The 55,468-nt window shown below is 72.6% G+C and carries 53 protein-coding genes, 1 tRNA gene and 1 pseudogene (2 of these 55 only partly in view); 27 read left to right on the top strand and 28 right to left on the bottom strand.

Annotated elements, in window-relative coordinates:
- The 3 genes from AMK31_RS35440 to AMK31_RS35450 form a co-directional block, all read left to right on the top strand.
- A protein-coding gene (locus AMK31_RS35440) for a M18 family aminopeptidase (RefSeq protein ID WP_073944862.1) crosses the window boundary here: on the top strand, positions 1-64 show its 3' portion. Its footprint begins 1,241 nt before the window's first position; only the last 64 of its 1,305 coding nucleotides appear in the window; its start codon lies beyond the left edge, outside the window; it ends in the stop codon at positions 62-64.
- Positions 65-153: 89 nt separating this feature from the next.
- Complete coding sequence (locus tag AMK31_RS35445) at positions 154-411, top strand: DUF6458 family protein (protein ID WP_073944863.1); 258 nt, start codon at positions 154-156, stop codon at positions 409-411.
- 38 nt (positions 412-449) lie between these two features.
- Positions 450-1,148, top strand: a complete 699-nt coding sequence (locus AMK31_RS35450) for a hypothetical protein (protein WP_241842831.1) — start codon at positions 450-452, stop codon at positions 1,146-1,148.
- A gap of 13 nt (positions 1,149-1,161) precedes the next feature.
- Here the strand turns inward: AMK31_RS35450 and AMK31_RS35455 are convergent, their stop codons facing one another.
- Positions 1,162-1,551: a cupin domain-containing protein gene (locus tag AMK31_RS35455; RefSeq protein WP_073944864.1), complete on the bottom strand. Its 390-nt coding sequence runs from the start codon at positions 1,549-1,551 to the stop codon at positions 1,162-1,164.
- A 52-nt stretch (positions 1,552-1,603) separates the two neighbouring features.
- Between AMK31_RS35455 and AMK31_RS35460 the strand changes: the two genes are divergently transcribed.
- Positions 1,604-2,599, top strand: a complete 996-nt coding sequence (locus AMK31_RS35460; RefSeq protein ID WP_073944865.1) for a helix-turn-helix domain-containing protein — start codon at positions 1,604-1,606, stop codon at positions 2,597-2,599.
- Positions 2,596-3,099, top strand: coding sequence for an LURP-one-related/scramblase family protein (locus AMK31_RS35465; protein ID WP_073944866.1), 504 nt, complete (start codon positions 2,596-2,598; stop codon positions 3,097-3,099). Before AMK31_RS35460 ends, AMK31_RS35465 begins: the two co-directional genes overlap by 4 nt.
- A gap of 25 nt (positions 3,100-3,124) precedes the next feature.
- Here AMK31_RS35465 and AMK31_RS35470 read toward each other — a convergent pair whose 3' ends face one another.
- Entirely contained in the window at positions 3,125-3,919 is a 795-nt protein-coding gene (locus AMK31_RS35470; RefSeq protein ID WP_073944867.1) for a carbon-nitrogen family hydrolase, read from the bottom strand.
- A gap of 210 nt (positions 3,920-4,129) precedes the next feature.
- On the opposite strand from AMK31_RS35470, the gene AMK31_RS35475 reads away from it, so the two are divergent.
- Positions 4,130-4,954, top strand: coding sequence for a maleylpyruvate isomerase family mycothiol-dependent enzyme (locus AMK31_RS35475; protein ID WP_073944868.1), 825 nt, complete (start codon positions 4,130-4,132; stop codon positions 4,952-4,954).
- Positions 4,951-5,721: an SAM-dependent methyltransferase gene (locus tag AMK31_RS35480; protein ID WP_073944869.1), complete on the top strand. Its 771-nt coding sequence runs from the start codon at positions 4,951-4,953 to the stop codon at positions 5,719-5,721. The genes AMK31_RS35475 and AMK31_RS35480 overlap by 4 nt, the downstream gene beginning before the upstream one ends.
- Positions 5,722-5,740: 19 nt before the next feature.
- Here AMK31_RS35480 and AMK31_RS35485 read toward each other — a convergent pair whose 3' ends face one another.
- On the bottom strand, positions 5,741-7,042 hold the full coding sequence (locus AMK31_RS35485) for an MFS transporter (protein WP_073944870.1): 1,302 nt from the start codon (positions 7,040-7,042) through the stop codon (positions 5,741-5,743).
- On the bottom strand, positions 7,039-7,689 hold the full coding sequence (locus AMK31_RS35490) for a GntR family transcriptional regulator (RefSeq protein ID WP_073944871.1): 651 nt from the start codon (positions 7,687-7,689) through the stop codon (positions 7,039-7,041). Before AMK31_RS35490 ends, AMK31_RS35485 begins: the two co-directional genes overlap by 4 nt.
- 294 nt (positions 7,690-7,983) lie before the next feature.
- Here AMK31_RS35490 and AMK31_RS35495 point away from each other — a divergent pair, with 294 nt between their 5' ends.
- Positions 7,984-8,838 carry a D-alanyl-D-alanine carboxypeptidase family protein gene (locus AMK31_RS35495; protein WP_073944934.1) on the top strand — a complete coding sequence of 285 codons (855 nt, stop codon included), beginning with the start codon at positions 7,984-7,986 and terminating at the stop codon, positions 8,836-8,838.
- A 200-nt stretch (positions 8,839-9,038) separates the two neighbouring features.
- Here the strand turns inward: AMK31_RS35495 and AMK31_RS35500 are convergent, their stop codons facing one another.
- From AMK31_RS35500 to pdhA (AMK31_RS35510), 3 genes are read right to left on the bottom strand one after another with little or no spacing between them, the layout of a single operon-like run.
- Positions 9,039-10,505, bottom strand: a complete 1,467-nt coding sequence (locus tag AMK31_RS35500) for a dihydrolipoamide acetyltransferase family protein (RefSeq protein WP_073944872.1) — start codon at positions 10,503-10,505, stop codon at positions 9,039-9,041.
- A 10-nt stretch (positions 10,506-10,515) separates the two neighbouring features.
- Positions 10,516-11,496, bottom strand: a complete 981-nt coding sequence (locus AMK31_RS35505; protein WP_073944873.1) for an alpha-ketoacid dehydrogenase subunit beta — start codon at positions 11,494-11,496, stop codon at positions 10,516-10,518.
- A gap of 1 nt (position 11,497) precedes the next feature.
- A complete protein-coding gene (gene pdhA / locus AMK31_RS35510; RefSeq protein ID WP_073944874.1) occupies positions 11,498-12,712 on the bottom strand; it encodes a pyruvate dehydrogenase (acetyl-transferring) E1 component subunit alpha in 1,215 nt (404 codons plus the stop codon).
- A gap of 576 nt (positions 12,713-13,288) precedes the next feature.
- Here pdhA (AMK31_RS35510) and AMK31_RS35515 point away from each other — a divergent pair.
- Positions 13,289-14,332, top strand: coding sequence for a phosphotransferase (locus AMK31_RS35515; protein WP_198948644.1), 1,044 nt, complete (start codon positions 13,289-13,291; stop codon positions 14,330-14,332).
- A 123-nt stretch (positions 14,333-14,455) separates the two neighbouring features.
- Here AMK31_RS35515 and AMK31_RS35520 read toward each other — a convergent pair whose 3' ends face one another.
- Positions 14,456-16,114: a protein kinase domain-containing protein gene (locus AMK31_RS35520; RefSeq protein WP_079187071.1), complete on the bottom strand. Its 1,659-nt coding sequence runs from the start codon at positions 16,112-16,114 to the stop codon at positions 14,456-14,458.
- A gap of 324 nt (positions 16,115-16,438) precedes the next feature.
- Here AMK31_RS35520 and AMK31_RS35525 point away from each other — a divergent pair, with 324 nt between their 5' ends.
- Positions 16,439-18,079, top strand: coding sequence for a protein kinase domain-containing protein (locus AMK31_RS35525; protein WP_073944875.1), 1,641 nt, complete (start codon positions 16,439-16,441; stop codon positions 18,077-18,079).
- Between the two features lie 78 nt (positions 18,080-18,157).
- Here AMK31_RS35525 and AMK31_RS35530 read toward each other — a convergent pair whose 3' ends face one another.
- On the bottom strand, positions 18,158-18,706 hold the full coding sequence (locus AMK31_RS35530) for a bacterial proteasome activator family protein (RefSeq protein WP_073944876.1): 549 nt from the start codon (positions 18,704-18,706) through the stop codon (positions 18,158-18,160).
- A 352-nt stretch (positions 18,707-19,058) separates the two neighbouring features.
- Here AMK31_RS35530 and AMK31_RS40560 point away from each other — a divergent pair, with 352 nt between their 5' ends.
- Positions 19,059-19,430: a hypothetical protein gene (locus AMK31_RS40560; protein WP_143204291.1), complete on the top strand. Its 372-nt coding sequence runs from the start codon at positions 19,059-19,061 to the stop codon at positions 19,428-19,430.
- Between the two features lie 28 nt (positions 19,431-19,458).
- Here AMK31_RS40560 and AMK31_RS35540 read toward each other — a convergent pair whose 3' ends face one another.
- Positions 19,459-20,439, bottom strand: coding sequence for an NAD(P)H-quinone oxidoreductase (locus AMK31_RS35540; protein ID WP_073944878.1), 981 nt, complete (start codon positions 20,437-20,439; stop codon positions 19,459-19,461).
- Positions 20,440-20,586: 147 nt separating this feature from the next.
- On the opposite strand from AMK31_RS35540, the gene AMK31_RS35545 reads away from it, so the two are divergent.
- Entirely contained in the window at positions 20,587-21,585 is a 999-nt protein-coding gene (locus AMK31_RS35545) for an ATP-binding cassette domain-containing protein (protein WP_073944879.1), read from the top strand.
- Positions 21,582-22,430 carry an ABC transporter permease gene (locus tag AMK31_RS35550; protein ID WP_073944880.1) on the top strand — a complete coding sequence of 283 codons (849 nt, stop codon included), beginning with the start codon at positions 21,582-21,584 and terminating at the stop codon, positions 22,428-22,430. The genes AMK31_RS35545 and AMK31_RS35550 overlap by 4 nt, the downstream gene beginning before the upstream one ends.
- A 117-nt stretch (positions 22,431-22,547) precedes the next feature.
- Here the strand turns inward: AMK31_RS35550 and AMK31_RS35555 are convergent.
- Positions 22,548-23,258 (bottom strand): annotated as a pseudogene (locus AMK31_RS35555) (potassium channel family protein); the annotation flags it as partial.
- Positions 23,259-23,334: 76 nt separating this feature from the next.
- Between AMK31_RS35555 and AMK31_RS35560 the strand changes: the two are divergent.
- A complete protein-coding gene (locus AMK31_RS35560) occupies positions 23,335-24,450 on the top strand; it encodes a potassium channel family protein (RefSeq protein WP_073944937.1) in 1,116 nt (371 codons plus the stop codon).
- Between the two features lie 37 nt (positions 24,451-24,487).
- Here AMK31_RS35560 and AMK31_RS35565 read toward each other — a convergent pair whose 3' ends face one another.
- The 5 genes from AMK31_RS35565 to pdhA (AMK31_RS35585) all read right to left on the bottom strand — a co-directional run bounded on the left by AMK31_RS35565 (position 24,488) and on the right by pdhA (AMK31_RS35585) (position 30,527).
- On the bottom strand, positions 24,488-25,942 hold the full coding sequence (locus AMK31_RS35565; protein WP_073944881.1) for a molybdopterin molybdotransferase MoeA: 1,455 nt from the start codon (positions 25,940-25,942) through the stop codon (positions 24,488-24,490).
- Positions 25,939-26,850: an NTP transferase domain-containing protein gene (locus AMK31_RS35570; protein ID WP_073944882.1), complete on the bottom strand. Its 912-nt coding sequence runs from the start codon at positions 26,848-26,850 to the stop codon at positions 25,939-25,941. Before AMK31_RS35570 ends, AMK31_RS35565 begins: the two co-directional genes overlap by 4 nt.
- A gap of 97 nt (positions 26,851-26,947) precedes the next feature.
- The gene (locus AMK31_RS35575) at positions 26,948-28,390 is read right to left on the bottom strand and encodes a dihydrolipoamide acetyltransferase family protein (protein ID WP_073944883.1); all 1,443 of its coding nucleotides are present in this window, start codon (positions 28,388-28,390) and stop codon (positions 26,948-26,950) included.
- Positions 28,390-29,394 carry an alpha-ketoacid dehydrogenase subunit beta gene (locus AMK31_RS35580; RefSeq protein WP_073944884.1) on the bottom strand — a complete coding sequence of 335 codons (1,005 nt, stop codon included), beginning with the start codon at positions 29,392-29,394 and terminating at the stop codon, positions 28,390-28,392. The genes AMK31_RS35575 and AMK31_RS35580 overlap by 1 nt, the downstream gene beginning before the upstream one ends.
- Positions 29,391-30,527, bottom strand: a complete 1,137-nt coding sequence (pdhA, locus tag AMK31_RS35585) for a pyruvate dehydrogenase (acetyl-transferring) E1 component subunit alpha (protein WP_073944885.1) — start codon at positions 30,525-30,527, stop codon at positions 29,391-29,393. Before pdhA (AMK31_RS35585) ends, AMK31_RS35580 begins: the two co-directional genes overlap by 4 nt.
- Before the next feature lie 190 nt (positions 30,528-30,717).
- Here pdhA (AMK31_RS35585) and AMK31_RS35590 point away from each other — a divergent pair, with 190 nt between their 5' ends.
- On the top strand, positions 30,718-31,203 hold the full coding sequence (locus tag AMK31_RS35590) for an Lrp/AsnC family transcriptional regulator (protein ID WP_073944886.1): 486 nt from the start codon (positions 30,718-30,720) through the stop codon (positions 31,201-31,203).
- Between the two features lie 19 nt (positions 31,204-31,222).
- Here AMK31_RS35590 and AMK31_RS35595 read toward each other — a convergent pair whose 3' ends face one another.
- The 3 genes from AMK31_RS35595 to AMK31_RS35605 form a co-directional block, all read right to left on the bottom strand.
- On the bottom strand, positions 31,223-31,540 hold the full coding sequence (locus AMK31_RS35595; RefSeq protein ID WP_073944887.1) for a hypothetical protein: 318 nt from the start codon (positions 31,538-31,540) through the stop codon (positions 31,223-31,225).
- A 90-nt stretch (positions 31,541-31,630) separates the two neighbouring features.
- Positions 31,631-32,221, bottom strand: a complete 591-nt coding sequence (locus tag AMK31_RS35600) for a TetR/AcrR family transcriptional regulator (protein ID WP_073944888.1) — start codon at positions 32,219-32,221, stop codon at positions 31,631-31,633.
- Positions 32,218-33,735 (bottom strand): 3-hydroxyacyl-CoA dehydrogenase, encoded by a 1,518-nt coding sequence (locus AMK31_RS35605; RefSeq protein WP_073944889.1) that lies wholly within the window; start codon positions 33,733-33,735, stop codon positions 32,218-32,220. The genes AMK31_RS35600 and AMK31_RS35605 overlap by 4 nt, the downstream gene beginning before the upstream one ends.
- A 160-nt stretch (positions 33,736-33,895) precedes the next feature.
- Here AMK31_RS35605 and paaN point away from each other — a divergent pair, with 160 nt between their 5' ends.
- Positions 33,896-35,587: a phenylacetic acid degradation protein PaaN gene (gene paaN, locus AMK31_RS35610; RefSeq protein WP_073944890.1), complete on the top strand. Its 1,692-nt coding sequence runs from the start codon at positions 33,896-33,898 to the stop codon at positions 35,585-35,587.
- A gap of 54 nt (positions 35,588-35,641) precedes the next feature.
- Here the strand turns inward: paaN and AMK31_RS35615 are convergent, their stop codons facing one another.
- The 3 genes from AMK31_RS35615 to AMK31_RS35625 are packed head-to-tail and all read right to left on the bottom strand — an operon-like array spanning position 35,642 to position 38,468.
- The gene (locus AMK31_RS35615; protein WP_073944891.1) at positions 35,642-36,400 is read right to left on the bottom strand and encodes a TrmH family RNA methyltransferase; all 759 of its coding nucleotides are present in this window, start codon (positions 36,398-36,400) and stop codon (positions 35,642-35,644) included.
- Positions 36,397-37,635, bottom strand: coding sequence for an HTTM domain-containing protein (locus AMK31_RS35620; RefSeq protein ID WP_073944892.1), 1,239 nt, complete (start codon positions 37,633-37,635; stop codon positions 36,397-36,399). The genes AMK31_RS35615 and AMK31_RS35620 overlap by 4 nt, the downstream gene beginning before the upstream one ends.
- Complete coding sequence (locus AMK31_RS35625) at positions 37,632-38,468, bottom strand: DUF5819 family protein (protein ID WP_073944893.1); 837 nt, start codon at positions 38,466-38,468, stop codon at positions 37,632-37,634. The genes AMK31_RS35620 and AMK31_RS35625 overlap by 4 nt, the downstream gene beginning before the upstream one ends.
- Before the next feature lie 335 nt (positions 38,469-38,803).
- On the opposite strand from AMK31_RS35625, the gene paaA reads away from it, so the two are divergent.
- The 5 genes from paaA to AMK31_RS35650 are packed head-to-tail and all read left to right on the top strand — an operon-like array spanning position 38,804 to position 42,408.
- Positions 38,804-39,820 (top strand): 1,2-phenylacetyl-CoA epoxidase subunit PaaA, encoded by a 1,017-nt coding sequence (gene paaA, locus AMK31_RS35630; protein ID WP_073944894.1) that lies wholly within the window; start codon positions 38,804-38,806, stop codon positions 39,818-39,820.
- The gene (paaB, locus tag AMK31_RS35635; protein WP_073944895.1) at positions 39,817-40,104 is read left to right on the top strand and encodes a 1,2-phenylacetyl-CoA epoxidase subunit PaaB; all 288 of its coding nucleotides are present in this window, start codon (positions 39,817-39,819) and stop codon (positions 40,102-40,104) included. The genes paaA and paaB overlap by 4 nt, the downstream gene beginning before the upstream one ends.
- A complete protein-coding gene (gene paaC, locus AMK31_RS35640) occupies positions 40,101-40,820 on the top strand; it encodes a 1,2-phenylacetyl-CoA epoxidase subunit PaaC (RefSeq protein WP_073944896.1) in 720 nt (239 codons plus the stop codon). The genes paaB and paaC overlap by 4 nt, the downstream gene beginning before the upstream one ends.
- A complete protein-coding gene (gene paaD, locus AMK31_RS35645) occupies positions 40,814-41,344 on the top strand; it encodes a 1,2-phenylacetyl-CoA epoxidase subunit PaaD (protein ID WP_073944897.1) in 531 nt (176 codons plus the stop codon). The genes paaC and paaD overlap by 7 nt, the downstream gene beginning before the upstream one ends.
- A complete protein-coding gene (locus tag AMK31_RS35650) occupies positions 41,344-42,408 on the top strand; it encodes a 2Fe-2S iron-sulfur cluster-binding protein (protein WP_073944898.1) in 1,065 nt (354 codons plus the stop codon). The genes paaD and AMK31_RS35650 overlap by 1 nt, the downstream gene beginning before the upstream one ends.
- A 273-nt stretch (positions 42,409-42,681) precedes the next feature.
- Here AMK31_RS35650 and AMK31_RS35655 read toward each other — a convergent pair whose 3' ends face one another.
- The 5 genes from AMK31_RS35655 to AMK31_RS35675 form a co-directional block, all read right to left on the bottom strand.
- Entirely contained in the window at positions 42,682-43,011 is a 330-nt protein-coding gene (locus AMK31_RS35655) for a rhodanese-like domain-containing protein (protein ID WP_073944899.1), read from the bottom strand.
- Positions 43,012-43,074: 63 nt separating this feature from the next.
- Entirely contained in the window at positions 43,075-43,908 is an 834-nt protein-coding gene (locus tag AMK31_RS35660) for a hypothetical protein (protein ID WP_073944900.1), read from the bottom strand.
- Positions 43,909-44,073: 165 nt separating this feature from the next.
- Positions 44,074-45,555 (bottom strand): DUF2252 domain-containing protein, encoded by a 1,482-nt coding sequence (locus AMK31_RS35665; RefSeq protein WP_073944901.1) that lies wholly within the window; start codon positions 45,553-45,555, stop codon positions 44,074-44,076.
- 222 nt (positions 45,556-45,777) lie between these two features.
- Positions 45,778-46,410: a response regulator transcription factor gene (locus tag AMK31_RS35670; protein WP_073944902.1), complete on the bottom strand. Its 633-nt coding sequence runs from the start codon at positions 46,408-46,410 to the stop codon at positions 45,778-45,780.
- Positions 46,410-47,711 (bottom strand): sensor histidine kinase, encoded by a 1,302-nt coding sequence (locus AMK31_RS35675; protein WP_073944903.1) that lies wholly within the window; start codon positions 47,709-47,711, stop codon positions 46,410-46,412. Before AMK31_RS35675 ends, AMK31_RS35670 begins: the two co-directional genes overlap by 1 nt.
- 229 nt (positions 47,712-47,940) lie before the next feature.
- Here AMK31_RS35675 and AMK31_RS35680 point away from each other — a divergent pair, with 229 nt between their 5' ends.
- Positions 47,941-48,813, top strand: a complete 873-nt coding sequence (locus tag AMK31_RS35680) for an ABC transporter ATP-binding protein (RefSeq protein WP_079187072.1) — start codon at positions 47,941-47,943, stop codon at positions 48,811-48,813.
- Positions 48,807-51,269 (top strand): FtsX-like permease family protein, encoded by a 2,463-nt coding sequence (locus tag AMK31_RS35690; RefSeq protein WP_073944904.1) that lies wholly within the window; start codon positions 48,807-48,809, stop codon positions 51,267-51,269. Before AMK31_RS35680 ends, AMK31_RS35690 begins: the two co-directional genes overlap by 7 nt.
- 142 nt (positions 51,270-51,411) lie before the next feature.
- Here the strand turns inward: AMK31_RS35690 and AMK31_RS35695 are convergent.
- A tRNA-Leu gene (locus tag AMK31_RS35695) sits at positions 51,412-51,498 on the bottom strand.
- A 480-nt stretch (positions 51,499-51,978) separates the two neighbouring features.
- On the opposite strand from AMK31_RS35695, the gene AMK31_RS35700 reads away from it, so the two are divergent.
- The 4 genes from AMK31_RS35700 to AMK31_RS35715 form a co-directional block, all read left to right on the top strand.
- Positions 51,979-52,827 carry an FhaA domain-containing protein gene (locus AMK31_RS35700; protein ID WP_073944905.1) on the top strand — a complete coding sequence of 283 codons (849 nt, stop codon included), beginning with the start codon at positions 51,979-51,981 and terminating at the stop codon, positions 52,825-52,827.
- A 10-nt stretch (positions 52,828-52,837) separates the two neighbouring features.
- Complete coding sequence (locus AMK31_RS35705) at positions 52,838-53,347, top strand: FHA domain-containing protein FhaB/FipA (RefSeq protein WP_073944906.1); 510 nt, start codon at positions 52,838-52,840, stop codon at positions 53,345-53,347.
- 140 nt (positions 53,348-53,487) lie between these two features.
- Positions 53,488-55,020, top strand: coding sequence for a Stp1/IreP family PP2C-type Ser/Thr phosphatase (locus AMK31_RS35710; protein WP_073944907.1), 1,533 nt, complete (start codon positions 53,488-53,490; stop codon positions 55,018-55,020).
- 27 nt (positions 55,021-55,047) lie between these two features.
- A protein-coding gene (locus tag AMK31_RS35715) for an FtsW/RodA/SpoVE family cell cycle protein (protein WP_073944908.1) crosses the window boundary here: on the top strand, positions 55,048-55,468 show its 5' end (the start). Its footprint extends 1,016 nt past the window's final position; 421 of the gene's 1,437 nt are visible here — the first part of the coding sequence; it begins with the start codon at positions 55,048-55,050; its stop codon lies beyond the right edge, outside the window.

The following is a 55,468-nucleotide window of genomic DNA, read 5'->3' on the forward strand; positions in this document are numbered from 1 at the left end:
GCTGTGCGGGGCGAAGGACCCGTATCTGCTGGCGAACGCGCTGGTGGCGTTCCTGGAGGGATAGCCCGGCGTGGACGCCGCGCACCGGGGTACCCGACGCGGACGGGAGATCCGGAAACCACCGGACCCCCGGACGACAGGAGGGGACAACTCATGGGCCTCGGCGGATGCATCATCCTCATCGCCGTGGGAGCCATCCTCACGTTCGCGACCGACTGGGACATGGAGGGCGTCAACCTCGACCTGGTCGGGATCATCCTGATGATCGTGGGGCTGATCGGTGTGACGACGTTCAGCAGCATCGCGCGACGCCGGCGGGTGGTGGTGCCACCGACGACACCCGTCGTCGACGAGGAACCCCACCACCACCATCACCGGCGGGACGGCTACAGCGACGGGTACGGCGTGTAACGGAGCACGACGACCGACACTAACGGGGGGAGCGGCGGTTGGCCGGGGACGCGAACGAAAGCGGGCGGCCCGCCCGGGAGTTCATGGCCCTGCCGGGGCGTACGGAGGACCGGCGGGAGCTGTTCTCCCGGTGCCTGGCCGACGTCGTCCGGGTCCTCGGGCTCGGCGTCGCTCCCGGCCCCGGACCCGATGACCGGCGGGTCTGGGAGCGCCGCGTCCGGACGGCACTGCGTGAGGCCTGCCGGAGAGGCATGACCCTCTCCGACGAGGCCTTCGACGTGCTGCTCCGGGCGGCGGTCCACGACCCCGACCCCAGCTTCAACCGGCACTTCCTGGAGCCGGCGCTGAACGCGTTCGGCCGGGTGCGCGTCCAGCGCGCGCTGCTGGCCGGCCTGCGGACGGGCACGCATCCCGAACGGGCGGGAGCCGCGCGGGCCTGGTACTGGTCGGCGCTGCCGCCGAGAATGCCCGGCGTACGGGCGGAGAACCCGGCCGCCGGACCGGCCCCGCCCGACGCCGACCCGGCCGTGGTGGCCGAGTGGAACGAGGCGGCTCTGCGCGAGTTCGTACGCAACGAGGACCTGGACGTCCGGCGCTGCGTCCTTCCCGGCCTGCCACTGCGCAAGTCGGCCTACCCACCGGAGCTGCACGACCTCGTGGACACGGCGGTGGCGACGGCCCGGTCCCACCCGGACGACTACATCCGCCACCGCGTGGAGCACCAGGTGGGCGACTGACGCCCCTGGCCCGCTATTCGGCCAGCGAGTGTCCCGTCGTCGCGTCGACGTGTTCCGGGACCGGGTCGTGGCGGTCGCCGACCGTCAGGGTGCCGGTGGGTTCGAAGAGCAGGATCTCCGTGGGGACGGGCGCGTACGGCTTGTGCTCGGTGCCTCGGGGGACGGTGAAGACGGAGCCCTTGGGCAGGACGACCGTGCGTTCGCCCGCCGGTTCGCGCAGGCCGATGTGGAGTTCGCCGGTCAGGACGAGGAAGAACTCGTCGGTGTGGTCGTGCGTGTGCCACAGGTGCTCGCCCTCGACCTTCGCGACGCGGACGTCGTAGTCGTTGACGGAGGTGACGATGCGGGGGCTCCACTGATCCGTGAAGGACGCGAGGGCCGTGGTCAGCGAGATCGGTTCCATGCGTTCATCGTGCGGGGCTGCGGGCCCCGGGCACGAGTGATAGGAATCGCATGTGCCGCAAGGATCCTCTCAACCACACCGGGTCGCCGTGATCGTCGACGAGGGCACGAACCCCTTCGAGGTGGGCGTCGCGACCGAGCTGTTCGGCCTGCCGCGGCCCGAACTGGGGCTTCCGCGGCCGCTGTACGAGGTGACGCTGTGCGCGCCCGCACCCGAGGTGCGGATGAACCACGGCTTCTTCCGTATGACCGGCGTGCCCGGACTCGACGCGGTGGACGGCGCCGACACCCTCGTCGTCCCCGGCCGGCCGGACAACGTCGTCCCCCGCGCGGAGCCCGTCCTGGACGCCATCCGCCGCGCGCACGCGCGTGGCACCCGCGTCGTCAGCTTCTGCACCGGCAGCTTCGCGCTCGCCGAGGCCGGTCTGCTGGACGGGCGGCGGGCCACCACCCACTGGATGTGGGCGGACGCCTTCCGCGACCTGCACCCCGAGGTACTGCTGGAGCCCGACGTGCTGTTCGTCGACGAGGGCGACGTCCTGACCGCCGCCGGCAGCGCGGCCGCGCTCGACCTGGGACTGCATCTCGTACGACGGGACCATGGCGCCGAGATCGCCAACGCCGTGTCCCGGCGCCTGGTCTTCGCCGCCCACCGCGACGGCGGGCAGCGGCAGTTCGTGGAGCGTCCGGTCCCGGACGTGCCCGACGAGTCGCTGGGACCGCTGCTGGCGTGGGCCCAGGAGCGGCTGGCGGAGCCGCTGACGGTGGCCGGTCTCGCCGCCCGCGCGGCCGTGTCCCCGGCCACCCTGCACCGGCGCTTCCGCGCGCAGCTCGGCACGACGCCGCTCGCCTGGCTGACGGGGGAGCGGGTGGCGCTGGCGTGCCGGCTGATCGAGCGCGGGGAGGAGCGGCTGGACGTCGTGGCCGCGCGGAGCGGCCTCGGGACCGCCGCCAACCTGCGCGTCCGGCTGCGCCGGGAGACCGGGCTCAGCCCCTCGGCCTATCGACGGCGTTTCGGGACGGCCGCCGGGGAAGCGCTGGTGACATGAGATACCTCGTACGCGACCGGCTCCTGGGCTTCGGTGACGACTACTGGATCGAGGACGAGCACGGCGCCAAGCAGTTCCTCGTCGACGGCAAGGCCCTGCGGCTGCGGGACACCTTCGAGCTGAAGGACCCCGACGGACGGGTCCTGATCGACATCCGCGAGAAGATGCTCGCGCTGCGCGACACCATGCTGATCGAGCGGGACGGCGAAGCCCTGGCGACGATCCGCCGCAAGCGGCTGTCCCTGCTGCGCAACCACTATCGGGTGACGCTGGTCGACGGCACGGAACTCGACGTCAGCGGGAAGATCCTCGACCGGGAGTTCGCCGTCGAGTACGACGGTGAGCTGCTCGCCGTGATCTCGCGCCGCGTGCTGCACCTCCGCGACACGTACTGCGTGGACGTGGTCCGCGAGGACGCGGACCCGGCGCTGCTGATCGCGGTGGCGGTGTGCGTGATCGAGCTGGCGGAGAAGCAGGGGGACGACGACCGGGGAGACTGACCTCCACCGTGCCGGCCGGCCGGGCTCAGCGGCGGGGTGTCCCCAGCCCCAGCACCCGGTCCTTGAGCGCCGGGAACTGATCCCGTGTCACCGCGACCTTGGCGGGGTCGAACTCCACCGTGAGGACCTGCTCGCCGGGGCCCGCCTCCGCCAGGACCTCGCCCCAGGGGTCGACCACGATCGAGTGACCGGCCTGGGGAACTCCCGCGTGCGTCCCGGCCGTTCCGCAGGCGAGGACGTACGCCTGGTTCTCCACCGCCCGGGCCCGGGCGAGGAGGGTCCAGTGGGAGCGGCGGCGTTCCGGCCAGCCCGCCGGGATCACCAGCGTCTCCGCCCCGGCGTCCACCAGCCCGCGGAACAGCTCGGGGAAACGGAGGTCGTAGCAGGTGGCGACGCCCAGTGTCGTCCCGGGAAGACGGACCGTCACCAGCTCGCCGCCCGCACCCATCAGCACGGCCTCGCCCTTGTCGAAGCCGAAGCGGTGGATCTTGCGGTAGGCGGCGGCCAGCTCGCCGGAGGGGGAAATGACGAGAGACGTGTTGTAGAGGGTGCCCTCGGGGTCGCGCTCGGGGACGGAGCCGGCGTGCAGCCAGACACCCGCGTCGCTCGCCGCCTCGGCCATCGCCTCGAAGGTCGGTCCGTGCAGGGTCTCCGCCTCGCGGTCGAAGTCCTCGTAGGCGAACGCGCCGGTGGTCCACAGCTCGGGCAGGACGACGAGGTCCGCGCCCGCCTGTTCACGCACCAGGGAGGCCGCTCTGCACCGACGGGCGTCGACCGATTCGCCCTCATCTACGGCGATCTGGATCAGAGAGGCGCGCACACTACCACCGTCCTGGCATTCGAGCCGTCCACTAGGGCGTCCCCACCGGCGTCCACTCAGGCCTACGATCGTCACACGAAAGGCCTGCCGGGGTGCCTGGGAGCAGCGTAACTTAGCGGTTCAAGACACCCGTCGACCGCAGCCGCCACCTCCCACTGGCAACGCCGCCACCACCTGCCCGTGTACCGACCGCCGAGGGGTCCTGTTCCCGTGAGTCTGCATCCCACCCTCCAGCCCTACGCCGACGCCTGGACCCACTCCATCGAAGCGATATCCGAGCTGGTGCAGCCGCTTGTGGAGGCCGACTGGAACCGTCGTACGCCCTGCCCGGGCTGGTCGGTGCGCGACATCGTGTCCCACGTCATCGGCCTGGACTGCGAGATGCTGGGCGATCCGCGGCCCATCCACACCCTGCCCCGCGACCTGTTCCACGTCACCAACGAACACCAGCGGTACATGGAGATGCAGGTCGACGTGCGCCGTCACCACACGGCGCCGGAGATGACCTCGGAGCTGGAGTACACGGTCATCCGCCGCAACCGGCAGCTGCGCAACGAGTCCCGCGACCCGTCGGCGAAGGTGCGCGGCCCGCTCGGCGCGGAGCTGACGCTGGAGCAGTCGATGCGCCGGCACGCGTTCGACGTGTGGGTGCACGAGCAGGACCTGCGCACCGCCCTCGGCCGCCCCGGCAACCTGGACTCGCCGGGTGCGCACGTCGCCCGTGACGTGCTGCTGGCGGCGCTGCCCGACGTGGTCGCGGTCAAGGCGGAGGCGCCGCGCAGCTCCGCGATCGTCTTCGACGTGCACGGGCCCGTGGAGTTCCTGCGCACCATCCGCGTCGACATCCAGGGCCGCGGCACCCTCGAGACCGCGCCCGCGCTCGGCCCCGCCGCCACCCTCACCCTCGACTGGGAGACGTACGTCCGGCTCGCCTGCGGCAGGGTCAGCCCGGAGGCCGCCGCGGACCGGGTGAAGCTGGAGGGCGATCCCGATCTGACCGCGGCGATCCTGCGCCACTTCGCGGTGACGCCGTGACCGTACCCGAGGCGGGCGGCCCGCCCCGGCTGAGCCGGCTGACCTTCCACAACCCGCTCTCCGAGGCCCGCGCGGCCACGCTCGTGGGGCGGTTGTCCGCGCTCTCCCCCGCCACCGTGCTGGACCTGGGCTGCGGCTGGGCCGAGCTGATGCTGCGGGTCCTCGCCGCCGTCCCCGGCGCCACCGGCACCGGTGTCGACATCGACCGCGACGACCTCGACCGGGCCCGCCGCGCGGCACAGAGCCGGAACCTCGCCGATCGGGCGGTGTTCGTCGAGGAGTCCGCCGTGGGCACCCGGCGCGGGCCCGCCGACCTGGTGCTGTGCGTCGGGTCCAGTCAGGCGCTGACCGACGTCCGGCCGCCCGAGCATCTGCCGACGGCGCTGCGCGCCCTGCGCGAACTGGTCGCCGACGACGGGCGGGTGCTGCTCGGCGAGGGCTTCTGGCAGCGGACGCCGACCGCCGCCGAGCTGTCCGGGATGTGGCCGGGCGCCTCGGCCGACGACCACCCCGACCTGGGCACACTGGTCGACCTCGCGATCGAGGCGGGCTTCCGCCCGGAGTACGTGGAGACGGCGACCCAGGAGGAGTGGGAGGAGTTCGAGTCGGCGTACCAGGCGGACGTGGAGGTGTGGCTGGCCCGGCACCCCGGGCATCCGCTGGCGGACGCGACCCGCGAGCGGGTCGACCGGCACCGGTCCCAGTGGCTGCACTACCGGGGTGTGCTGGGCCTGGCCTACCTCACCCTCGTGCCGGTGGCCCGCTGACGGCGCGCGAGGGCCCGGCTCACGCCGGTACGTGCACCGTCTCCACCCGGCTCGCCACCAGCCGCTCCCGTTCCCGGCGGGCCGCCCGGCCGCGCAGCCGCAGGATCTGGCTGACGCCGAGCACCTGGAGCACGAAGACGGCGGAGAAGGCGACGGTGTAGTCGTCGCCGGTGGCGTCCAGCAGCACCCCGATCGCGAACAGGGTCGTCATCGAGGCGATGAAACCACCCATGTTGGTGATTCCGGAGGCGGTGCCCTGACGCTCCGGCGGGTTCGCCGGCCGGGCGAAGTCGAAGCCGATCATGGAGGCGGGCCCACAGGCCCCGAGCACCGCGCACAGCACCACCAGCAGCCACATCGGCGCCCGCTCGCCCGGCCAGGCGAGGGTCACCGCCCACAGCAGCGCCGTCGCACCGACCGTGCCCAGCGCGAGGGGCAGCCGCGCCCCGTGGTGCCGGGCGACGATCTGGCCGTAGACCAGTCCGATCGCCATGTTCGACAGCACCACCAGCGTCAGCAGCTCACCGGCCGCCGCGCGGGACAGGCCCTGCGCCTCGACCAGGAACGGCAGGCCCCACAGCAGCAGGAACACCATCGCCGGGAACTGGGTGGTGAAGTGCACCCACAGGCCGAGCCGGGTGCCGGGCTCCCGCCAGGACGTGACGATCTGCCGGCGCACGTAGGCCGCCCCCTGGTGCGGGACGGGTTCCGGTTCGTGGCCCTCCGGGTGGTCCTTCAGGAAGAGCAGCAGCAGGACGAGGACGACGACTCCGGCGAGCGCGCTGCCCGCGAACGCCTGCGTCCAGCCGATGCCGTGCAGCAGCCGGGCGAGGACGAGCGTGGAGACCAGGTTGCCCGCCATGCCGACGAGCCCCGCGAGCTGCGCGATCAGCGGACCGCGCCGGGCCGGGAACCAGCGGGTGCCGAGCCGCAGCACGCTGATGAACGTCATCGCGTCACCGCAGCCCAGCAGCGCCCGCGAGGCGAGCGCCATGCCGTACGACTGGGAGAAAGCGAAGCCCAGTTGTCCGGCCGTGAACAGCACGACCCCGATGGTCAGCACCTTCTTGGTGCCGAGCCGGTCGACCAGCAGGCCGACGGGGATCTGCATCCCGGCGTAGACCAGCAGCTGGAGGATGGAGAAGGTCGACAGGGCGGAGGCGCCCACGTCGAAGCGGTCGGCGGCGTCGAGGCCGGCCACCCCCAGCGACGTGCGGAAGATGACGGCGACGAAGTAGACGGCGACGCCGATCGACCAGACGGCGACCGCGCGGCGGCCGCCGGGCGGATCGCCCGGCAGTGCTGTGGCAGGCGCGCTCATCGGACCTCACCCCGCGCCAGGTGCGAGAACCAGCCGACGTGCCGGTGGACGACCGCGACGGCCGCCTCGGCGTCACCGGAGCGCAGCGCGTCCAGGATCTCCTCGTGCTCGTCGAGGTTCTTGGCGATGCGGTCGGGGTGGGAGTGCATCACGGCGACGCCCATCCGCAGCTGGCGGTCGCGGAGCTGGTCGTAGAGGCGGGAGAGGATGTCGTTGCCGCCGCTGCGGACGATCTCGGCGTGGAAGCAGCGGTCGGTGACCGCGACGGCGGCCAGGTCCCCGGCGGCGGCCTGTTCCTTCTGCTGGGCGAGCAGTCGCTCCAGGCGGGCGACGAGTCCGGGCGGCGCGGGCACGGCCTTGCGCGCGGCGTGCTCCTCCACCAGCAGGCGCGTCTCGACGACATCGGCGATCTCCTGTGCGGAGACCGGCAGCACCAGGGCGCCCTTCTTCGGGTAGAGCTTGATCAGCCCCTCGGCCTCCAGCCGCAGCAGCGCCTCACGCACCGGCGTGCGCGAAACCCCGACCGCCTCGGCCAGCTCGCCCTCGGTGAGCAGCGTCCCGCCCTCGTAGCGGCGGTCCAGGACACCATTCTTGACGTGGGCGTACACGCGGTCGGCGGCGGGCGGTTGCTTCACGGCCATGGTCATGCCGACAGGATAGATACAACACGTACGCATGAGCGGGAGCGTCCAACATCCGGACGTGCGGCCCGCCGTCCTCCCCAACTCACAGGTTTTTCCGGGGTCGCGTACAACCCTTCGCGGTAGTCACGAGTCACACAGGTGCGGCCCCGCTCTCTGCGCCAGCTCTGCACCAGGCAGATCTGTCGACCCGGCCGCACCACAGGCGCATCCGACGTAATCGGGGTATCTCACTTGATCACCGCCAACAAGGGCCTCAGCACCAAGGGCTTCCGTGTCCGCAGAGCAGCCGCCGTCACCATGACCACCGGCGCCCTGCTCGCCGCCGGCGCGTTCGGCGCGGCCCCCGCGCAGGCCGTCGCCACGCCCACCATCGCCGCCAAGGGCGGCTTCGTCATGAACGCCGCGAACGGCAAGACGCTTTACACCAAGGCCGCGGACACCAAGCGCTCCACCGGCTCCACGACCAAAATCATGACCGCGAAGGTGGTGCTGTCCCAGCCGAACCTCGACCTCAACGCCGAGGTCAAGATCGAGAAGGCGTACAGCGACTACATCGTCGACAACAACTGGGCCTCCAACGCCAGGCTCATCGTCGGCGACAAGGTGACCGTCCGCCAGCTGCTGTACGGCCTGATGCTGCCCTCCGGCTGCGACGCGGCCTACGCGCTGGCCGACAAGTTCGGCACGGGCTCGACGCGCGCGGCGCGCGTGAAGTCGTTCATCGGCAAGATGAACGCGCAGGCCAAGAGCCTGGGCCTGACCAACACGCACTTCGACTCGTTCGACGGCATCGGCCACGGCGCCAACTACTCGACGCCGCGCGACCTGACGAAACTGGCCGCCAACGCGATGAAGAACTCCACGTTCCGCACGATCGTGAAGACGAAGTCGTACACGGCGAAGACCATCACCACGAACAACACGGTCCGCACGATGGACCCGTGGAAGAACACCAACCCGCTGCTCGGCTCCTACACCGGCGCGACCGGTGTGAAGACCGGCTCGGGCACCGAGGCCAAGTACTGCCTGGTCTTCGCCGCCACCCGCAACGGCAAGACGGTCTACGGCACGATCCTCGCCTCCACCGACGCGACGACCCGCAAGTCGGACGCGACGAAGCTGCTGAACTACGGCTTCGCGAAGCTCGGCTGAGCCTGGTCCGTGCTCGACGCAGGCATATGGAAGGCCGCCGTCCTGGACCTCCTGGGCGGCGGCTGGACCTTCGCGCGGGTCGGTCCTGTCCCGCTCCGGCCCGCGGGCCCGGTACTTCCGGCCCGCCTCCCTCGAGGCCGGCCGGCCTCCCGGAAAGCGGGAGCCGCGCGCCCCCGTGGGGACACGCGGCTCCAGGGGTCCTACGCCCAGGTGATCAGCCGCTTGGGCTGCTCCAGGATCGCCGCCACGTCGGCCAGCACCTTGGAGCCCAGTTCGCCGTCGACCAGGCGGTGGTCGAAGGACAGCGCCAGGGTGGTGACCTGACGCGGCTTCACCTTGCCCTTGTGCACCCACGGCTGGAGCTTGATCGCGCCGACCGCGAGGATCGCGGACTCGCCGGGGTTGAGGATCGGCGTACCGGTGTCGACGCCGAAGACGCCGACGTTGGTGATGGTGATCGTGCCGCCCTGCATGGCCGCAGGGGACGTCCGGCCCTCGCGTGCCGTGCCCACCAGCTCGCCCAGGGACTCGGCCAGCTGCGGCAGCGTCTTGTCGTGGGCGTCCTTGATGTTCGGGACGATCAGACCGCGCGGGGTGGCCGCGGCGATGCCCAGGTTCACGTAGTGCTTGACCACGATCTCCTGCGCCGCCTCGTCCCAGGACGCGTTGATGTCCGGGTTGCGCTTGACGGCCACCAGCAGGGCCTTGGCGATCAGCAGCAGCGGGTTCACCCGCAGCCCGCTGAACTCCTTGTCCTGCTTCAGCTCCTCGACCAGCCGCATGGTGCGCGTGACGTCGACCGTCACGAACTCCGTGACATGCGGCGCGGTGAACGCCGAGCCGACCATCGCCGCGGCCGTCGCCTTGCGGACGCCCTTGACCGGGATACGGGTCTCGCGCGCCGCGTCGTACGCGGCGACCGGCGCCGGTGCCTGGGCGGCTGCCGGAGCCTGGGCGGGGGCCGGGGCCGCGGGTGCGGCGGCCGGGGCCTGGGCGGGGGCCTGCGGCGGGGCCACCGCCGCGTGCACGTCCTCGCGCGTGATGATGCCGTCGGGGCCGGTCGGGACGACCGTGGCGAGGTCGACGCCGAGGTCCTTGGCCAGCTTCCGCACCGGGGGCTTGGCCAGGGGGCGCTGCTGGGCCACCGCGGCGGCCTGAGCGGGAGCGGGCGGCTGGGCGGGCGGGGCCGGGGTGGCGCCACCGTGGCCGTTCAGCTCCGTCTGGATCGCCGTCGAGACCTGCCGGGCCGGGACCTCGGCGCCCTTGCGCGGGCGGCGCTTGGTCGACGAGGCGGCCACGCCGTAGCCGACCAGCACCGGCTGGCGGCCCTCGGGCTGCGGCTCCTTTGCCGCGGGCGCCTCCGCCACGGCCGGCGCGGGCTGGGGTGCCTCGCCGGCCGGGGCACCGCCCGCCACCTCGACCGCGATGATCGACGTGCCCACGTCGACCGTGGTGCCCTCGGGGAAGTGCAGCGCGCGGACCACGCCGTCGTAGGGGATGGGCAGCTCGACGGCGGCCTTGGCCGTCTCCACCTCGCAGACGATCTGCCCGTCGGTGACCGTGTCACCGGGCTGGACGTACCACTTGAGGATCTCGGCCTCGGTGAGGCCCTCGCCCACGTCCGGCATCTTGAACTCGCGTACGGACGCTTCCGTCATCGTCGTCACGACCCTCTCCTCAGTACGCCAGGGCACGGTCGACGGCGTCGAGCACCCGGTCCAGGCCCGGCAGGTACTCCTCCTCCAGACGCGCCGGCGGGTACGGGGCGTGGTAGCCGCCGACCCGGAGCACCGGGGCCTCCAGGTGGTAGAAGCAGCGCTCCGTGATCCGGGCGGCGATCTCCGCGCCGGAGCCGAAGAACACCGGCGCCTCGTGGACGACGACCAGTCGGCGGGTCTTCTCCACGGAGGCCTGGATGGCGTCGAAGTCGAGCGGCGAGACCGAGCGCAGGTCCAGGACCTCGAGGGACTTGCCCTCCTCGGCGGCCGCGGCGGCGGCCTCCAGGCAGGTCTTCACCATCGGGCCGTAGGCGGCCAGGGTGAGGTCGGTGCCCTCGCGGACCACGCGCGCGCCGTGCAGCGGGCCGGGGATGGCCTCGGTGTTGACCTCGCCCTTGTCCCAGTAGCGCCGCTTGGGCTCGAAGAAGATCACCGGGTCGTCGCTCTGGATGGCCTGCTGCATCATCCAGTACGCGTCGGAGGCGTTGGACGGGCTGACGATCTTCAGACCCGCCACATGCGCGAAGAGCGCCTCCGGGGACTCCGAGTGGTGCTCGACCGCGCCGATGCCGCCGCCGTAGGGGATGCGGACGACGACGGGCATCTTGACCTTGCCCAGCGAGCGGGCGTGCATCTTCGCGAGCTGCGTGACGATCTGGTCGTACGCCGGGAAGACGAAGCCGTCGAACTGGATCTCGACCACGGGGCGGTAGCCGCGCAGCGCGAGGCCGATCGCCGTGCCGACGATGCCGGACTCGGCGAGGGGGGTGTCGATGACGCGGCTCTCGCCGAAGTCCTTCTGGAGGCCGTCGGTCACCCGGAAGACGCCGCCGAGCTTGCCGACGTCCTCGCCCATGATGAGGACCTTCGGGTCGGCCTCCAGGGCGTGGCGCAGCGACTCGTTGATCGCCTTGGCCAGAGCCATCTTCTCCGCTGCCATGTCAGACCCCCTCACCCGCGGCGAAGCCGCTTTCGGACTCCGTCGAGAACGACGCCTGGTAGGCGGCGAACTGGGCGCGCTCCTCGTCGACGAGCGCGTGTCCGTCCGCGTACACGTTCTCGAAGATGGCGAAGTGGTCCGGGTCCGGCATGGCGCGGACCGCCTCGCGTACTCGCTTGCCCAACGTCTCGCTCTCCGCGTCGAGTTCCGCGAAGAATCCCTCGTCCGCGTGGTTCGATGCCTCCAGGTACCGGCGAAGGCGCAGGATCGGGTCCTTGGCCTCCCAGGCCAGGCGCTCCTCGTCGCCCCGGTACCGGGTGGGGTCGTCGGAGGTGGTGTGCGCGCCCATGCGGTACGTGTACGCCTCGACCAGGGTGGGGCCCTCACCGAGGCGGGCCCGCTCCAGGGCCCACTTGGTGACCGCGAGGCAGGCGAGGACGTCGTTGCCGTCGACGCGGACGCCGGGGAAGCCGAAGCCCTGCGCGCGCTGGTAGAGCGGGACGCGGGTCTGCTTCTCGGTCGGCTCGGAGATCGCCCACTGGTTGTTCTGGCAGAAGAACACCACGGGCGCGTTGTAGACCGCGGAGAAGGTGAAGGACTCGGCCACGTCGCCCTGGCTGGAGGCGCCGTCGCCGAAGTACGCGATGACCGCGCTGTCGGCGCCGTCCTTGGCGATGCCCATGGCGTAGCCGGTGGCGTGCAGGGTCTGGGAACCGATGACGATCGTGTACAGGTGGAAGTTGTTGCCGTTCGGGTCCCAGCCGCCGTTGTTCACCCCGCGGAACATGCCGAGCAGGTTGGCCGGGTCGACCCCGCGGCACCAGGCGACGCCGTGCTCGCGGTAGGTGGGGAAGACGTAGTCGTCGTCCCGCAGCGCCCGGCCGGAGCCGATCTGGGCGGCCTCCTGGCCGAGCAGCGAGGCCCACAGGCCCAGCTCGCCCTGACGCTGGAGCGAGGTCGCCTCGGCGTCGAAGCGGCGGGTGAGCACCATGTCGCGGTACAGACCGCGCAGCTCTTCGGGGGTGATGCCGGCGACGTACTTGTCGTACTCGGCGTTCTTGACGCGCTTGCCTTCGGGCGTCAGCAACTGCACGAGCTCGGGTTCGGTGCCCTTGGTGGCGCCGGTCCCCTTCTTCGCCGTCGTGCGCTTGCCGGCCGTGCTCTTCGTACTGGCGCTGCGTCGCGGTGTGCGCGCGGCAGTGCTCTCCACGGTCACGTGTGCTCCTCCGTCGGTCCGGCCCCCGGGTTCGCCGGTAAGGCCAGTGCGGCTCACCTTTTCTCGGCCTCCGGGCACGGGGTGGGTGCCACTCGGCCGGGAACAGGCGTGACAGGTGCCCCGGCGAGCGCCCTGCAACAATCACGTTACCCAGTGCTCCACATTTCTGTGAAACCCCTCCTGACCTGCGTTTTTGCTTGGAAATCCAAGTAAATCGAAAAGCCGGGAAGGAACCCTGGTCACAGCCTTGCAGGGGGCCGGAACACGGGCACGTTATCCCGGCCACCCAGGTCACGGGAAGAGCTGGTCTGTGACACTGACCTCGTGCGCGAAGACTGACAAATCAGGATATTCCTACGCGACGATCACGAGACGCCGGCCGGGAAACGCCGAGGATCATGGTGGGATTCGCGGCCTGACTCGGGGTCCGACTTAAGCCCGGACCCGCGGTCGGACTTTATGAAAAAGGCGCCTCGAAAGGCACACCGTGACGCCCTGTGACCGAATGCGATCGTCGGCGACTTCCTGTGACAACGCCCAGCTCACGGGCTCATTCGGTGCCCTAGCATCTGGCGCGTGCCGCGCCCCTGTGTACCACCCCCCGCCCCCCACGCGCCCCCGCTGCGCGCTCTGCTCCGTCAGTACGCCGCAGGTTCCGCCCTCGCCTGCGACCCCGTCGACCAAGGGCTGCTGAACCGCGGCTACCGGCTGTGCACCACCCGCGGCCGCTACTTCCTCAAGCACCACTTCGACCCCGACACCGCCGACCCCGCCGCGATCGAGCGCCGCCACCGCGCCACCCAGCGCCTGGCCGCCCTCGGCGTCCCCGTCGCGCCGCCGCTGGCCGGACGCGACGGCCGCACGGTCGCCGTCGTCGGCGGCCACGCCTACGCCCTGCACCCGTGGATCGACGGCCGGCACCGCCACGGCGGCCAGCTCACCCCCGGCCAGTGCGCCCGGCTCGGGGCGCTCCTGGGCGCCGTGCACGCGAGCCTGGAGCGCGTGATGCCGCCCAAGGGACGCACGCCCCCGGCCACCAGCCCGCACCCGGTGGAGAGCGCCGACCCCGCCGACACGTTCGACCTCATCGACGACCTCCTCGCGCGCGTGCGCAGGCACCGGCCCGCCGACTCCTTCGACGAACTCGCCCGGCACCGCCTCCTGGAGCGGCGCGCCCTGCTGGAGCGGCACGCGGACCGACGGCCACCGCGCGGCGGCTCGGTGGGCTGGGTGCACGGCGACTTCCACCCGTTCAACGTGCTCTATCAGGGCGACGCCCCGGCCGCGATCGTCGACTGGGACCGGCTCGGCGTACAGCCCCGCGCGGAGGAGGCCGTACGCGCCGCCGCGATCTTCTTCGTCCAGCCCGCGGGCACCCTGGACCTGCCCAAGGCGCGGGCGTACGCGCGCGCGTACCGGCGTTCGGCGCAGGCCACGCCCTCGGAACTCGCGGCGGCCGTGCACCGCGTGTGGTGGGAACGCCTCAACGACTTCTGGATGCTGCGCTGGCACTACGAGCGCGGCGACACCCGCGCGGACCCCCAGTTCCCCGCCGCCTCGGCGCTGGCGGTGTGGTGGACCCGGGAGTACGACGAGGTGTGCGGGGCGTTCGTGGAGTGACGCCCGCGCAAGCGTTGTTCGTCGATGTAAGGACGTCCGCGCGGGGGCGGATGTCGGTGTGAAGGGCGTCCGCGCGGGGGCCGATGTCGGTGTGGAGGACGTCCGCGCGGGGGCGCGAGCAACTCAGACGCCGCCGCCCCCGTCGGCGCCGCCGATGACGCCCGCGTCCGTGCCGGCGGTGTCGGTGCCACCGTTCTCGGTGCCGCCGTTCTCCGTACCGCCGTTCTCGGTGCCGCCGTTCTCGGTGCCACCGTTCTCCGTACCGCCGTTCTCGGTGCCGCCGTTCTCCGTGCCACCGGTGTCCGTGCCGCCGGTGTCGGTCGGCGCGGTGTTCGTCGGCTGGTCCGACGGGCCGTCGGTGAAGGACGGCTGCGGGGAGTACGAGGGGGCCGGCGTCGGGTCGTAGTTGCCCCAGCCGTCGCCGGTGCCCGTGTCCTGGCCCGTGGAGGTGTCCGGGGACTCCTCGGGCGTGTCGTCGCTCGGCGACTCCTCGGGCGTCTCCTTGTCGGTGCTCTGCGAGACCGTCGGGGAGGGCGAGTTGTCCGTGCTCGGCTTCTTGCCGTTGTCGCCGTTGAGGGCGAGCGCGACGCCCGCCGCGATGGCGATCACCGCGAGGACGGCGAGGATCCACAGCTTGCCGCGGCCGCTGCCCCTGTTGCCGTGCCCCTCGAAGCCGCCGTCGTCCCGGCCGCCGCCGTAGTTCGGCAGGATCTGCTGCGGGATCTGCGTGGTGCCGGAGGCGTCCACCGGGTGCGGCAGCACCGTCGTGCCCGCGAGACCGCCGGCCGGGGTGTGCCGGCCTTCGTGCGCCTCGACCGGGCCGGTGTTCCAGGTGCCGGTGTGGCCGCCCTGCTCGTACAGCATCTGCAGGCCGTACTGGACCAGCCCGCGCATCTCCTCGGCGGTCTGGAAACGGTCGTCGGGCTCCTTGGCGAGCGAGCGCATGACGAGGCCGTCCAGCTCCGGCGGGGCGGTGCCCTCGGAGACCTCGGACGGCGGCGTCGGGATGTCCTGGACGTGCTGGTAGACCACCGACAGCGGGGTCTCGCCGACGAACGGCGGGCGCAGCGCGAGGAGTTCGTAGAGCAGGCAGCCGGTGGCGTACAGGTCGGAGCGGTGGTCGACGGCCTTGCCGAGCGCCTGTTCCGGGGACAGGTACTGCGGGGTGCCCATCACCATGCCGGTCTGCGTCATCGTCGTGGACGCGCCGTGCAGGGCGCGGGCGATGCCGAAGTCCATCACCTTCACGGCGCCGTTGTCGGTGATGATGACGTTGGCGGGCTTGATGTCGCGGTGCACGATGCCGTGCTGGTGCGAGTAGGCCAGCGCCTCCAGGACGCCGGAGACGATGATCAGCGCCTGCTCGGGGCCGGGCGCCTCGGCGTTGTGCAGCAGATCGCGGATGGTGCGGCCCTCGACCAGCTCCATCACGATGTACGGCACCGACTGGCCGCCGACGAAGTCCTCGCCGGAGTCGTACACGGCGACGATCGCGTGGTGGTTGAGGCCGGCGACGGACTGCGCCTCGCGCGTGAAGCGGGCCTTGGAGACCGGGTCCTCGGCGAGGTCGGCGCGCAGCAGCTTGACCGCCACGGTACGGCCGAGACGTACGTCCTCGGCCGCGAACACCTCGGCCATGCCGCCCCGGCCGAGCCGGTGCGTCAGCCGGTACCGGCCGTCCCCGACCAGTCCGCCATTACCCCACAGCTCCGGCGCATCCGACATCCCGCCGCCACTCGCCTCGGGGTCGGACGGGCCCTGAGCGCGCTGCTGCTGTGCCATCAGTCCTCGCCGTCGTTTCTGCCCGCGGTGCGCGCGGTGTTGTTACGGTCTCCGTCGGCCACGCTACAGCCTCCGCGCAAGCCACCGGTCCGGGACGGGCGCCGTGACCGGCACGAGACGGACCGGCCATGAAACCGTGCGCCCGCGCGGTCGTGCAAATCCTGTGTACCGGGCGTACGGCCGCTGTAACGCTTCCGCGACGCTTCTTTCGCGTACGGTCACGGAACGGGCACCGAGCTTGACGTGTCAGTGGCCTGGGGCAGACTTGGCCGGGAATAGCACTTTCGATCAACGGCGCCTGCAGGCCGACGGGGGATACGGATCATGAGCCAGGACGGCGCACAGGACCGGTACGCGGGGCGTTCGCTCGCCGGCGGCCGCTATCAGCTGCGTGATCTGCTCGGCCAGGGCGGCATGGCCTCCGTCCACCTCGCGTACGACGCGGTGCTCGACCGTCAGGTCGCGATCAAGACCCTGCACACCGAACTGGGCCGCGAACAGGCGTTCCGCGAGCGGTTCCGCCGCGAGGCCCAGGCGGTGGCGAAGCTCACGCACACCAACATCGTCTCGGTCTTCGACACCGGCGAGGACGACGTCGACGGCATGACGACGCCTTACATCGTCATGGAGTACGTCGAGGGCCGTCCGCTGGGCTCCGTGCTGGAGGAGGACATCCGGCAGTTCGGCGCGATGCCCGCCGACAAGGCCCTCAAGGTCACCGCGGACGTGCTGGCGGCTCTGGAGATCAGCCACGAGATGGGGCTGGTCCACCGGGACATCAAGCCCGGCAACGTGATGGTGACGAAGCGGAACGTCATCAAGGTGATGGACTTCGGCATCGCGCGGGCCATGCAGTCCGGTGTCACCTCGATGACGCAGACCGGCATGGTCGTCGGCACCCCGCAGTACCTCTCCCCCGAGCAGGCGCTCGGCCGCGGCGTGGACGCCCGCTCCGACCTGTACTCGGTCGGCATCATGCTGTTCCAACTGGTCACCGGGCGGCTGCCGTTCGACGCGGACTCGCCGCTGGCGATCGCCTACGCGCACGTCCAGGAGGAGCCAGCCGCGGCCTCCTCGATCAACCGCTCCCTGCCGCCGGCCGTGGACGCGCTGATCGCCCGCGCGCTGAAGAAGAACCCCAACGAGCGTTTCCCCACGGCCGAGTCGATGCGCGACGAGTGCCTGCGGGTCGCGGCCTCCGTCCAGGCGGCCCCGCCGAGCATCGTGCCGGGCGCCCCCACGCAGAGCGGCGCGGGCGTCGGCTCCGCCGTCTTCCCGCCGGTCGACCAGGGCACCCCGGCGCCCGTGAGCGGCGTCCAGACGCCGTACCAGCCGACGCCGGTCCCCAACCCGTACGGCACTCCGCCGCCGGCGCCCCAGCCGTCGTACGGCTACCCGCAGCAGGGCGGCTACCAGACGCCGGCGCCGACGCCGTCCCCGTACGCCGCGCAGCCGACGCCGGCGTACAACCTCACCCCGCAGCCGCCGGCCCCCTCGGCCTCCGGTGGGCGCAAGAGCAACAAGCCGGTGATCCTCGGCTCCGCCATCGTGGCCGTGCTCGCGGTCGGCGGTCTGATCGCGGCGCTGTCGCTGAGCGGCGGCGGCGGTGAGGAGGAGCGGGGCAAGGGCGGCGACGCCAGCCCTTCGGCCACGGTGACGCAGAAGCCGGGGTACCGCGGGCCGGACACCTCTCGGACGATCGAGACGACCGAGTGCACCGAGCCCCAGGAGTCGTACAACGACCCCGACAAGATCAAGATCCCGGACTTCCAGTTCAAGAACATCACGTCGGTCAAGGCGTGCCTGCGGGCCGCGGGCTGGCAGGTGGAGGTCAAGGACCAGGACGAGAACACCTACGGCGACGGCACGGTCATGAGCCAGTTCCCGGCCGCGGGCACGGACGTCGATCCCGAGGAGACCGTCCAGATCCAGCTCTACGTCTCGACCGGCAACCCGGCGTCCTGACGGACCCGGGGATGAGAAAGGGCCCGGCGTGATGCCGGGCCTTTCTCGGTCGTACGGCTGGTGAGTGCGGCGGACGGTTTACAGGTACGGGCCGCCCTGGCGGCCGCCCCCGCGCGGATCGTCGTGGCCGTCGTGGCCGCCGACGCCGGGCGGGAGCGCGCGGCGCATCTGCTCCAGCTGGGCCCGCGCGGCCATCTGCTGGGCGAACAGCGTCGTCTGGATCCCGTGGAAGAGGCCTTCCAGCCAGCCCACCAACTGAGCCTGCGCGATGCGCAGTTCCGCGTCGGACGGGGTCGCGTCGTCAGTGAACGGCAGGGAGAGCCGCTCCAGCTCCTCCACCAGCTCCGGCGCCAGACCGTCCTCCAGCTCCTTCACCGAGCTGGCGTGGATCTCCTTGAGCCGGACCCGGCTGGCCTCGTCGAGAGGCGCCACCCGCACTTCCTCCAGCAGCTGCTTGATCATGCTGCCGATCCGCATGACCTTCGCCGGCTGCTCGACCTGGTCCGTCACCGGGGTCTCGTGGGAGTCCTCGTCTCCACCGCCGCCACCGAGTGCCATGCCGTCCTGGCCCACGACCAGGATGCGCTGGGGGTTCTCCGGCGACCTTTCGTTCCTCGGCATCTCCATACGGTCATTCTCTCCCACGCGCGCACCGCACTGAATGACCCGGTACGGCCAGCCACCTGGCGGCATCCGGAATGCCGGGGTCTGCCCGGGATGTGAGGCTGACTCCGTGAGCCGATGGCCGCGAGCACTGGGCGCGGCGGGACTGGGAGCGGTACTGGTCCTGCCGGGGGGTGGTGCGGGGTCGTACGGCGGGGTTCCGGCGTACGGGGCTCCTGATTCGACGTACGTGTCTGTTTCGACGTACGGGCCTGTTTCGACGTACGGGCCTGTTTCGTCATACGCGGCCGTTTCGACGTACGGCGGCGTCTCGTCGTACGAGGGCGTTTCGACGTACGGCCGCGTTTCGTCGTACGTGGGCGTTTCGTCGTACGCCACCGTCTCGTCGTACGGGACCGTATCGACCTTCCGGACGCCGCCGCCCACCCCGTCCGCGGAGTCCCCCTCGCCCAGCCGGGCCGGGAACCCCGCCGGTGAGGGGCGGAACCGGCCCGGGCGGATGGAGGAACCCCTGCGGGAGCCCCCGAGGGACCGGCCCCCCGAAGACGCGGCGGACGAAGCAGACACTCCGTCGGCGGAACCCGCCACCGGCGCGCCCGAGGCCGCCGTGGAACGGACCGGCGAGCCCGTGCTGCGGATCCTGCCGCTCGGCTCCGGGATGGTGCTCATCGGGCTCGGCCTCGGGCTCGCCTTCGTCGGGCTGCGGGTGCGGCGCGGACGGGGCTGACCGCCGCGCCGCCGTCAGCGCGGCACCGTCACTCCGTGACCAGCAGCACCTTGCCGACGTGGCCGCTCTCCTCCAGCAGCCGGTGCCCGGCGGCGGCCTCCCTCATCGGCAGTTCGCGGTCGACGACCGGCCGTACGTGACCGGCGTCCAGCAGCGGCCACACATGCTCTCGTACGGCCGCCACGATGGCCGCCTTCTCGGAGAGCGGGCGGGCCCGCAGCGAGGTCGCGCTGATCGCGGCGCGCTTGGCGAGCAGGGCGCCGATGTTCAGCTCGCCCTTGACGCCGCCCTGCATCCCGATGATCGCGAGCCGGCCGTTGACGGCGAGCGCCTGGACGTTGCGGTCGAGGTACTTGGCGCCCATGTTGTCGAGGATGACGTCGGCGCCCGCGCCGCCGGTGGCCTCCTTGATCTCGGCGACGAAGTCCTGCTCCCGGTAGTTGATCAGAATGTCGGCGCCCAGCTCGGCGCAGCGGTCCAGCTTCTCCCGGGTGCCGGCGGTGACGGCGACGTCGGCGCCGACGGCCTTGGCGAGCTGGATCGCCATCGTGCCGATGCCGCTGGAGCCGCCGTGCACGAGCAGCGTCTCGCCGGGCCGCAGATGGGCGACCATGAAGACGTTCGACCAGACCGTGCAGACCACCTCGGGCAGCGCCGCGGCCTGGGTGACGGTCAGTCCCTTGGGCACCGGCAGCAGCTGCCCGGCGGGGACGACGACCTTCTCGGCGTAACCGCCGCCCGAGAGCAGCGCGCACACCTCGTCGCCGACGGTCCAGCCGCCGACGCCGGAGCCGAGGGCGGCGATCCGCCCGGAGCACTCCAGGCCGGGATAGGGGGAGGCGCCGGGCGGCGGCGCGTAGAAGCCCTGCCGCTGAAGGATGTCGGCCCGGTTCACGGCGCTCGCCGTCACCTCGACCAGGACCTCGCCCTCGCCGGGCTCAGGATCCGGTACCTCCGCCCAGGTCAGCGCCTCGGGACCGCCGGGTTTGGGAATCGTGATCGCATGCATGGAAGCGACGCTACTCCTCGGTCGGAAGGCGGAGGCGCCTGGGACATCGGGCGGAATCGCGGCGAAAAGCGTATGCGGGAGCGATGAGTTTGCGCGACGGTGGAGGTCTTCCCTTGCGTAATCCGAGTACGCGGAAGGACACCCACCATGAGCCAGCAGACCTCCGGCCTGGCCATCGAGACCGCGGGACTGGTGAAGACGTTCGGTGACACCAGGGCCGTGGACGGCGTCGACCTCGCCGTGCCGACCGGCACGGTCTACGGAGTCCTCGGTCCGAACGGCGCCGGGAAGACGACCACCGTCAAGATGCTCGCCACCCTGCTGCGGCCCGACGCCGGCCAGGCCCATGTCTTCGGCCACGACGTGGTCCGCGAGGCCGACGAGGTGCGCGGCCGGGTCAGCCTGACCGGGCAGTACGCGTCGGTGGACGAGGACCTGACCGGCACGGAGAACCTGGTCCTGCTGGCCCGCCTGCTCGGGCACGGCAAGAAGAACGCGCGGGAGCGCGCCGCCCAGCTGCTGGAGGCCTTCGGGCTGACCGAGGCGGCCGGCAAGCAGGTCAAGAACTACTCCGGCGGCATGCGGCGCCGTATCGACATCGCCGCGTCCATCCTGAACACACCCGATCTGCTCTTCCTCGACGAGCCGACGACCGGGCTGGACCCGCGCAGCCGCAACCAGGTCTGGGAGATCGTCCGCGCGGTGGTCGCCCAGGGCACGACCGTGCTGCTGACCACGCAGTACCTGGACGAGGCGGACCAGCTGGCGTCCCGGATCGCGGTCATCGACCGCGGCCGGGTGATCGCCGAGGGGACGAAGGGCGAGCTGAAGGCGTCCGTCGGCGCGGGCTCCGTCCATCTGCGGCTGCGGGACGCCGAGCAGCGGACCGAGGCGGCGGACGTGCTGCGCCGGACCCTGGACGCCCATGTGCAGCCGGAACCCGACCCGGTGGCGCTGACCGCCCGGCTCGGTACGGCGGCGAGCGACGACACCGCAGCCGAGCAGGCCGCGCGGGCGCTCGGCGAGCTGGCCCGCGCCGGGATCACCGTGGACAACTTCTCGCTGGGCCAGCCCAGCCTGGACGAGGTGTTCCTCGCCCTGACCGGACACGACACACAGGCCCCGAAGGACGAGGTGGCGGCATGAGCACCGCGGCGACCACGGAGACCAAGGAACTCGCCCCCGTCAGCGCCGAGTCACTGGCCGCGCTGCTGGTGGCGAAGGACCGGCCGCCGCGGCCGAGCGCCTGGTCGGCCTCGCTGACCTTCGGCTGGCGGGCGATCCTGAAGATCAAGCATGTGCCCGAGCAGCTGTTCGACGTCACCGCGTTCCCGATCATGATGGTGCTGATGTACACGTACCTGTTCGGCGGCGCGCTGGCCGGGTCGCCGAAGGAGTACATCCAGTTCCTGCTGCCGGGCATCCTGGTGATGTCGGTCGTGATGATCACGATGTACACCGGCGTCTCGGTCAACACGGACATCGAGAAGGGCGTCTTCGACCGGTTCCGGTCACTTCCCATCTGGCGCCCGTCGACGATGGTGGGCTACCTCCTCGGCGACGCCCTGCGCTACACCATCGCGTCCGTGGTGATGCTCACCGTCGGCATCGTCCTCGGCTACCGCCCGGACGGCGGGATCGGCGGGGTGATCGCCGGCATCGCGCTGCTGATCGTCTTCTCCTTCGCGTTCTCCTGGATCTGGACGATGTTCGGGCTGATGCTGCGCACCGAGAAGTCGGTGATGGGCGTCAGCATGATGGTGATCTTCCCGCTGACCTTCCTGTCCAACGTCTTCGTCGATCCGAGCACCATGCCCGGCTGGCTCCAGGCGTTCGTCAACAACAGCCCGGTCACCCATCTGGCCTCGGCGGTGCGCGAACTAATGGCGGGCAGCTGGCCGGCCGACGAGATCGCCTGGACGCTGGGATGGGCGGCGCTGTTCGTGCTGGTCTTCGGGCCGATCACGATGCGGCTCTACAACCGCAAGTAGCGGGTGCCGTCGCCGGCTTGGGCCCGCGCGCGGTCGCAGGCGCGGGTGGCGCGGGCCCGCCTCGGTGACAGAGGCACGGGCCCGCCCCGGTGACAGAGGCACGGGCCCGCCTCGGTGTCAGAGCTGCGGGCCGCCCTCGGAGATCTCCCGCCAGTGGTGCAGGCCGTGCCGGTCCTCCGGTGCGACCGCCGGCACGATGGTGATCACCCGGTCCGTCAGCTCCAGCCCGCCGACGGCCGGATCGTCGTAGCCGAGCACCCGGTGCCCGCGGACGACGCTCACCACCAGTTCCTCCGTCTCACGCGGGCTGCGGCCCACCTCGGCCCGGGTGACGGGCCGCTCGACGATCTCCAGCCCGCTGCCCTGCCGGATCAGGTCCTCCATCACCAGGCCCGCCGCCGGGCTGAGCACGGACAGTCCCAGCAGCCGTCCGGCCGCCCCTGCGCTGGTGATCACCTCGTCCGCGCCGGACTGCTTCAGCAGCGGCGCGTTCTCCTCCTCGCGCACCGCGGCCACGATCTTCGCACCGGCGTTGAGCTGCCGCGCCGTCAACGCCACCAGTACGGCCGTGTCGTCCCGCTGGGTGGCGATGATGATCTGGCCGGCCCGCTGCACCTCGGCCCGCTTCAGCACCTCGCTGCGGGTCGCGTCGCCCACGACTCCGCCGTAGCCCTCGGTCGTCGCGGCGTCGATCGCCTTGCTGCTCGGATCGATCACGACGACCCGCTCCTTGCGCAGACCGGTGGCGCAGACGGCGCGGATCGCCGACCGCCCCTTCGTACCGAAGCCGACGACGACGGTGTGATCCCGCAAGATGGGCCTCCAGCGTGTGGTTTGTGACGGACGGGAGATCGTCAGGAACCATGGTGCCGACTGTCCGGATCAGCATCCCAGGGGGCACATGATGAAGGGCGACGAACAGCCGCATACCCAGCGGACGGGGGCACCCCTCCTACGGGCCCTCTGGTACCGCTCGCGCAAGGAGGCCCGCGACGACGTCGAGGCCGGCCGCGCGATCACCATGCCCACACAGAGTGTGGTCCCGCCGCTCCAGCAAGTGATCAAACGCCTGGTCATGGCGTTGACGGTGCTGGTCATAACGGTGATGATCGTCTATTTCGACCGTTCGGGCTACACCGACAACTCCGACGGCTCCGTCGACTTCATCGACGCGGCGTACTACGCCACCGTCACCCTCTCCACCACCGGCTACGGCGACATCACCCCGGTGAGCGACAGCGCCCGGCTCATCAACATCTTCGTCATCACCCCGCTGCGGGTGCTGTTCCTGATCATCCTCGTCGGCACCACCCTGGAAGTCCTCACCGAACGCACCCGCCAGCAGGTCCGTGTCCACCGCTGGCGTTCCCGGACCCGGAACCACGTGGTGGTCATCGGTTACGGCACCAAGGGCCGCCATGCCGTCCGGACCCTGGTCGGGCAGGGCATCGGCAAGGACCGGATCGTCGTCGTGGACGCCCAGACCAAGGCGGTGACCGCGGCCGGCGACGACGGACTCGTGGCGGTCACCGGGGACGCCACGCTCACGGACACCCTGCTCAAGGCCGAGTTGCAGCGCGCCTCCCAGGTGATCGTCGCCCCGCAGCGGGACGAGACGGCCACGCTGATCACCCTCACCGCCCGGCAGCTGAACCGGCGGGCGACGATCGTCGTGGCCGTCCGGGAGGACGAGAACGTGCCGCTGCTGAAGCAGTCCGGCGCGGACACCGTGGTCACCAGCTCCAGCTCCGCCGGCCGTCTGCTCGGCACGTTCATGGCCAGCCCGCCCACCGCCCGGACGCTGGAGGATCTGATGACCCTCGGCAGCGGCCTGGACCTCATCGAGCGGACCGTCACCCCACAGGAGGTGGGCCGCACACCGCGCGAGTGCGACGACCTGGTCCTGGCGATCGTCCGGGACCGGAAGCGACTGGACTACGCCGTCGGCTGGCAGACCGAGCTGCGCGCCGGGGACCGGGTGATCGCCGTGAGCCGGCCGGTGACGGAGGCCGCCGAGTAGGGCGGTGCGGCCCGTAGGGCCGGTGTGGGGGCGTGTTTCACGTGAAACATCCCCCGATCCCCGCCGTCGCCCACGGCAGGTCCAGGATCTCCGCCTCCTGGCCGGGCTCGGCCCCGCCCGGGGGTACGACGGCCAGCGCGTCGGCCGCCGCGACGCCCCGCAGCATCGCCGGGCCGTTGTAGTGCAGCGGCACCGCCCGGTCGCCGCGCAGGGTGACCGGGATGAGGCGGGTGTCGTGCGGGTGCCCGTGGGCCCCGTCCTTCAGCGGCAGCGCGTACCGCTCCAGGGACGGGCGGCCGGCCAGGGCGCGCAGCAGCGGCTCGGCGAGGGTCAGCAGGCCGGAGACGGCGGCGAGCGGGTTGCCGGGCAGGCCGACGAGGTGCTGGTGCTCCTTGAGGCGGGCGAGCAGCATCGGGTGGCCGGGGCGCACCTTGACGCCGTTGACCAGCAGTTCCGCGCCGATGCGGCGCAGGGTGGGGTGGACGTGGTCGACGGGGCCCGCGGCGGTGCCGCCGGTGGTGACGATCAGGTCGGCCTTGCTGCCGGTGATCGCCCGGTGCAGGGCCTTCGCGTCGTCCCCGAGCCGCCGCACCGAGGTGACCTCGGCGCCGAGCGCCCGCAGCCAGGGCGGCAGCATGGGGCCGAGCGCGTCCCGGATCAGGCCGTCGTGGGGAAGGCCCTCGGTGAGGAGTTCGTCGCCGAGGATCAGGACGTCGACGCGGGGGCGGGGCACCACCGTGAGGGTGTCGTATCCGGCGGCCGCGGCGAGGCCGAGGACGGCGGGGGTGATCAGCGTGCCGGCCGGCAGCAGCTGGTCTCCGCTGCGGCACTCCTGGCCGCGGGGGCGGATGTCCTGGCCGTGGCCGACCTCCCGGGTGGGGTGCAGCCGGCCCTTGTCGTCGGTGATGCCGTGCTCGCTGCGCAGGACCGCCGTGGTGTCCGGCGGGATCCGGGCGCCGGTGGCGATCCCGACCGCCTCGCCGTCGGCGAGCCGCGCGGGCCCCGCGTGCCCGGCCAGCACTCCCTCGTCGCGCAGCGCCCACGGCCCGGGCCCGGCGACGGCCCAGCCGTCCATCGCCGAGGTGTCGAACGAGGGCAGGTCGGTGAGGGCGGCCAAGGGGGCGGCCAGGACCAGGCCCAGGGCGGCGTCGAGCGGCACCGAGGCGGGGGACCGGGGTTCGGCGGGAGCGCCGGTGCGGTCGGCGCGCTCGTTGCGGCCGACGGGAGCGTCGGCGCCGGTGCTGTGCGGGCGGAGGCCTCGTCCGGCCCGCTCGGCGATCGCGCGGGCCTCCGGCCAGGGGGTGGCGCGGTGGTGGGCATCCGGCTTGGGGGAGGCGGCTGGCGCGGTGGCGGGCGCGGTGGCCGGCGCCTCCCGGCCCGTCGGGGCGGTGACGTGGCCGTCTCGGCCGTGTGCCTTCTTCACGAGGGCCAGTGCCTCCTCGACGTCGAGGTCGTCGGCTTCCCCGCCGGTCCGGACGCCGGGGGCGGTCATCCGGCGTCCGGACGCGTGTCGGCCCCTGCGGCGGTTTCCTCGTCCGCCCAGCGCTGGGCCAGGGCGGCGGCCTTGCGGGCGGCCTCGGCGACGGCCTCGGGACCGCCCCCGGCGCGGGCGGCGGCGTAGCCGACGAGGAAGGTGGTCAGCGGGGCGGCGGGACGCGCCACACCGTGGGCTGCGTCGCGGGCCAGGTCGAGCAGGACGCCGGTGTCGACATCGAGGTCGATGCCCAGCTCGTCCTTGACCGCGGAGATCCATTCGTCCAACACGTGATCATGCTCCCTGATGCGTGCCCTTGCGGTGGCGATGTCGTCCCAGGTGTCGCAGTCAAAGGAGGCGACGGGGCCCGGGACCCGGGTGAGGTCGAGAGCGCCGGTCAGCCGGCGCAGCGGCAGCCCGGTGAGCGAGCCGTGCGCGGCGGTGAGCGCGGTCAGCTCGCGGCGCAGGGCGGCCGCGCGGTAGACGGCGACCAGCGGCTGGTCGCGGCCGTCGGCGTCGGTGAGCAGCGCGCCGTCGGCACCGCCCGCGTCCAGGGCGGCGCGCAGCCGCCGTACCGTGCCCTCGTCGAGGAACGGCAGGTCCGCGGAGAGCACCACGACGTGCTCGGCGGTGGTGTGCCGCAGCCCGGCGTCGAGCGCGGCGAGCGGGCCCGCGCCGGGCGGGTCCTCGCGGGCCCAGGTCACCGGCCGCGCGGTGGGGCGCGGGGCGGCGACGACGACGGTGGTGCGGGCCTCGGCACAGGCGGCGAGGACACGGTCGAGCAGGGGCCGCCCGCCCACCCGCACGGCGGGCTTGTCGGCACCGCCGAGCCGCCGCGCGGCTCCCCCGGCGAGCACGACGGCGTCGTGGACGGCGACGTCGTGGACGGCGGCGTCGGGCGCGGTCGGAGCCCTGTTCGAGGTCATGTCCCGAGTATGAGCGCCGCAAAGATCGTTGCCACCCCTGCGCACAGCATGTGGACAGCACGGCTGTGGCAGGGGTGGCGGGAGTGGGGGCAATCAGTCACAGGGTGCGCAGCAGCACCGCCGGCTGTTCGACGCAGTCCGCGACGTAGCGCAGGAAGCCGCCCGCCGTGCCGCCGTCGCAGACCCGGTGGTCGAAGGTCAGCGACAGCTGGACGACCTGGCGGACCGCCAGCTCGCCCTCGTGCACCCACGGCTTGGGGACGATGCGGCCGACGCCGAGCATGGCCGCCTCAGGGTGGTTGATGATCGGCGTGGAGCCGTCGACGCCGAACACGCCGTAGTTGTTCAGCGTGAAGGTGCCGCCGGTCAGGTCCCCGGGTGTCAGGGTCCCGGTCCGGGCCGCCTCGGTCAGCCGGGCGAACTCCGCGGTCAGGCCCTCGGCGTCGCGGGCGTGCGCGTCCCGGACGACGGGGACGACGAGACCCCGGTCGGTCTGCGCGGCGAAGCCCAGGTGGACGTGGTCGAGCTGGACGACCTCGCGGGCGGCCAGGTCGACGGTGGAGTTCAGCTCGGGGTAGCGGGCGAGCGCGGCGGTGCAGATCCGGGCCAGCAGGGCGAGCAGGGAGATCTTCGGTCCGCCGGCCGCGTTCATCGCGGCCCGGGCCCGCATCAGCTCGGTCGCGTCGGCGTCCACCCAGCAGGTGGCGTCCGGGATTTCGCGCCGGCTGCGGGACAGCTTGTCGGCGACGGCGCCGCGCACCCCCTTCAGCGGTAGGCGGGTGCCCCCGCCGAGAGCCGCGGAGGCGGCGGGCGGGGCCGTGGCGGCGGGCTGGGGGACCGCGCGCACGGGCGTCCCGGCCTGCGGGGCCGCCGTACGGCCGCCCTGTGCCGCGGCAGCGCGCAGGGCGTACTCCACGTCCGCGCGCAGGATCAGCCCGTCCGGGCCGGAGCCGGTCATCTCCCGCAGGTCCAGCCCGTTCTCGCGGGCGAGCCGGCGGACGAGGGGGGAGATCACCGGGATGGGGCCGTCGCCGTTGACGCGGCCGCCTTCGTGGGCGGCCGAGGGCTCGGGGGCCTGCGGGGGAGCGCTCCGCACCGCGGGTTCCGGGGCCCGCGGGGGCGTGGCGGCGGCCGGCTGCTGCGGACGGACCCTCGGGCGGCGGGCCGGGGGCGCGCCCGTGCCGTAGCCGACGAGGACGTTGCCGGAGCCCTCGCTCCCGCCCGCCGGGCCTTCGGCGCTCTCGGCCGCACCGCCCGGGGCCGGGGCCTCTGAGGCCAGGCCCTCGGAGGCGGGGGCGCCGACCGCGACCGTGATCAGGGGCGCCCCGACGGGCAGCTCGGTGCCCTCCTCGCCGAAGCGGGCGGTGACGACACCGCCGTAGGGGCAGGGGACCTCGACCATCGCCTTGGCCGTCTCGACCTCGACGACCGGCTGGTCGACGGCGACGACGTCGCCGACCTGCACCAGCCAGCGCACGATCTCCGCCTCGGTGAGCCCCTCGCCGAGGTCGGGGAGCTTGAACTCCAGCACCTGTGCCATCAGCTCTCGGCCTCCCATTGCAGACGCGCCACGGCGTCCAGGATCCGGTCGACGCCGGGCAAATGATGCCGCTCCAGCATGGGCGGCGGATAGGGGATGTCGAAACCGGCCACCCGCAGCACCGGCGCCTCCAGGTGGTGGAAGCAGCGCTCGGTGACCCGGGAGGCGATCTCCCCGCCCGGCCCGCCGAAGCCGCCCGACTCGTGGACGACGACGGCCCGCCCGGTCCGCCGTACCGAGGCGCAGACCGTCTCGTCGTCGAACGGCACCAGGGAGCGCAGGTCGACCACTTCCAGGTCCCACCCCTCGGCCCGCGCGGCCTCGGCGGCTTCCAGGCAGACGGGCACCGACGGGCCGTACGTGATGAGCGTGGCGCTGCGGCCCGGACGCCGCACCACCGCGCGGCCGATGGGGTCGACGGACTGCGGCTGCTCCGGGTTCCAGGAGTCCTTCGACCAGTACAGCCGCTTGGGCTCCAGGAAGACGACCGGGTCGTCGGAGGCGATGGCGGCGCGCAGCAGGCCGTAGGCGTCGGCGACGGTGGCGGGCGTGACGACGTGCAGTCCCGGGGTCGCCATGTAGTAGGCCTCGGAGGAGTCACTGTGGTGCTCGACGCCGCCGATGCCGCCGCCGTAGGGGACGCGGACGGTGATCGGGAGCGGCATCTTCCCGCGGGTGCGGTTGCGCATCCGGGCGACATGGCTGATCAGCTGCTCGAACGCCGGGTAGGCGAAGGCGTCGAACTGCATCTCCACGACCGGTCGCAGCCCGTACATGGCCATGCCGACGGCGGTGCCGAGGATGCCGGCCTCGGCGAGCGGGGTGTCGGTGCAGCGGTCCTCGCCGAACTCCTTGGCGAGTCCGTCCGTGACTCGGAAGACACCGCCGAGGGTGCCGACGTCCTCGCCGAGGACGTGCACGGCCGGGTCGGCGGCCATGGCGTCGCGCAGCGCCCGCGTGAGGGCCTGCGCCATGGTGGCCGGCTTGACGGCGACGGTGGTCATCGGTGGGCCCCTTCCTGGCCGGCCGCCAGCTCCGCGCGCAACTGGGCCTGCTGCTCGCGCAGTTGCGGGGTGGGCTCGGCGTAGACGTCGGCGAACAGGTCCATCGGGTCGAGCACGGGGTCCTGGTTCATGCGGGCGCGCAGGTCGGCGGCCATGGCCTCGGCGGCGTCCCGCGCGGACTGGATTCCGGCCTCGTCGAGCAGACCGCGGTCGGTCAGCTCCCGCTCCAGCAGCGCGATCGGGTCGTGCTCGCGCCAGGTCTCGACCTCGTCGTCGGTGCGGTAGCGGGTGGCGTCGTCGGCGTTGGTGTGGGCGTCCAGGCGGTACGTCACCGCCTCCACGAGGGTGGGGCCGCCGCCCGCGCGGGCGTGCCGTACGGCGTCCGTCAGCACCTCGTGCACGGCGGCCGCGTCGTTGCCGTCGACCAGGCGGCCGGGCATGCCGTACCCGACGGCCTTGTGGGCGAGGGTGGGGGCGGCGGTCTGCTTGGCCAGCGGGACGGAGATCGCGAAGCCGTTGTTCTGGACCAGGAAGACGACCGGTGCCTGCCAGACCGCGGCGAAGTTCAGCGCCTCGTGGAAGTCGCCCTCGCTGGTGCCGCCGTCGCCGACCATGGCCAGCGCGACCACGTCGTCGCCCTTGAGGCGGGCGGCGTGGGCGAGGCCGACGGCGTGCGGGAGCTGGGTGGCGAGGGGGGTGCACAGGGGGGCCACGCGGTGCTCGTACGGGTCGTAGCCGGTGTGCCAGTCGCCGCGCAGCAGGGTCAGCGCCTCGACGGGGTCCACGCCGCGGGCGACGGCGGCGAGGGTGTCGCGGTAGCTGGGGAACAGCCAGTCGCGTTCCTCCAGGACGAGGGCGGCGGCGACCTCGCAGGCCTCCTGGCCGGTGCTGGACGGGTAGACGGCGAGCCGGCCCTGCTTGGTGAGGGCGGTGGCCTGCGCGTTGTACCGGCGGCCGCGGATCAGCTGGGCGTACAGGGTGCGCAGCAGCTCGGGGTCGGCCTTGGCCGCTGCCTCGGTGCCGAGGACGCGGTAGGGCTCCGCGTCGGGCAGCAGCGGCGCGGGGTCGGTTCGGGGCTGCCAGGCGGGCGGCGGTGTGGGCCGGTACGCGCCCCGCTGCTCCATGACCGTCATGACGGCACCTCCTCGTGGGGGTGGCTTCGAGAGGCGCAGCGTCTGTGATGCGCCTCACCTACCGATTGTTCGGTCGTCGGCACATTTTGGCTACGGGCGGGTCCAGGCTGTGGACAAACGGTTCTGCACAGCCTGAGATGGACGCAGTACGTCCATGGTAGGGAGGCGGGGGGACATGGCATCTGAACAAATGGCCGAGGCCGCCGACACCGGCGCTCCCCTGCCGCCACCCCGCCCCCTCGACGCCATCGACCAGGACATCCTGCGGATGCTCCAAGCGGACGGCCGTGCTTCCATACGCTCCGTCGCCGAACGGGTCCACGTGTCGCGCGCCAACGCCTACGCGCGGATCAACCGCCTCGTCGAGGACGGCGTCATCCGCGGCTTCGGGGCGCGCGTCGACCACGAGCGCGCCGGGCACGGCACCTCGGCGTACATCACCCTGAAGATCGTCCAGAACTCCTGGCGCACGGTGCGCGAACAGCTGCGGCGGCTGCCCGGCGCCTCGCACATCGCCCTGGTCGGCGGCGACTTCGACGTCCTGCTGCTGGTGCACACCCCGGACAACCGGGCCCTGCGCGAGCTGGTGCTCACCCGTCTCCAGGCCATCCCGGAAGTGCTCTCCACCCGCACGCTGCTGGTGTTCGAGGAGGAGGACCTGGACCCGCAGGGGTGAACGCCCCGCCCGGCGTCCGTCAGCCGGAGGCCATCGCCGCCCCCAGCAGGATCGCGAACGCCGGCGGAAGCAGCGCGCACCCGAGCCCGGTGACCGCCGCGGCCATCCGCACGCCCCGCAGGGACCGGCGGTGCGGCAGCACCCAGGCGAGCACGAACAGGCCGGTCGCCCAGTACAGGATGCCGCCGAAGGCTCCGGGGCCGTCCTCGGACGCGAACCAGCCGTACTCCAGCGCCAGGAGCGGCAGACCGAACGAGGAGGCCACGAGGGGCGCCCGCCACCAGGTGGGATGGGCGGTGGAGGAGGACGAGGAGGACGGCACGTCGGCGGTAGGCATGTGTCCCACCCCATCACCGGCGCACCGGCCGGGCATCGGGAGACGTACTCATGCCGGCCACGCGCGCGTACTCACCCGCGGGGCCGCCCGTCAGTCGGCCTGGCGCAGTCCTCCGAACACCAACCGGGCTACCGCGTCGCCCACTTCGCGCTCACCCATGCCGCGTCCGTCCGGCCGGTACCACTCCACGATGGAGTTGATCATCCCGAAGACGAGCCGGGTCGCCAGCCGGACCTCCACGTCACCGCGCACGTCCCCGTCGGCGGCGGCCGCCTTCAGCAGCTCGGCGACCCGGTGGTCGAAGTCCCGGCGGCGCTCCAGGGCCCAGCGTTCGGTGTCGGTGTTGCCGCGCACCCGCAGCAGCAGGGTGACGTACGGCAGTTCGGCTATCAGCACCTCGACCATGCGCCGTACGACGTACTCGAGCCGGTCGGCGGCGCGCCCCACGCACGCGTGCTCCTCGTCGAGGATCGCGAAGAGCCCGTCCAGCGCCCGGCTGACCGCCCGGCGCAGCAGCTCCTCCTTGCCGGTGACGTGGTGGTAGATCGACGACTTGGAGATACCGGCCGCCCTGGACAGGTGCTCCATGGACGTGCCGTCGTAGCCGCGCTCGTTGAAGACCTGCACGGCGACCGAGAGCAGGCTCTCCGGCGTGTACGTGTCGCGTTTGGCGGTGGTCATGACGTGCTGCCCTCCCCCTTGTCGGTGGCGTACGCGTGGCGGTACAGCGCGAGGGACGGCGCGTAGCGGCCGGACGGGTCGCGCAGGTGCAGGTCGTCGAGGAGGGCGTAGGCCCAGCCCCGGCCGAGCCGGCGGCTCCATTCGAAGGGCCCCAGCGGGTAGTTGACGCCCAGGCGCATGGCGGTGTCGATGTCCTCCTCGGTGGCCACGCCCTTGGCGACGGCGTCGTACGCCAGGTCGACGATACGGGCCACCGCGCGGGCCACGATCATGCCGGGGACGTCGCCGATGACGCTGACCTTCTTGCCGAGCGCCTGGAACAGCCCGGTGGCCTCGGCGAGGGTCCGCGGGGAGGTGTCCTGGGAGGCGGAGAGGGCGACGCGGGTCGCCTTGCGGTAGTCGAGGGCGAGGTCGAAGTAGACGACGTCGCGGAACTCCACGGAGGTCTGGCCGTCGGCGAGGACCAGCTGGCCCCCGCTGGGCAGCACCAGGCGGGTGCCGTTGTCCTCGTCCTCGTCGCGGACCTCGATGCCCGCCTCGCGGATCATCGGCAGCAGATCGGCCGCGGGACCCAGTCCCCCCTCGGCGACGACGTACGCGGGCGGCTGGGCGGGCTCCGCGGTGTGCGGCTCGGGACGGTCGGCTCCGTCGCGGTAGTCGTACCAGCCCTGCCCGCTCTTGCGGCCGAGGCGCCCGGACTCGACCAGCCGGCGCTGGGCCAGCGACGGGGTGAACCGCACGTCCTGGAAGAACGACTGCCAGACGGAGTGCGTGACGGACTCGTTGACGTCCTGCCCGATGAGGTCGGTCAGCTCGAAGGCGCCCATCTTGAAGCCGCCCGACTCGCGCAGCACCGCGTCGATGGTGGCGGGGTCGGCGCCCTGGGACTCGTAGACCGCGAAGGCCTCGGCGTAGAAGGGCCGGGCGATGCGGTTGACGATGAAGCCGGGGGTGTCCGCGCAGGCGACCGGCGTCTTGCCCCACGCGCGGGCCGTCTCGTACGCGCGCGTGGCCGACGTGACGTCGGTGCCGAACCCGGAGACGACCTCGACCAGCGGCAGCAGCGGGGCGGGGTTGAAGAAGTGCAGGCCGACGAAGCGGCCCGGGTTGCGCAGGGCGCCGCCGATGGCCGACACCGACAGCGACGAGGTGTTGGTGGCGAGCAGACAGTCGTCGGCGACGACGTCCTCCAGCTCGCGGAAGAGCTGCTGCTTGACGTCCAGCCGCTCCAGGACGGCCTCCACGACCAGCGCGCAGTCCGCGAGGTCGGCGATGCTCTCGGCGGGCTTCAGCCGGGCGCGGGCCGCGTCGCGTTCCGCGCCGGTGAGCCGGTCCTTCTCGACGAGCCGGTCGAGGCGGGCGCCGATCGCGGCGGCCGCCTCCGCGGCGCGCCCGGGAACGGCGTCGTGGAGCCGTACGGGGTGGCCCGCGACCAGCGCCACCTGGGCGATGCCCTGACCCATGGTGCCGGTGCCGACGACGGCGACGGGGCTGCTGAGGTCGAGTGCTGTCATGAGCGCGATCCTCCCGCACGGCGTTTTCCACAGATGCGCCGGTCCCCCTTGTCCCGACCGATCGTTCGGTTACTCTAACTCTGTCTGCCTGTTCCTGCCCATGTCTTTGCCCAGGTCATGAGCTCGACGAGGAGCTCTTGAGACGAGGAGTTGGTCCCGCATGGCCGCCGAACTCACCGCGAACCAGCTGACCGCCCAGCACCGGCCCACCCTCGACCAGGCGCTGGAAGCGATCCGCACACGCGCGTACTGGTCCCCGCACCCCGAACACCCCAAGGCCTACGGCGAGCACGGCAGCCTGGACGCGGCGGCGGGCAAGGCCGCCTTCGACGCCCTCCTGGGCACCCGCCTCGACCTCGGCCAGCCCGGCACGGACGACTGGGTGGGCGGCGAGGTGTCGCCCTACGGCATCGAGCTGGGCGTCGAGTACCCCCACGCGGACATCGACGTACTGCTGCCCGCCATGCGCGCCGGACAGCGTGCCTGGCGGGACGCGGGCGCGGAGCTGCGCGCCCTGGTGTGCGTGGAGATCCTGAAGCGGATCAGCGACCGGACGCACGAGTTCGCCCACGCGGTCATGCACACCTCCGGCCAGGCCTTCATGATGGCTTTCCAGGCCGGCGGCCCGCACGCCCAGGACCGCGGCCTGGAGGCGGTGGCGTACGCGTACGCGGAGCAGGTCCGCACCCCCGACTCGGCGGAGTGGACCAAGCCCCAGGGCAAGCGCGACCCGCTCGCGCTGACCAAGCGGTTCACGCCGGTCCCGCGCGGGATCGGGCTGGTCATCGGCTGCAACACCTTCCCGACGTGGAACGGCTACCCGGGCCTGTTCGCCTCCCTCGCCACCGGCAACGCGGTCCTCGTCAAGCCGCACCCCCGCGCGGTGCTGCCGCTCGCGCTGACGGTGAAGATCGCGCGGGAGGTGCTCGCCGAGGCGGGCTTCGACCCGAACCTGGTCGCGCTGGCCGCCGAGCGGCCCGGCGAGGGCATCGCCAAGACGCTCGCCACCCGCCCCGAGATCCGCATCATCGACTACACCGGCTCCACGTCCTTCGGCGACTGGCTGGAGAGCAACGCCCGCCAGGCGCAGGTCCACACCGAGAAGGCCGGCGTCAACACGGTCCTCGTGGAGTCGACCGACGACTACAAGGGGATGCTGTCCAACCTGGCCTTCTCGCTGTCGCTGTACAGCGGCCAGATGTGCACCACCCCGCAGAACCTGCTCGTCCCCCGCGAGGGCATCCGCACCGACCAGGGCCCCAAGAGCTACGACGAGGTGGTCGCCGACCTCGCCCGCGCGGTCGACGGTCTGCTCGGCGACGACGCCCGCGCGAACGCCCTGCTCGGCGCGATCGTCAACCCGGACGTCAAGGCCCGCCTGGAGGCCGCGGCCGGTCTCGGCGAGGTCGCGCTGGCCTCCCGCGAGGTCGCCAACCCGGAGTTCCCGGGCGCGGTCGTCCGCACCCCGGTGATCGTGAAGCTGGACGGCGCCAAGCCGGACGACGAGGCCGCCTACATGAGCGAGTGCTTCGGCCCGGTCTCCTTCGCGGTCGCCGTCGACTCGGCGGCCGACGCGCTGGAGCTGCTGCGCCGCACGGTCCGCGAGAAGGGCGCCATGACGGTCGGCGCGTACACCACCGACACGGAGGTGGAGCGGGCCGTCGAGGAGGTCTGCCTGGAGGAGGCCGCCCAGCTCTCCCTCAACCTCACCGGCGGGGTGTACGTCAACCAGACCGCCGCCTTCTCCGACTTCCACGGCTCCGGCGGGAACCCGGCGGCCAACTCGGCCCTCACCGACGGGGCGTTCGTCGCCAACCGTTTCCGGGTGGTGGAGGTACGCCGCGAGGCCTGAGTGGGGCGCGAGGCGCCTCGGTGCGCGCAAGGCGCGTGGTTCGAGCGCGCGGGCCTACGCGCTTCCGAGGCTCCAGTGGTACAGCGTCATGGCCACGCTGGTGGCGAGGTTGTAGCTGGAGACCTGGGGCCGCATGGGAAGGGCCAGCAGCTGGTCGGTCCGCGCGCGCAGCTCGGCGGACAGGCCGCTGCGCTCGGAGCCGAAGGCGAGGACGGCGTCGTCCGGGAGCTTCACGCCGCGGATGTCGTCGCCCTCCGGGTCCAGCGCGAACAGCGGCCCCGGCGGCAGCTCCGGCACGGTCAGCCGCTCCACGGCGGTCGCGAAGTGCAGGCCCGCACCGCCGCGCACCACCGTCGGATGCCAGGGGTCGAGGGTGCCGGTGGTGACCACGCCGGTCACCCCGAAACCGGCGGCCAGCCGGATCACGGCGCCCGCGTTGCCGAGGTTGCGCGGGTTGTCGAGGACCACCACGGGGGCGGTGCGCGCGGCGCCGCCCAGCCGGTCGAGGTTGGCCGCGCGGGAGGGCCGTACGGCGAGCGCGGCCACGCCGGTGGGGTGCGGGCGCGGCACGAGCGAGGCGTATGTCGTCTCCGGCACCTCGGTGAGCAGCGCCTCCAGCGGCTGCCGGACGTCGGGGGCCAGCTCGTCGGCGAGGGCGAGGGCGGTCCGCCGGTCGGTGGTGACCGCGACCGGCACCTCGGCGTCGAAGCGCACGGCGTGCTTGAGGGCGTGGAAGCCGTCCAGCAGCACACAGCCGCCGACGAGCCGGTGCCAGACGGTCACGGGGTCGGCGGGGCCGGCCAGGTCGTTCATGCCGTGAAGCCTACGTGGCTGGGCGCACCCGGCTCCGGCACCCGTGGCTCGGGCCCGGAGGCCCGGCCCGCGCGGGAGAAGCGGGAGAACAGGCCGGTGCGGGAGAACAGCCGTCCACGCGCGCGTTGCGCCCACCCGCCGAGGCGGCGCAGGAACGACGTCGGCAGGAAGACGGCGTCCGCCGCGATCATGGCCAGCGAGAAGAACGGCAGTCCGAGGACCACGGCGATCACCGCGTGCTCGGTGATCATGCCGGCGAGCAGGACGTTCTTGACCCGTCGGTGGAACAGCGTGAACGGGAAGGCCACCTGAACCAGGACCGTCCCATACGTCACCAGCATCACCAGGGTGCCGCTGCTGGAGAGCAGGTCGGCGAGGGCGGGCCAGGGGGAGAAGGAGTCCAGGTGCAGCGGGTAGTAGACGGCGGTGCCGTCCTGCCAGCGGGAGCCCTGGATCTTGTACCAGCCGGCCGTGGCGTAGATCAGACAGGCCTCGGCCATGATCACCAGCAGCGCGCCGTTGTGCACGATGTTCGCGACCAGATCGAGCGCGATCCGCGGCTGCGCGGTCCGCGCGTACCGGCCGACGGCCCACCACAGGGCCTGCGCCACCAGGACGGCCAGCAGCAGCACCGGCACCATCGGGTCGCCGTCGAGGCGGCCCGCGGCGGCCACCGCGGCCAGCGCCAGGCCGAGCACGGCCCACAGCGCTGGACCCGTGGCGTCGCCGGACCGCTCCCCACGCGCGCGTGCCGCGGCGGCGAGGCGGGCGCGCCGCGCGTCCAGCGACCACACCTGGCCGCAGCGCGTGAAGATCAGGTAGACGCTCATCAGGTGCAGGACGTTGTCGCCGCCGTCGCCCATGAAGACGCTGCGGTTCTGCAGCGACAGCACGCCCACCATGAAGAGCACGGACATCGTCCGGGTCCGCCAGCCCAGCATCAGCAGCAGGCTGGACAGCATGGCGAACCCGTAGCCGATCTCGAACCAGACCCGGCCGTCGAACCACAGCAGCGCGGTGAAGGCGCCGTTCTGCCCGACCAGCTCTTCGGCGAGAGGCTTGCTCCACGGGCCGTCGGGGCCATACAGCTCCGCGCGGTGCGGGAACTCGCGCAGCAGGAACAGCAGCCAGGTCGCGGAGAAGCCGATGCGGACCACCGCGGTCTGGTACGGGCCGAGAGCGGACTCGGTGACCCGGGCGATCGCGCCGGACAGCGCGAGAGCGAGGCGGTTCACCCGACACCTCCACGGGTCTCCTCCGCCGGGACCGACCACCAGGGCAGCACCCGGTACACCGGCTTCAGCGATATCCGTTCCCCGCTCCACTCCGGCGGTCGCACATTGGCGGTACGGGAGCGTATCTGGACGCGTTCGACGGCACCGCCGGGACCGGCCGCGTCCGCGCGGTCCAGGCGCATCACGACGATGCGGCGCAGATAGGTCTCGGCGAGCAGGCCCCGCGAGGCGCTGGACCGGCTGTCGTCGTCGTGGGTGGCGGTGTAGAAGTCCCAGGCGCGGCGCAGCTCGTTCTGCTGGGTGTGGCTGGGCAGCAGGTTGCCGTCGATCGCCCGGCCGTCCGCGGCGGACAGGTCGTACCAGCCGGTGGTGCGCAGGTCGCCGTCCTCGGTGCGGACCTGGGCACGGACCTGGACGGCGATGTTCTGCTGGAGCGGGTTCGGCGCGAACAGCTTCCAGTTCTGTTCGAACTCCGGGTATATCCAGTCGTCGATCGCGTCACCGTGCGCCTTGGTCACCGTGTTCGACGGCGCGACGTGCAGGAAGACCATCCCGACGTGCGCGCAGACGGCGACCGCGACGACGGCCAGCGCCAGTGCCACGCCGATCTGCCAGGTGAGGGAGAGCGCGGCGACGCCTGTACGGCGGTCGGCGATCCGGCCGCCCGGGTCCGCCACGCCGACGGGAGCGGCCGGTTTCGCCGCGCTGGCGGGGCCGGCCGGTTTCGCCGCCTCGACCGCTTGCCCCGGAACGCCCGGAACGCCCGGGGCGGCCGCGCCGGTCCCGCGCGCCTCCCCTGCGCCGTGCGCGTCCGTTCCGCCGTGCGCGTCCATTCCGCCCCGTTCCCCGATTCCTTCCGGCCCGACTGCTCCGCCCGCCCGTCCGCGAAGCCTCGTACACCGCCGTGCCGCCCGCCACGGAGCCGGTCCGGAGCCGTCATCGCCCGCCCGCACCGCCGAGCGGTGCCGAAGGCGAACGCTACTCAGGCCGGGCCGCCCGGCACAGCCCCTTCGGCCGACCCGACGGTCGTCCACAGCCGCACGGCGGCCGTCCGCAGGTTATCCACAGCGGTTGACACCTTACGGCGCCCGTCCCACCATGGAATCGCACGGACCGAACGATCGGTCGGGAGCTTGCTCCTCGCGGAGCCCAGGTCGAGGGGGACCTCATGGCGACAGCAGCCGCGCAGCACACCGCCCGCGGCCAGGCGGACGGCGATCACACCGCCGACGGCACCGCCCAGGACACCGCCGCCTACGAGCGCGCCTTCGACGCCGCCGTCGCCGCCGACGAGCGCGTCGAACCGCGCGACTGGATGCCCGACGCCTACCGGGCGACACTCGTCCGGCAGATCGCCCAGCACGCCCACTCCGAGATCATCGGCATGCAGCCGGAGGCCAACTGGATCACGCGCGCGCCCTCACTGCGCCGCAAGGCCATCCTGATGGCCAAGGTCCAGGACGAGGCCGGCCACGGCCTGTACCTCTACAGCGCCGCCGAAACCCTCGGCACCAGCCGCGACGAACTCCTGGACAAGCTCCACTCCGGCCGCCAGAAGTACTCGTCGATCTTCAACTACCCCACGCTGACCTGGGCCGACGTGGGCGCCATCGGCTGGCTGGTGGACGGCGCCGCGATCACCAACCAGGTCCCGCTGTGCCGCTGCTCCTACGGGCCGTACGCCCGCGCGATGGTCCGCATCTGCAAGGAGGAGTCCTTCCACCAGCGCCAGGGTTACGAACTGCTGCTGGCGCTCAGCCGCGGCACCCCCGAGCAGCACGCGATGGCGCAGGACGCCGTCGACCGCTGGTGGTGGCCGTCCCTGATGATGTTCGGCCCGCCCGACGACGAGTCGCAGCACTCGGCGCAGTCGATGGCCTGGAAGATCAAACGCCACTCCAACGACGAGCTGCGCCAGCGTTTCGTCGACATCTGCGTCCCGCAGGCCGAGTCCCTGGGACTCACCCTCCCCGACCCGGACCTGCGGTGGAACGAGGAGCGCGGGCACTACGACTTCGGCGCGATCGACTGGACGGAGTTCTGGGACGTCCTCAAGGGCAACGGGCCGTGCAACGAACAGCGGCTGACCCAGCGCAGGCGGGCCCACGACGAGGGCGCCTGGGTCAGGGAAGCGGCCGCGGCCTACGCGGCCAAGCACAGCGAGACGGGAGCGACGCACGCATGACGAACACCGACTGGCCGCTGTGGGAGGTCTTCGTCCGCTCCCGGCGCGGACTCTCCCACACCCACGCCGGGAGCCTGCACGCGCCGGACGCGGAACTCGCCCTGCGCAACGCCCGCGACCTGTACACCCGCCGCGGCGAAGGCGTCTCGATCTGGGTCGTGCCGTCCTCGGCGATCACCGCGTCCTCGCCCGACGAGAAGGACCCGTTCTTCGAACCCGCCGCCGACAAGCCGTACCGGCATCCCACGTTCTACGAGATCCCGGAGGGAGTGAAGCACCTGTGACGACGACCGTGCCCACCACGGCGGCCCTCGCGCTCGGCGACGACGCCCTGGTGCTCTCCCACCGGCTCGGCGAATGGGCCGGCCACGCCCCCGTCCTGGAGGAGGAGGTCGCCCTCGCCAACATCGCCCTGGACCTGCTCGGCCAGGCCCGGGTGCTGCTGTCGACGGCCGGCGACGAGGACGAGCTGGCGTACCTGCGCGAGGAGCGCGCCTTCCGCAACCTCCAGCTGGTGGAACAGCCCAACGGCGACTTCGCCCACACCATCGCCCGCCAGCTGTACTTCTCCACCTACCAGCACCTGCTCTACGACCGGCTGGCCACCGGGGACGGCCCGTTCGCCGACCTCGCCGCGAAGGCCGTCAAGGAGGTCGCCTACCACCGCGACCACGCCGAACAGTGGACCCTGCGGCTCGGCGACGGCACGGACGTCAGCCACGAGCGGATGCGGCACGCCTGCACCGCGCTGTGGCGGTTCACCGGCGAGATGTTCCAGCCCGTGGAAGGCCTCGACATCGACTGGGCGGGCATGGAGACCGCCTGGCTGGAGCAAGTCGGGAACGTGCTGCGCCGGGCCACACTGACCGTCCCCGAAGGCTCGCGGACCGGCGCCTGGGCGGCCGGTGCCGGCCGGCAGGGCCTGCACACCGAGTCGTTCGGGCGGATGCTCGCCGAGATGCAGCACCTGCACCGCAGCCACCCGGGGGCGTCATGGTGACCGTCACCCCGCTGGAGGCGGAACTCCTGGAGATCGCCGGCTCGGTCCCCGACCCCGAGCTGCCCGTGCTGACCCTCCGGGAGCTGGGTGTGCTGCGCGCGGTGCATGTGCGCGGCGCCGACGCGGTCGAGGTCGAGCTGACCCCGACGTACACCGGCTGCCCAGCCATCGAGGCCATGTCCCTCGACATAGAGCGGGCACTGCACGAGCAGGGCGTACGCGAGGTCACCGTCCGCACGGTGCTCACCCCGGCCTGGTCCACGGACGACATCACGGACGAGGGCCGCCGCAAGCTGCGCGAGTTCGGCATCGCCCCGCCACGCGTCCGGCGGACACCCTCCGAACCCGTCCTCGTCGGGCTGGGCCCCACCCGTACCGCCGCGGCCGAGCCGGACCCCGTCCACTGCCCGCACTGCGGCTCCGCCGACACCGAACTGCTCAGCCGCTTCTCCTCCACCGCGTGCAAGGCACTGCGCCGCTGCCTCGCCTGCCGCGAACCGTTCGACCACTTCAAGGAGTTGTGATGGCCCGCTTCCACACACTCCCCGTGGCCGCGGTCGACCGGCTCACCGACGACTCCGTCGCCCTGACCCTGACCGTGCCACCGGAGCTGCGCGAGGAGTACCGGCACAAGCCCGGACAGCATCTCGCCCTGCGCCGCACCGCCGACGGCACGGAGATACGGCGCACCTACTCGATCTGCTCCCCGGCCCCCGCCCCGGACGGCGATGGCCCGCGCACCCTGCGGGTCGGCGTGCGGCTGGTCGAGGGCGGCGCGTTCTCCACCTACGCCCTGAAGGAGATCGACATCGGGGACGAGCTGGAGGTGATGACCCCCGCGGGCCGCTTCACCCTCGACCCCGCACCCGGCCTCTACGCGGCCATCGTCGGCGGCAGCGGCATCACACCCGTGCTGTCGATCGTCTCGACGCTGCTCGCCCGCGAACCGGAGGCCCGGTTCTGTCTGATCCGCAGCGACCGTACGACGGCCTCGACGATGTTCCTGGAGGAGGTCGCCGACCTCAAGGACCGCTACCCGGAGCGGCTGCAGCTGGTCACCGTGCTGTCCCGGGAGGAGCAGCAGGCGGGCCTGCCGACCGGCCGGCTCGACCGGGAGAGGCTGACCGGGCTGCTTCCGGCGCTGCTGCCGGTCGCGGAGGTCACCGGGTGGTTCCTGTGCGGGCCGTACGGGCTGGTGCAGGGCGCGGAGCGCGCCCTGCGCGACCTGGAGGTGCCGCGCGCCCGGATCCACGAGGAGATCTTCCACGTGGATGCCGGTACGACCACCGCGACGGCCTCCCCGGCCCCCGCGCACAGCGCGGTGACGGCCCGGCTGGACGGCCGCGGCGGGACCTGGCCCGTGCAGGCCGGCGAGTCGCTGCTGGAGACGGTCCTGCGCAACCGCCCCGACGCGCCCTACGCCTGCAAGGGCGGGGTGTGCGGCACCTGCCGGGCCTTCCTGGTCTCCGGCGAGGTACGCATGGACCGCAACTTCGCCCTGGAGGCGGAGGAGACGGAGGCGGGTTATGTGCTGGCGTGCCAGTCGCATCCGGTGACGGAGCGGGTGGAGCTGGACTTCGACCGCTGAGCCTCGTGCCCGGGGCCCGGGTTTGGATCTGGGTCCCGGGGCCCGGTGCTCACGGTGGCACCGGGCCCGGCGCGACCGTTTCCTTCTACTGGAACTTGTTCGATCTTGACGCTCCGTCAGATCGCAGTGAGCTTGCCGGAGCCGCCGAGAGGACAGGGCCGTGGACTTCACCTTCAGCGAGGACCGCTGGCGGCACACCAGCTCGCCTGAACCCGGACCGCGGGCCCGGCCCCGGCCACACCCACTGACCCGGTCAGAGGTCGGCTGCCCTGCCTACAGGACGTGACCCTGCTGCCCGGCGTCCGTCACGACGGGACGGCCGACCGCCTGCCACGCCTGCATTCCACCGTCGACGTTCACGGCGTCGATGCCCTGCTGGGCGAGATACATGGTGACCTGCGCCGAACGCCCACCCGAGCGGCAGATGACATGGATACGGCCGTCCTGCGGCGCCGCCTCGGTCAGCTCGCCGTAGCGCGCGACGAACTCGCTGATGGGAATGTGCAGCGCCCGCTCGGCGTGACCCGCCTGCCACTCGTCGTGCTCGCGGACGTCCAGCAGGAAGTCGTCGTCCTTCAGGTCGGTGACCTGAACCGTGGGCACCCCAGCTCCGAAATTCATGCTTCCGACGCTACCCGACTCGGCCGCCGCCCCAGGAGCGGCGACTCAGCCGCCCTGCGCCTGCAACGCCGCCAGCTCCGCCTCGCGCTTGGCGACCTCGGCCAGCAGCTGCTCGGCGATCTCGTCGAGAAGCCGGTCGGGATCGTCCGGCGCCAGCCGCAGCATCCCCCCGATCGCGCCGTCCTCCAGCTCCCGGGCCACCACCGTCAGCAGCTCCTTGCGCTGGGCCAGCCACTCCAGCCGGGCGTACAGCTCCTCGGCGCGGCTCGGGCGCCGCTCCGCCGGCACCGGGCCGGCCGCCCACTCGTCGGCCAGCTCCCGCAGCAGCGCCTCGTCGCCGCGGGCGTAGGCGGCGTTCACCCGGGTGATGAACTCCTCACGCCGGGTCCGCTCGCCCTCCTCCTGCGCAAGGTCCGGGTGCGCCTTGCGGGCCAGCTCCCGGTAGAGCCTGCGGGCCTCGTCGCTGGGCCGCACCCGCTGCGGCGGCCGCACCGGCTGGTCCGTGAGCATCGCGGTGGCCTCCTCGAACAGGCCGTCGCCGTCCATCCAGCCGTGGAACAGCTCCTCCACGGACGGCATCGGCAGCACCCGGGCCCGCAGCTCCTGCGCGATCCGCAGATCCTCGGGATCGCCGGTACGGGCCGCCTTGGCCTCGGCTATGCACGCGTCCAGCTCCTCCAGGCGGGCGTACATCGGGCCGAGCCGCTGATGGTGCAGCCGCGAGAAGTTCTCCACCTCCACGCGGAAGGTCTCCACCGCGATCTCGAACTCGATCAGCGCCTGCTCAGCCGCCCGCACGGCCCGCTCCAACCGTTCCTCGGGCCGCGACTCGGCACCATCGGACACGGACTCGGGCTGCTCAGCTTCCGGGGTGGTCACCCGACCAGCGTAGGCCACGGCTTCCGGGGGTGGCGCCCTCGGCTGATGCGGGCCCGGCCCACGTTCGACGTGGCCGCCTTCGGGGTGGGGGCCCCGCCCCCCTCCTCCCCCTCCCCCCTCCCTCCCTCGCCCCGTTCCCCTCCCCCTCCCTCTCCCCCAGAAGCCTCAGGCCCCCATCTCCGCGGCAACCCTCCCCGCCCGCACGCCCGCCACCAGCGCCGCGTGGTCCGCCTCCGTGCGGTCGGCGTAGGCGACGGCGAACGCGGCAATCGACTCGTCCAGTTCCTCGTTCTTGCCGCAGTACCCGGCGATCAGCCGTGGGTCGGCGCTGTGCGAGTGGGCGCGGGCGAGGAGGGCGCCGGTCATGCGGGCGTAGTCGTCGACCTGGTCGGCGGCGAGGGCGGCGGGGTCGACGCTGCCCTTGCGGTTGCGGAACTGGCGGACCTGGAAGGGGCGCCCGTCGACCGTCGTCCAGCCCAGCAGGATGTCGCTGACGACCTGCATGCGCTTCTGCCCGAGGACGACCCGGCGGCCCTCGTGCTCCGCCGGCGGTGCCTGGAACCCGGCGGTCACCAGGTGCGGCACCAGCGCCGACGACCGCGCCTCCTTGACCTGGAGCACCAGCGGCTCCCCGCGGTGGTCCAGGAGGAGGACGACGTACGAGCGGGTTCCCACGCTGCCGGTGCCCACCACGCGGAACGCCACGTCGTGCACCGCGTGCCGGGCCAGCAGCGGCAGGCGGTCCTCGGACAGCGTCGCCGCGTACTCCTCCAGTGCCGCCGCGACCGCCGCCGCCTCCTCGTCCCGGACCCGGCGCAGCACGGGTGGCGCGTCCACGAACCGGCGTCCGCCGTCCAGCGTCGACTCGGTGGACTTCGCCGCGAACCGTCCGCTGGTGTTGGCCCGCGCCTTCTCGGAGACCCGCTCCAGAGTGCCGAGCAGATCATGGGCGTCGGTGTGGGAGACCAGCTCCTCGTCCGCGATGGCGTTCCACGCGTCCAGCACGGGCAGTTTCGCCAGCAGCCGCATGGTGCGCCGGTAGGCGCCCACCGCGTCGTGGGCGGCCGCGCGGCAGGTTTCCTCGTCGGCGCCCGCCTCCCGGCCCGCCAGCACCAGCGAGGCGGCGAGCCGCTTCAGGTCCCACTCCCAGGGGCCGTACACGGTCTCGTCGAAGTCGTTGAGGTCGATGACCAGGCCGCCGCGCGCGTCGCCGTAGAGGCCGAAGTTCGCCGCGTGCGCGTCGCCGCATATCTGGGCGCCGATCCCGGTCACGGGTGTCCGGGCGAGGTCGTACGCCATGAGTCCCGCCGAGCCGCGCAGGAAGGCGAACGGCGTGGCCGCCATCCGGCCGACCCGGAGCGGCGCCAGCTCGGGTATGCGGTCACGGCTGGACTCCTCGACCGCGGTGACCGCGTCGGGGCGGGAGCCGTCGAGTTCGAGTGCGGCATGGGCGCGCCGCGGCACCCGCTGCCGCAGCGCCTTCCCCTCGTCCTTGGGCGAGCCCTGCGCGGGCCACTCGGCGAATCCCGGCACCCGGGGCAGCCGCCGTCCCCCAGCGGATCCCGTGCCGGCCCCCGCTCCGGACCCCGCTCCGGACTCGCCGCCGGCCTGCGCGTCGCCCCGCGCCTCCGCACCGACTTCGGTCACTCCGACCGCCTCCCCTGTCCTCACGGCACCCGCCCCCGACTCATTTCGTGCCGACCGTACAGCCGCCCGACGCCACCGCGTCAGCCCCTGTGGACAACTCCGCGGTTGTGGAAAACCCGGTAGCCCCAAACAGCACCCAGCAGCCCCAGACGGCCCCCCGGCAGACCGGCGCAGCCCCCGGCAGACCCGCGCAGCCCCTCCGCCCCTCCGCCCCTCCGGCCCTCACCCCCGAAGAAACGCCAGCACCGCCAGCACCCGCCGATGCGTCTCCTCCGCCGGCGGCAGATCCAGCTTGGCCAGGATGCTGCCGATGTGCTTGCCGACCGCCGCCTCGGAGACCACCAGCTCCCGGGCGATGGCGCCGTTCGACTTGCCCTGCGCGACCAGTGCCAGCACCTCCCGCTCGCGGGGGCTCAGCCGCTCCAGCGGGTCGCGGCGCCGGCGCAGCAACTGGCGTACGACCTCCGGGTCGACGACCGTGCCGCCCGCCGCGACCTCGGCCAGCGCGTCGACGAACTCCTCGACCTGCCCGACCCGGTCCTTCAGCAGATAGCCGACGCCCGTACCGTCGCCGGAGTCCAACAGGTCGGCGGCGTAGGTCCGTTGCACGTACTGGCTGAGCACCAGCACCGGCAGTCCGGGCCGTGTCGCGCGCAGCCGGACGGCGGCGTGCAGTCCCTCGTCCTGGAAGCCGGGCGGCATCCGGACGTCCGTCACGACGATGTCCGGCGCGTGCTCGCCGACCGCGTCGACCAGTGCCTCCGCGTCCCCGACGGCCGCCACCACCTCGTGCCCGAACCGGGTGAGCAGCCCGGCCAGACCTTCCCGCAGCAGCACGCTGTCCTCGGCCAGCACTACCCGCAGGGACCGGTCGTCGCCTCGATCGGTTCGCAAGGGATCTCCACACGCAACAGGGTCGGCCCACCGGGCGGACTGGACAGCACGAGTCTGCCATCGAGCACCGACACCCGGTCCGCGAGCCCGGTGAGCCCGCTGCCGCCCCCGGAACCGTCTCCGGGTGCCCGCGCGCCGCCCCGCCCGTCGTCCCGGACCTCGAGCCACAGCCGTCCCGCCGTGTGCCCGCCGCGCACCCGCGCCCGGTCCGCCTCGCTGTGCTTGGCGACGTTGGCCAACGCCTCGCACACCACGAAGTACCCGGCGGCCTCCACCGCCTGCGGCAGCCTCCCCGGCAACTCCACCGCCACGTCGACCGGCACCACCGACCGGTCCGCGGCGTCGGCGACCGCGGCCTGCAGCCCGTAGTCGGCGAGCACCTTGGGATGGATCCCGTGGATCAGTTCCCGCAGCTCCGCCAGCGCCAGCCCCGCCTCCTCGTGCGCCTTGGCGAGCTGGTCGGCAAGGGGTCCGCGCGGGGCGTCGAGACGGGCCAGACCCAGGGTCATCGTCAGGGCGACGAGCCGTTGTTGGGCGCCGTCGTGCAGGTCCCGCTCGATCCGCCGCCGCTCGGCCTCGAAGGCGTCCACCAACCGCACCCGGGACCGCGTCAGTTCGACCACCCGCGCGTCCAGCTCCCCCTCCCCGGCCCCGTCCCGCGGGGTGAGCAGCAGACGTGCCAGCCCGGCCCGGGCCCCCGCGCCGACGCCCAGCACGTACGCGCCCACGGCCATCAGCAGCAGCCCCAGTACGGCCACCGCGAACGCCGTCGGCCAGGTGGTCACCGTCCACAGCTTGACCACCTTCGCCTCCCGCCCGTCGCCGACGGTCGCCATCAGCACCGGCGTCGCGACCACGCCCGCCGGCATCAGCAGCCCCACGCAGACCAGCAGCGCGTCGACCGGCCACAACAGCGTGGCGAACAGCAGCGCGTAGCCGAGTTCCTGCCAGGTCGCCCGCTCCCGCAGCCGGGTCGTCAGCCACGCCCACAGCCCGGTGGCCGCCGGCTCCCCGTGCCACGCCGGTACCGGCTCCGGGCCGAGCAGCCGCAGCCGCCGTCGCTCCACCCACGCCACCGGTATCCCGGCCAGCGCCAGCCCGACGAGCAGCGGCAGCCCCACCAGGACGACGGCCAGTACGCCCCCGGTGACGGCCAGACCGGCCAGCGCCGCGAGCACGACGGCCCCGAACACCGCCCCGCTCACCAGGTATCCGGCCGCCCGCCACGGCCAGGACGACAGCGGGAAACCCGGCCGGGCCATGGCCCGCCACACGCTTCGGGACTCCAGTGGACGCATGCCCGCCACCGTAGAAGCCGCCCCCGCCCCGTCTCCATCCGTCCAGTGGGCCTACGAGGGGTATGGCCGGCCCTACCCCGTTTCTCGCCCCTGCCGCACTGCGCCCGACAGGCCCCGCGCGGTTTCGTGACGTCATCAAGTCCTCGCCGACATCACGACCTCACTGCCATCACCCACACCACCGGGGAACCCGATGACCCAGCACGCCGCCCTCCAGCCCGCCACCGTCCAGCTCACCTCCGTCACCCGCAGACACCGCACCGGCGACCACGCCGTCACCGCGCTCGACGACGTCTCCCTCGCCTTCCGCGAGGGCACGTTCACCGCCGTGATGGGCCCGTCCGGCTCCGGCAAGTCGACGCTGCTCCAGTGCGCGGCGGGCCTGGACCGGCCCACGTCCGGTTCGGTCACCATCGGCGGGACCGAGCTGACCCGGCTCAGTGAGCGCGGGCTGACGCTGCTGCGCCGCGAGCGGGTCGGCTTCGTCTTCCAGGCGTTCAACCTGCTGCCGTCGCTCACCGCCGAGCAGAACGTCGCTCTGCCGCTGCGCCTGGCCGGCCGGCGCGTCCCGAGGGCCCGGGTCCGCGAGGTGCTCGCCCAGGTCGGCCTCGGTGACCGCGCGAGACACCGGCCCACCGAGCTGTCCGGCGGCCAGCAGCAACGCGTCGCCCTCGCGCGGGCCCTGATCACCCGCCCCGACGTGCTGTTCGGTGACGAACCCACCGGCGCGCTGGACTCCCGGACCAGCCGTGAGGTGCTGACCCTGCTGCGCGGCATGGTCGACCGCGAGCGCCAGACGACCGTCATGGTCACGCACGACCCGGTGGCCGCCGCCCACGCCGACCGCGTCGTCTTCCTGGTGGACGGCCGCCCGCACGGCGAACTGACCGGCGCGAACGCCGACACGATCGCCGCGCACATGACCACCCTGGAAACCCAGGAGACCCGGCAGACCCAGCAGAACCGGCAGCCCCGGCAACCCCGGCAGACCCAGCAGACCCAGCAGAACCGGCAGAACCGACAGACCCAGGAGACCCAGCAGACCCAGGAGACCCAGCCATGCTGACCGTCGCCCTCCGCACACTCCGCACCCGCTGGGTCACCTTCACCGGCAGCTTCGTCGCCCTCGCGCTCGGCGTCGCCCTGCTCACCGTGACGGGACTGGCCCTCGCGTCTTCTCTGGACGCCCCGGACCGCGCGCCGCGACGCTTCGCCGCCGCCCCGGTCGTGGTCCGGGGCCAGGACACCCTCCGCGTGCCCACCCCGGTCGGCGACCGCACCGAGAAGCTGGGCCATCCCCGCGCGGTGCCCGCCGAGACGGTCGCCCGCCTCAAGGGCCTGGGCCGGGTCGTCGAGGACCGCACGTTCGCCGTACGGGCCGCCGACGGTACGGTGCTGACCGGCCACCCCTGGTCGACCGCCGCCTTCACCCCGTACGAGCTGACCGCGGGCCGCGCGCCGAAGAGCCGGGACGAGGTGGTGGCCGCGGGCACCGACACCCGCCCCGGCACCCGCCTCCGCACCGACCGGGGCACCGTCCACGTCGTCGGCACAGCGGAGCCACGCACCACCTCCCAGCACTCCGAACCGACCGGCCCCTCCGATCCCACCCTCTTCTTCACCGACACCCGCGCCGCGCGGCTCTCCCCGTCGGCCCCCACCCAACTGATCGTCACCGCGCCCCCGGCCGCCGTCCGCGCGGCCGTCGCGGACGCCCCCGGCGTCCAGGTCCTCACCGGTGACGCCCGCCGCCTCGCCGACCCCGGGCCCGACCGGGACGCCGAAGCCCTCACCGCGATGAACGCCCTGTTCGGCACGGCCGGCGGCGTCACCGCCTTCGTCTCGGTGTTCGTCGTGGCGTCGACCTTCGCCTTCGCGGTGGCCCAGCGGCGCCGCGAGTTCGGCCTGCTGCGCACCGCGGGCGCGACGCCGGGGCAGATCCGCCGCACGGTGGGCGCGGAGGCGCTGCTCGTCGGTGTGCTCGCCTCGGCCTCCGGTTGCGTACTCGGCGGCTACGGCGCCCCCCACCTCGCCGCCCGGGTGGTGGCGGCGGATCTCGCCCCGCCCTGGTTCGTGATCGGCGATCACACCTGGCCGTACCACCTGGGCTTCTGGACGGGTCTGCTGGTCGCGCTGCTCGGTGTGGCGGCCGCGTCCTGGCGGGCCGGCCGTACCGGTCCGGCGCAGGCGCTGCGCGAGGCGTCCGTCGACGCCGGGGCGATGACGTGGGGCCGGTGGCTGTGCGGGGCCGGACTGCTGCTGGCCGCCGCCGTCACCCTGGTCCTCGCCCTGGCCGACGACCCGGGCGAGCTGCTGCACCGCAAGACGTACGTCAGCCGCCCCATGCTGCTGATCACCGCGGTCGCGCTGCTCGCGCCGGTCCTGGTCCGTCCGCTGACCCGGCTGCTCGCCAGGCTGCCCGGCGCCACCGGCATGCTGGTGCGGGAGAACGCCGCCGCCGGAGTCCGCCGTACCGCGGCGATCGCGGCGCCCGTCCTCGTCACGGTCGGGCTCGCGGGTTCCCTGCTGGGCGCCCCCGCGACCGTGAACGCGGCGAAGGCCGCCGAGACGCGCGCCCGGACGGCCGCCGACTTCGTCGTCACCCCGCGCGGGGACACCGTTCTCGACCCGGTGACACTGCGGCGGCTGCGCGCGGTGCCCGGCGCCGACGTCTCCGTGACCTCGTCGAGCGCCGTGTACGTCCTGGAGGAGGGCGTCGCCCTGATCAAGTCCGAGGCCCGCGCGGCCGAGCCGGACGCGCTCGCCGCGACCGCCCGCCTGCCCCTGGCCGCCGGCCGGGCCGCCGACCTCGACGACGGCTCGATCATCGTCAACGAGGAGTGGGAGCGGCACGGCGTGGGCGACCGGGTCGACGTGTGGCTCGGCGACGGCACCCGCCGTTCGCTGCGCGTCGCCGCGGTGCTGCGCACCGGCACCGGGGACAACGGCGTCTACGTCACCCCGGCCAACGCGCCGGGCGCCCGCGCGGACCGGGTCGACGTACGGCTCCGGGATGAGGGTGCGGCGGCCGCGGTCAGCGCGGCGCTGCGGACGGCGGCAGGCGAGTCGGCACAGGTGCGGACCGCGGACGCGTGGGTTCGGGCCACGCACCCCGAGACCAACCGGTCGACCCGCTACGGCTTGTTCCTGGTCCTCGGCATCGCCCTGCTCTACACCGGCATCTCCCTGGTCAACACCATGGTCATGGCGACGTCCGACCGGGTCCGCGAGCTGACGGCGCTCCGGCTGGCCGGGGCGACCCGCGCCCAGACGCTGCGGGTGGTCGCGGCCGAGGCCCTGACGGTCGTGGCGCTCGGCGGGGCACTGGGCCTGCTGGTCGCCGTGCTGAACCTGCTCGGCATGCGGGCCGCCCTCGCGCTCCTGGAGGTCCCGGCCGGCATCCGAATCCCGTGGCCGGTCCTCGGCACGGTCCTCGCCGGCTGCGCGGCCCTCGCCGTGATCGCCTCCGTCGTACCCGCCGCACTGGCCCTGCGGCGCACCCCGGTCCACGCGGCGACATGACCTGAGACATCGCTCACATCACAAACTGCGAACCAGGAACCACGAAGCACGAACCAGGAACCACGAAGCAGAACCACCAGCCACGAACTACGACCCGGACAAGCGAAAGCCCCGCAGGTCCTAGACCTGCGGGGCTTCCAGCTGGTGCGCGAGGGGGGAGTTGAACCCCCACGCCCTTGCGGGCACTGGAACCTGAATCCAGCGCGTCTGCCTATTCCGCCACCCGCGCATTGGGTGTGTCCTCCGGCTCCGTTCCTTTCGGCCCGGCGCCTTCCGACACGCAGAACATTAGCACGCTGCGCGGGGTGGCTTCACATCCCTTGTTTCCACCCCCGTCACGCCCCCCTTCCATGCCCTCCCATGCCCGTCCCATGCCCGTCCCGTGCCCGTCCCGGTCCGTTCACGTATCAACCTCGTACCGGTCCCGGCCGTCTGCCCAGGAGCCGGACCGAGTCCACAGTCTGGTGCGGGACACTTGTACACGACCGCCTCTACGATCCATGGCAGGAGTTCGGAGGCGGCTCCCGAGGGAACCTCGCAGGCGTCGGCACCGTTCGACACCCGTCGACCAGGCGGACAGGGGGAACCAGCCGATTCACGGGCGCGTGGATACGATCAGTAAGCAGTACCGGGTAAGCAGTACAGAGAACAGCAGGCACGACAGCACGCACAGCAGTACGCAGGACGGCAACTACGGAGGAGGTGCCCCATGGGAGTCCTGAAGCGTTTCGAGCAGCGTCTCGAAGGTCTGGTCAACGGCACCTTCGCCAAGGTCTTCAAGTCCGAGGTGCAGCCCGTGGAGATCGCGGGCGCGCTCCAGCGCGAGTGCGACAACAACGCCACCATCTGGAACCGCGACCGGACCGTCGTCCCCAACGACTTCATCGTCGAGTTGAGCACCCCTGACTTCGAGCGGCTGAGCCCCTACTCCGGGCAGCTCGGCGACGAGCTGGCCGGCATGGTGCGCGACTACGCCAAGCAGCAGCGCTACACCTTCATGGGCCCGATCAAGGTCCACCTGGAGAAGGCCGACGACCTCGACACCGGCCTGTACCGGGTGCGCAGCCGCACGCTCGCCTCGTCCAGCAGCCAGCAGCAGCCCCCCGCCTCCGCCCCGCCCTCCGGCGCCCCGAGCGGCTACGGCTACCCGCCGGCCGCCCCCGCGGGCGCGCCCCCCATGCCTTCCAGCCCGCCGCCCGGCAGCCGCCCCGGCGGTTACGGTTATCCCCCGGCCGCGGCCGGCCAGCGTCCTCCCGCCGCTCCGGCGGGCGGCGGACGCACCCGCTACTGGATCGAGATCAACGGCACCCGCCATCAGATCTCCCGCCCGACGCTGGTGCTGGGTCGCAGCACCGACGCCGACGTGCGGATCGACGACCCCGGCGTGAGCCGCCGGCACTGCGAGATCCGGACCGGAACGCCCTCGACGATCCAGGATCTCGGGTCCACCAACGGCATCGTGGTGGACGGGCAGCACACCACCCGCGCTACGCTCCGCGACGGCTCGCGGATCGTCGTGGGCAGCACCACCGTTATCTATAGGCAAGCCGAAGGGTGATCCGGGGGCAATGTCAGAGCTGACCCTCACGGTCATGCGGCTGGGTTTCCTGGCCGTACTGTGGCTGTTCGTGATCGTGGCCGTGCAGGTCATCCGCAGCGACCTGTTCGGTACGCGCGTCACCCAGCGGGGGGCGAGGCGGGAGGCCGCCCGGCCCCAGCAGGCCGCGCGCCAGGCGCCGCCGCAGCAGCGCCAGCAGCCGGCGGGCGGCCGCGCCCGCCGCAACGCCCCCACCAAGCTGGTGGTGACCGAGGGCACCCTCACCGGCACCACGGTCGCGCTGCAGGGCCAGACCATCACGCTGGGCCGGGCGCACGACAGCACGATCGTGCTGGACGACGACTACGCCTCCAGCCGGCACGCCAGGATCTACCCGGACCGGGACGGCCAGTGGATCGTGGAGGACCTGGGGTCCACCAACGGCACGTACCTCGACCGGAACCGCCTCACGACCCCCACGCCGATCCCGCTGGGTGCGCCGATCCGCATCGGCAAGACCGTCATCGAGCTGCGGAAGTAGTGCTACGTCATGAATGAGCGCGAGCGGAGCGAGCACGCAGCGGCGGTCCACACCCGGGGCCCCGGCGCGCTCCCGACCGGAGGGTGGGCAGTGTGGCTCGACACGATCGGCTGTACCCGGAGCCGACGGGCGAGGTGCGCATGAGTCTGTCACTGCGCTTCGCCGCCGGTTCGCACAAAGGCATGATCCGGGAGGGCAACGAGGACTCCGGTTACGCCGGTCCCCGGCTGCTCGCCATCGCCGACGGCATGGGCGGCGCCGCCGCCGGCGAGGTGGCCTCCTCGGAGGCGATCTCCACGATCGTCGCCCTCGACGACGACATCCCCGGCTCCGACGTCCTCACCTCGCTCGGCGCGGCCGTGCAGCGGGCCAACGACCAGCTGCGGCAGATGGTCGAGGAGGACCCGTCGCTGGAGGGCATGGGCACCACGCTCACCGCCCTGCTGTGGACGGGCCAGCGACTCGGGCTGGTGCACGTCGGGGACTCCCGCGCCTACCTGCTGCGCGACGGCGTCCTCACCCAGATCACCCAGGACCACACCTGGGTGCAGCGGCTGGTGGACGAGGGCCGGATCACCGAGGAAGAGGCCACCACCCACCCGCAGCGCTCCCTGCTGATGCGCGCCCTCGGCAGCGGCGACCACGTCGAGCCCGACCTGTCGATCCGCGAGGTCCGCGCCGGTGACCGCTACCTGATCTGCTCCGACGGACTGTCCGGGGTCGTCTCCCACCAGACGATGGAGGAGACCCTCGCCAGCTACCAGGGGCCGCAGGAGACCGTGCAGGAGCTGATCCAGCTCGCGCTGCGCGGCGGCGGCCCCGACAACATCACCGTGATCGTCGCCGACGTCCTCGACCTGGACACCGGGGACACCCTCGCCGGGCAGCTGTCCGACACCCCCGTGGTGGTCGGCGCGGTCGCCGAGAACCAGCACCAGCTGTCCGACAACGGCATCATGCAGACCCCCGCCGGCCGCGCCTCCGGCCTCGGCCGCCAGGTGCCCGGACAGGGCGGCGGCGAGTTCGGCCCGCCCGGCTCCGGCGACGTCACCGGGTTCATCCCCACCGGCGGCTTCGGCGCCTACGACGAGGACGACTTCGCCAAGCCCCGCAAGGGCCGCAAGTGGCTCAAGCGCTCCTTCTACGGCGCCCTGGCCCTGGCCGTCGTCGGCGGCGGCCTCTACGGCGGCTACCGCTGGACCCAGACCCAGTACTACGTCGGCACCAACGGCGAGCACGTCGCCCTGTACCGCGGCATCAGCCAGGACCTGGCCTGGGTGTCGCTGTCCGAGGTCGAGAAGGACCACCCCGAGATCGAACTCAAGTACCTGCCTCCCTACCAGCGGAAACGGGTCGAGGCGACGATGGCCGAGGGCAACCTGAAGAACGCCCAGGAGAAGATCGACGAGCTGGCCGTGCAGGCCTCCGCGTGCAAGAAGCAGTCGGAGCAGCGCGCCGCCGAGCGTGAGAACAACGCGCGGACCGGCGAGGGCGAGGCCGGCGGTATCACGGGAACCACCCGCACCTCCGTCACGTCCAAGGCGTCGCCGAGCCCTTCGGTGTCCCCGAACCCGTCCGCGTCCGCGAGCCCGACCCCGACCGCCACTCCCAGCCCCGGCCCCAGCCTCTCGGAGGAAGAGCAGAAGGTCGTCTCGCTGTGCGGTAAGCAGTAGGCAAGCCGTGAGAGGCCCTGTCACACGATGAGCAGTTCAACCAACACGCCGACGCACCACACGTCCACGATCGGCTCCATCGGCGCGCCGAGCCGCCGCAACACCGAGCTGGCCCTGCTGGTCTTCGCGGTGCTCATTCCGGTCTTCGCGTACGCCAATGTGGGCCTCGCCATCGACGAGCAGGTGCCGTCCGGGCTGCTGAGCTACGGCCTGGGCCTCGGCCTGCTGGCCGGCATCGCCCATCTCGTCGTACGCAAGTTCGCGCCGTACGCGGATCCGCTGATGCTGCCGCTGGCCACCCTGCTGAACGGGCTGGGGCTGGTCGCGATCTGGCGGCTGGACCAGTCCGAGCTGCTGCAGTCGATCAAGCAGGCGGGCACGGCCTCGCCGCGGCAGCTGATGTACACGGCGATGGGCATCGCGCTGTTCATCGTGGTGCTGATCTTCC

Origin of the sequence: Streptomyces sp. TSRI0107, from assembly GCF_001905845.1 — a bacterium.
Lineage (GTDB): Bacteria > Actinomycetota > Actinomycetes > Streptomycetales > Streptomycetaceae > Streptomyces.

What these genes read in the sequence shown, in the direction of transcription:
- AMK31_RS35445 (WP_073944863.1), top strand. Translation starts at nt 154, where the DNA reads ATGGGCCTCGGCGGATGCATCATCCTCATCGCCGTGGGAGCCATCCTC.
- AMK31_RS35455 (WP_073944864.1), bottom strand. Translation starts at nt 1,551, where the DNA reads ATGGAACCGATCTCGCTGACCACGGCCCTCGCGTCCTTCACGGATCAG.
- AMK31_RS35465 (WP_073944866.1), top strand. Translation starts at nt 2,596, where the DNA reads ATGAGATACCTCGTACGCGACCGGCTCCTGGGCTTCGGTGACGACTAC.
- AMK31_RS35485 (WP_073944870.1), bottom strand. Translation starts at nt 7,042, where the DNA reads ATGAGCGCGCCTGCCACAGCACTGCCGGGCGATCCGCCCGGCGGCCGC.
- AMK31_RS35490 (WP_073944871.1), bottom strand. Translation starts at nt 7,689, where the DNA reads ATGACCATGGCCGTGAAGCAACCGCCCGCCGCCGACCGCGTGTACGCC.
- AMK31_RS35495 (WP_073944934.1), top strand. Translation starts at nt 7,984, where the DNA reads ATGACCACCGGCGCCCTGCTCGCCGCCGGCGCGTTCGGCGCGGCCCCC.
- AMK31_RS35505 (WP_073944873.1), bottom strand. Translation starts at nt 11,496, where the DNA reads ATGGCAGCGGAGAAGATGGCTCTGGCCAAGGCGATCAACGAGTCGCTG.
- AMK31_RS35520 (WP_079187071.1), bottom strand. Translation starts at nt 16,114, where the DNA reads ATGGCACAGCAGCAGCGCGCTCAGGGCCCGTCCGACCCCGAGGCGAGT.
- AMK31_RS35525 (WP_073944875.1), top strand. Translation starts at nt 16,439, where the DNA reads ATGAGCCAGGACGGCGCACAGGACCGGTACGCGGGGCGTTCGCTCGCC.
- AMK31_RS35530 (WP_073944876.1), bottom strand. Translation starts at nt 18,706, where the DNA reads ATGGAGATGCCGAGGAACGAAAGGTCGCCGGAGAACCCCCAGCGCATC.
- AMK31_RS35540 (WP_073944878.1), bottom strand. Translation starts at nt 20,439, where the DNA reads ATGCATGCGATCACGATTCCCAAACCCGGCGGTCCCGAGGCGCTGACC.
- AMK31_RS35545 (WP_073944879.1), top strand. Translation starts at nt 20,587, where the DNA reads ATGAGCCAGCAGACCTCCGGCCTGGCCATCGAGACCGCGGGACTGGTG.
- AMK31_RS35550 (WP_073944880.1), top strand. Translation starts at nt 21,582, where the DNA reads ATGAGCACCGCGGCGACCACGGAGACCAAGGAACTCGCCCCCGTCAGC.
- AMK31_RS35560 (WP_073944937.1), top strand. Translation starts at nt 23,335, where the DNA reads ATGAAGGGCGACGAACAGCCGCATACCCAGCGGACGGGGGCACCCCTC.
- AMK31_RS35565 (WP_073944881.1), bottom strand. Translation starts at nt 25,942, where the DNA reads ATGACCGCCCCCGGCGTCCGGACCGGCGGGGAAGCCGACGACCTCGAC.
- AMK31_RS35570 (WP_073944882.1), bottom strand. Translation starts at nt 26,850, where the DNA reads ATGACCTCGAACAGGGCTCCGACCGCGCCCGACGCCGCCGTCCACGAC.
- AMK31_RS35575 (WP_073944883.1), bottom strand. Translation starts at nt 28,390, where the DNA reads ATGGCACAGGTGCTGGAGTTCAAGCTCCCCGACCTCGGCGAGGGGCTC.
- AMK31_RS35580 (WP_073944884.1), bottom strand. Translation starts at nt 29,394, where the DNA reads ATGACCACCGTCGCCGTCAAGCCGGCCACCATGGCGCAGGCCCTCACG.
- pdhA (WP_073944885.1), bottom strand. Translation starts at nt 30,527, where the DNA reads ATGACGGTCATGGAGCAGCGGGGCGCGTACCGGCCCACACCGCCGCCC.
- AMK31_RS35590 (WP_073944886.1), top strand. Translation starts at nt 30,718, where the DNA reads ATGGCCGAGGCCGCCGACACCGGCGCTCCCCTGCCGCCACCCCGCCCC.
- AMK31_RS35595 (WP_073944887.1), bottom strand. Translation starts at nt 31,540, where the DNA reads ATGCCTACCGCCGACGTGCCGTCCTCCTCGTCCTCCTCCACCGCCCAT.
- AMK31_RS35600 (WP_073944888.1), bottom strand. Translation starts at nt 32,221, where the DNA reads ATGACCACCGCCAAACGCGACACGTACACGCCGGAGAGCCTGCTCTCG.
- AMK31_RS35605 (WP_073944889.1), bottom strand. Translation starts at nt 33,735, where the DNA reads ATGACAGCACTCGACCTCAGCAGCCCCGTCGCCGTCGTCGGCACCGGC.
- paaN (WP_073944890.1), top strand. Translation starts at nt 33,896, where the DNA reads ATGGCCGCCGAACTCACCGCGAACCAGCTGACCGCCCAGCACCGGCCC.
- AMK31_RS35615 (WP_073944891.1), bottom strand. Translation starts at nt 36,400, where the DNA reads ATGAACGACCTGGCCGGCCCCGCCGACCCCGTGACCGTCTGGCACCGG.
- AMK31_RS35625 (WP_073944893.1), bottom strand. Translation starts at nt 38,468, where the DNA reads ATGGACGCGCACGGCGGAACGGACGCGCACGGCGCAGGGGAGGCGCGC.
- paaA (WP_073944894.1), top strand. Translation starts at nt 38,804, where the DNA reads ATGGCGACAGCAGCCGCGCAGCACACCGCCCGCGGCCAGGCGGACGGC.
- paaB (WP_073944895.1), top strand. Translation starts at nt 39,817, where the DNA reads ATGACGAACACCGACTGGCCGCTGTGGGAGGTCTTCGTCCGCTCCCGG.
- paaD (WP_073944897.1), top strand. Translation starts at nt 40,814, where the DNA reads ATGGTGACCGTCACCCCGCTGGAGGCGGAACTCCTGGAGATCGCCGGC.
- AMK31_RS35650 (WP_073944898.1), top strand. Translation starts at nt 41,344, where the DNA reads ATGGCCCGCTTCCACACACTCCCCGTGGCCGCGGTCGACCGGCTCACC.
- AMK31_RS35675 (WP_073944903.1), bottom strand. Translation starts at nt 47,711, where the DNA reads ATGGCCCGGCCGGGTTTCCCGCTGTCGTCCTGGCCGTGGCGGGCGGCC.
- AMK31_RS35680 (WP_079187072.1), top strand. Translation starts at nt 47,941, where the DNA reads ATGACCCAGCACGCCGCCCTCCAGCCCGCCACCGTCCAGCTCACCTCC.
- AMK31_RS35690 (WP_073944904.1), top strand. Translation starts at nt 48,807, where the DNA reads ATGCTGACCGTCGCCCTCCGCACACTCCGCACCCGCTGGGTCACCTTC.
- AMK31_RS35700 (WP_073944905.1), top strand. Translation starts at nt 51,979, where the DNA reads ATGGGAGTCCTGAAGCGTTTCGAGCAGCGTCTCGAAGGTCTGGTCAAC.
- AMK31_RS35705 (WP_073944906.1), top strand. Translation starts at nt 52,838, where the DNA reads ATGTCAGAGCTGACCCTCACGGTCATGCGGCTGGGTTTCCTGGCCGTA.
- AMK31_RS35710 (WP_073944907.1), top strand. Translation starts at nt 53,488, where the DNA reads ATGAGTCTGTCACTGCGCTTCGCCGCCGGTTCGCACAAAGGCATGATC.